The 55,586-nt window shown below is 58.8% G+C and carries 57 protein-coding genes and 4 pseudogenes (2 of these 61 cut by a window edge); 36 read left to right on the top strand and 25 right to left on the bottom strand.

All coding sequences use genetic code 11. The annotated features are described in order from the left end of the window. The 27 genes from tssK to AABM54_RS25910 all read left to right on the top strand — a co-directional run. On the top strand, window positions 1–478 hold the final stretch of the coding sequence (gene tssK, locus AABM54_RS26040; RefSeq protein ID WP_347902748.1) for a type VI secretion system baseplate subunit TssK. The gene continues 854 nt to the left of window position 1, outside the view; 478 of the gene's 1,332 nt are visible here — the last part of the coding sequence; its start codon lies off the left edge, out of view; the stop codon is at window positions 476–478. Window positions 479–483: 5 nt separating this feature from the next. Further along, window positions 484–1,353: a type IVB secretion system protein IcmH/DotU gene (gene icmH, locus AABM54_RS26035; protein ID WP_347902747.1), complete on the top strand. Its 870-nt coding sequence runs from the start codon at window positions 484–486 to the stop codon at window positions 1,351–1,353. 14 nt (window positions 1,354–1,367) lie between these two features. Then, window positions 1,368–4,907, top strand: coding sequence for a type VI secretion system membrane subunit TssM (gene tssM / locus AABM54_RS26030; RefSeq protein ID WP_347902746.1), 3,540 nt, complete (start codon window positions 1,368–1,370; stop codon window positions 4,905–4,907). Then, window positions 4,907–5,635 (top strand): PP2C family serine/threonine-protein phosphatase, encoded by a 729-nt coding sequence (locus tag AABM54_RS26025; RefSeq protein ID WP_347902745.1) that lies wholly within the window; start codon window positions 4,907–4,909, stop codon window positions 5,633–5,635. Before tssM ends, AABM54_RS26025 begins: the two co-directional genes overlap by 1 nt. Next, entirely contained in the window at window positions 5,632–6,654 is a 1,023-nt protein-coding gene (locus tag AABM54_RS26020; protein ID WP_347902744.1) for a serine/threonine-protein kinase, read from the top strand. The genes AABM54_RS26025 and AABM54_RS26020 overlap by 4 nt, the downstream gene beginning before the upstream one ends. Window positions 6,655–6,675: 21 nt before the next feature. Continuing rightward, window positions 6,676–8,910, top strand: coding sequence for a type VI secretion system tip protein TssI/VgrG (gene tssI / locus AABM54_RS26015; RefSeq protein ID WP_347902743.1), 2,235 nt, complete (start codon window positions 6,676–6,678; stop codon window positions 8,908–8,910). Further along, a complete protein-coding gene (locus AABM54_RS26010) occupies window positions 8,907–9,920 on the top strand; it encodes a hypothetical protein (protein WP_347902742.1) in 1,014 nt (337 codons plus the stop codon). The genes tssI and AABM54_RS26010 overlap by 4 nt, the downstream gene beginning before the upstream one ends. Window positions 9,921–9,991: 71 nt before the next feature. Then, entirely contained in the window at window positions 9,992–10,798 is an 807-nt protein-coding gene (locus AABM54_RS26005) for a hypothetical protein (protein WP_347902741.1), read from the top strand. 259 nt (window positions 10,799–11,057) lie between these two features. Next, window positions 11,058–11,678 carry a hypothetical protein gene (locus AABM54_RS26000; protein ID WP_347902740.1) on the top strand — a complete coding sequence of 207 codons (621 nt, stop codon included), beginning with the start codon at window positions 11,058–11,060 and terminating at the stop codon, window positions 11,676–11,678. 59 nt (window positions 11,679–11,737) lie between these two features. Further along, entirely contained in the window at window positions 11,738–12,193 is a 456-nt protein-coding gene (locus tag AABM54_RS25995) for a hypothetical protein (protein WP_347902739.1), read from the top strand. A gap of 87 nt (window positions 12,194–12,280) precedes the next feature. Beyond that, the gene (locus tag AABM54_RS25990) at window positions 12,281–12,877 is read left to right on the top strand and encodes a hypothetical protein (protein WP_347902738.1); all 597 of its coding nucleotides are present in this window, start codon (window positions 12,281–12,283) and stop codon (window positions 12,875–12,877) included. Between the two features lie 129 nt (window positions 12,878–13,006). Continuing rightward, complete coding sequence (locus AABM54_RS25985; protein ID WP_347902737.1) at window positions 13,007–13,630, top strand: hypothetical protein; 624 nt, start codon at window positions 13,007–13,009, stop codon at window positions 13,628–13,630. 189 nt (window positions 13,631–13,819) lie between these two features. After that, window positions 13,820–14,827 (top strand): sel1 repeat family protein, encoded by a 1,008-nt coding sequence (locus AABM54_RS25980; RefSeq protein WP_347902736.1) that lies wholly within the window; start codon window positions 13,820–13,822, stop codon window positions 14,825–14,827. Window positions 14,828–14,865: 38 nt separating this feature from the next. Further along, the gene (locus tag AABM54_RS25975; RefSeq protein WP_347902735.1) at window positions 14,866–15,666 is read left to right on the top strand and encodes a PoNe immunity protein domain-containing protein; all 801 of its coding nucleotides are present in this window, start codon (window positions 14,866–14,868) and stop codon (window positions 15,664–15,666) included. Then, window positions 15,656–16,447: a PoNe immunity protein domain-containing protein gene (locus tag AABM54_RS25970; protein WP_347902734.1), complete on the top strand. Its 792-nt coding sequence runs from the start codon at window positions 15,656–15,658 to the stop codon at window positions 16,445–16,447. The genes AABM54_RS25975 and AABM54_RS25970 overlap by 11 nt, the downstream gene beginning before the upstream one ends. A gap of 22 nt (window positions 16,448–16,469) precedes the next feature. Then, window positions 16,470–17,321, top strand: coding sequence for a hypothetical protein (locus AABM54_RS25965; protein WP_347902733.1), 852 nt, complete (start codon window positions 16,470–16,472; stop codon window positions 17,319–17,321). Between the two features lie 64 nt (window positions 17,322–17,385). Continuing rightward, a complete protein-coding gene (locus tag AABM54_RS25960; protein WP_347902732.1) occupies window positions 17,386–18,156 on the top strand; it encodes a PoNe immunity protein domain-containing protein in 771 nt (256 codons plus the stop codon). Between the two features lie 14 nt (window positions 18,157–18,170). Beyond that, window positions 18,171–18,593: a hypothetical protein gene (locus AABM54_RS25955; RefSeq protein WP_347902731.1), complete on the top strand. Its 423-nt coding sequence runs from the start codon at window positions 18,171–18,173 to the stop codon at window positions 18,591–18,593. A 138-nt stretch (window positions 18,594–18,731) separates the two neighbouring features. Then, on the top strand, window positions 18,732–19,253 hold the full coding sequence (locus AABM54_RS25950; protein ID WP_347902730.1) for a hypothetical protein: 522 nt from the start codon (window positions 18,732–18,734) through the stop codon (window positions 19,251–19,253). 15 nt (window positions 19,254–19,268) lie between these two features. Then, window positions 19,269–19,841: a lysozyme inhibitor LprI family protein gene (locus AABM54_RS25945; RefSeq protein ID WP_347902729.1), complete on the top strand. Its 573-nt coding sequence runs from the start codon at window positions 19,269–19,271 to the stop codon at window positions 19,839–19,841. 26 nt (window positions 19,842–19,867) lie between these two features. Next, window positions 19,868–20,380, top strand: coding sequence for an FG-GAP repeat protein (locus AABM54_RS25940; RefSeq protein ID WP_347902728.1), 513 nt, complete (start codon window positions 19,868–19,870; stop codon window positions 20,378–20,380). Window positions 20,381–20,457: 77 nt separating this feature from the next. Beyond that, complete coding sequence (locus AABM54_RS25935; RefSeq protein WP_347902727.1) at window positions 20,458–21,150, top strand: hypothetical protein; 693 nt, start codon at window positions 20,458–20,460, stop codon at window positions 21,148–21,150. Further along, window positions 21,147–21,563: a hypothetical protein gene (locus AABM54_RS25930; protein ID WP_347902726.1), complete on the top strand. Its 417-nt coding sequence runs from the start codon at window positions 21,147–21,149 to the stop codon at window positions 21,561–21,563. The genes AABM54_RS25935 and AABM54_RS25930 overlap by 4 nt, the downstream gene beginning before the upstream one ends. A gap of 52 nt (window positions 21,564–21,615) precedes the next feature. Further along, the gene (locus AABM54_RS25925; protein ID WP_347902725.1) at window positions 21,616–22,074 is read left to right on the top strand and encodes a hypothetical protein; all 459 of its coding nucleotides are present in this window, start codon (window positions 21,616–21,618) and stop codon (window positions 22,072–22,074) included. 20 nt (window positions 22,075–22,094) lie between these two features. Continuing rightward, window positions 22,095–22,478 (top strand): hypothetical protein, encoded by a 384-nt coding sequence (locus AABM54_RS25920; RefSeq protein ID WP_347902724.1) that lies wholly within the window; start codon window positions 22,095–22,097, stop codon window positions 22,476–22,478. Between the two features lie 136 nt (window positions 22,479–22,614). Further along, window positions 22,615–22,992 carry a helicase gene (locus tag AABM54_RS25915; protein ID WP_347902723.1) on the top strand — a complete coding sequence of 126 codons (378 nt, stop codon included), beginning with the start codon at window positions 22,615–22,617 and terminating at the stop codon, window positions 22,990–22,992. 355 nt (window positions 22,993–23,347) lie between these two features. Next, window positions 23,348–24,616: a hypothetical protein gene (locus tag AABM54_RS25910; RefSeq protein WP_347902722.1), complete on the top strand. Its 1,269-nt coding sequence runs from the start codon at window positions 23,348–23,350 to the stop codon at window positions 24,614–24,616. A 97-nt stretch (window positions 24,617–24,713) separates the two neighbouring features. Here the strand turns inward: AABM54_RS25910 and AABM54_RS25905 are convergent. The 6 genes and pseudogenes from AABM54_RS25905 to exbB all read right to left on the bottom strand — a co-directional run bounded on the left by AABM54_RS25905 (window position 24,714) and on the right by exbB (window position 31,676). Beyond that, window positions 24,714–26,115: pseudogene (locus AABM54_RS25905) on the bottom strand (aminoacyl-tRNA deacylase and HDOD domain-containing protein). 78 nt (window positions 26,116–26,193) lie between these two features. Beyond that, window positions 26,194–28,270 (bottom strand): annotated as a pseudogene (recG, locus tag AABM54_RS25900) (ATP-dependent DNA helicase RecG). A 9-nt stretch (window positions 28,271–28,279) separates the two neighbouring features. Next, the gene (locus AABM54_RS25895) at window positions 28,280–29,200 is read right to left on the bottom strand and encodes a LysR substrate-binding domain-containing protein (protein ID WP_347902721.1); all 921 of its coding nucleotides are present in this window, start codon (window positions 29,198–29,200) and stop codon (window positions 28,280–28,282) included. Window positions 29,201–29,507: 307 nt separating this feature from the next. Then, window positions 29,508–30,257, bottom strand: a complete 750-nt coding sequence (locus tag AABM54_RS25890) for an energy transducer TonB (RefSeq protein WP_347902720.1) — start codon at window positions 30,255–30,257, stop codon at window positions 29,508–29,510. Next, on the bottom strand, window positions 30,254–30,676 hold the full coding sequence (exbD, locus tag AABM54_RS25885; protein WP_347906299.1) for a TonB system transport protein ExbD: 423 nt from the start codon (window positions 30,674–30,676) through the stop codon (window positions 30,254–30,256). Before exbD ends, AABM54_RS25890 begins: the two co-directional genes overlap by 4 nt. A 13-nt stretch (window positions 30,677–30,689) precedes the next feature. Continuing rightward, entirely contained in the window at window positions 30,690–31,676 is a 987-nt protein-coding gene (exbB, locus tag AABM54_RS25880) for a tonB-system energizer ExbB (RefSeq protein ID WP_347902719.1), read from the bottom strand. A gap of 189 nt (window positions 31,677–31,865) precedes the next feature. Between exbB and AABM54_RS25875 the strand changes: the two genes are divergently transcribed. Further along, window positions 31,866–32,723, top strand: coding sequence for an SDR family oxidoreductase (locus AABM54_RS25875; protein ID WP_347902718.1), 858 nt, complete (start codon window positions 31,866–31,868; stop codon window positions 32,721–32,723). Window positions 32,724–32,774: 51 nt separating this feature from the next. On the opposite strand, the gene AABM54_RS25870 is transcribed toward AABM54_RS25875, so the two are convergent. From AABM54_RS25870 to AABM54_RS25840, 7 genes and pseudogenes are all read right to left on the bottom strand, one after another. Next, the gene (locus tag AABM54_RS25870; protein WP_347902717.1) at window positions 32,775–33,497 is read right to left on the bottom strand and encodes a hypothetical protein; all 723 of its coding nucleotides are present in this window, start codon (window positions 33,495–33,497) and stop codon (window positions 32,775–32,777) included. 76 nt (window positions 33,498–33,573) lie between these two features. Further along, window positions 33,574–34,314, bottom strand: a complete 741-nt coding sequence (locus AABM54_RS25865; RefSeq protein ID WP_347902716.1) for a hypothetical protein — start codon at window positions 34,312–34,314, stop codon at window positions 33,574–33,576. A 55-nt stretch (window positions 34,315–34,369) separates the two neighbouring features. Further along, window positions 34,370–34,750, bottom strand: a complete 381-nt coding sequence (locus tag AABM54_RS25860) for a RidA family protein (RefSeq protein ID WP_003229509.1) — start codon at window positions 34,748–34,750, stop codon at window positions 34,370–34,372. 38 nt (window positions 34,751–34,788) lie between these two features. Next, complete coding sequence (gene spoT, locus AABM54_RS25855; protein ID WP_347902715.1) at window positions 34,789–36,894, bottom strand: bifunctional GTP diphosphokinase/guanosine-3',5'-bis pyrophosphate 3'-pyrophosphohydrolase; 2,106 nt, start codon at window positions 36,892–36,894, stop codon at window positions 34,789–34,791. 57 nt (window positions 36,895–36,951) lie between these two features. Continuing rightward, a complete protein-coding gene (gene rpoZ, locus AABM54_RS25850) occupies window positions 36,952–37,215 on the bottom strand; it encodes a DNA-directed RNA polymerase subunit omega (RefSeq protein WP_003176920.1) in 264 nt (87 codons plus the stop codon). Between the two features lie 167 nt (window positions 37,216–37,382). Next, window positions 37,383–38,003 carry a guanylate kinase gene (gene gmk / locus AABM54_RS25845; protein WP_347902714.1) on the bottom strand — a complete coding sequence of 207 codons (621 nt, stop codon included), beginning with the start codon at window positions 38,001–38,003 and terminating at the stop codon, window positions 37,383–37,385. 12 nt (window positions 38,004–38,015) lie between these two features. Then, a pseudogene (locus tag AABM54_RS25840) lies at window positions 38,016–38,880 on the bottom strand (YicC/YloC family endoribonuclease). A gap of 270 nt (window positions 38,881–39,150) precedes the next feature. Here AABM54_RS25840 and rph point away from each other — a divergent pair. From rph to gltS, 3 genes are all read left to right on the top strand, one after another. Beyond that, window positions 39,151–39,873, top strand: coding sequence for a ribonuclease PH (gene rph, locus AABM54_RS25835; RefSeq protein ID WP_347902713.1), 723 nt, complete (start codon window positions 39,151–39,153; stop codon window positions 39,871–39,873). Between the two features lie 28 nt (window positions 39,874–39,901). Further along, window positions 39,902–40,270 carry a DUF4870 domain-containing protein gene (locus tag AABM54_RS25830; RefSeq protein ID WP_347902712.1) on the top strand — a complete coding sequence of 123 codons (369 nt, stop codon included), beginning with the start codon at window positions 39,902–39,904 and terminating at the stop codon, window positions 40,268–40,270. Window positions 40,271–40,622: 352 nt separating this feature from the next. After that, window positions 40,623–41,828, top strand: coding sequence for a sodium/glutamate symporter (gene gltS / locus AABM54_RS25825; protein WP_347902711.1), 1,206 nt, complete (start codon window positions 40,623–40,625; stop codon window positions 41,826–41,828). Window positions 41,829–41,945: 117 nt separating this feature from the next. Here gltS and AABM54_RS25820 read toward each other — a convergent pair whose 3' ends face one another. After that, a complete protein-coding gene (locus tag AABM54_RS25820; RefSeq protein ID WP_003195493.1) occupies window positions 41,946–42,725 on the bottom strand; it encodes an exodeoxyribonuclease III in 780 nt (259 codons plus the stop codon). A gap of 82 nt (window positions 42,726–42,807) precedes the next feature. On the opposite strand from AABM54_RS25820, the gene pyrE reads away from it, so the two are divergent. Beyond that, complete coding sequence (gene pyrE, locus AABM54_RS25815; protein ID WP_347902710.1) at window positions 42,808–43,452, top strand: orotate phosphoribosyltransferase; 645 nt, start codon at window positions 42,808–42,810, stop codon at window positions 43,450–43,452. A gap of 39 nt (window positions 43,453–43,491) precedes the next feature. Here the strand turns inward: pyrE and AABM54_RS25810 are convergent, their stop codons facing one another. From AABM54_RS25810 to coaBC, 7 genes and pseudogenes are all read right to left on the bottom strand, one after another. After that, window positions 43,492–43,818, bottom strand: coding sequence for a hypothetical protein (locus tag AABM54_RS25810; protein WP_347902709.1), 327 nt, complete (start codon window positions 43,816–43,818; stop codon window positions 43,492–43,494). 43 nt (window positions 43,819–43,861) lie between these two features. Continuing rightward, window positions 43,862–44,434, bottom strand: coding sequence for a hypothetical protein (locus tag AABM54_RS25805; protein WP_347902708.1), 573 nt, complete (start codon window positions 44,432–44,434; stop codon window positions 43,862–43,864). Between the two features lie 16 nt (window positions 44,435–44,450). Further along, window positions 44,451–44,663: a hypothetical protein gene (locus AABM54_RS25800; RefSeq protein ID WP_347902707.1), complete on the bottom strand. Its 213-nt coding sequence runs from the start codon at window positions 44,661–44,663 to the stop codon at window positions 44,451–44,453. A gap of 189 nt (window positions 44,664–44,852) precedes the next feature. Then, window positions 44,853–45,758, bottom strand: coding sequence for an acetylglutamate kinase (gene argB / locus AABM54_RS25795; protein ID WP_347902706.1), 906 nt, complete (start codon window positions 45,756–45,758; stop codon window positions 44,853–44,855). Window positions 45,759–45,778: 20 nt separating this feature from the next. Next, window positions 45,779–47,137, bottom strand: a pseudogene (locus AABM54_RS25790) (phosphomannomutase/phosphoglucomutase); the annotation flags it as partial. 384 nt (window positions 47,138–47,521) lie between these two features. Next, entirely contained in the window at window positions 47,522–47,977 is a 456-nt protein-coding gene (dut, locus tag AABM54_RS25785) for a dUTP diphosphatase (RefSeq protein WP_347902705.1), read from the bottom strand. A 5-nt stretch (window positions 47,978–47,982) separates the two neighbouring features. Next, a complete protein-coding gene (gene coaBC / locus AABM54_RS25780) occupies window positions 47,983–49,191 on the bottom strand; it encodes a bifunctional phosphopantothenoylcysteine decarboxylase/phosphopantothenate--cysteine ligase CoaBC (protein WP_347906298.1) in 1,209 nt (402 codons plus the stop codon). Window positions 49,192–49,326: 135 nt separating this feature from the next. Here coaBC and radC point away from each other — a divergent pair, with 135 nt between their 5' ends. After that, window positions 49,327–50,001 (top strand): DNA repair protein RadC, encoded by a 675-nt coding sequence (gene radC, locus AABM54_RS25775; protein WP_347902704.1) that lies wholly within the window; start codon window positions 49,327–49,329, stop codon window positions 49,999–50,001. Window positions 50,002–50,075: 74 nt separating this feature from the next. On the opposite strand, the gene AABM54_RS25770 is transcribed toward radC, so the two are convergent. After that, a complete protein-coding gene (locus AABM54_RS25770; protein WP_347902703.1) occupies window positions 50,076–51,662 on the bottom strand; it encodes an ABC transporter substrate-binding protein in 1,587 nt (528 codons plus the stop codon). 548 nt (window positions 51,663–52,210) lie between these two features. Here AABM54_RS25770 and rpmB point away from each other — a divergent pair. Both rpmB and rpmG read left to right on the top strand, forming a co-directional pair. Further along, the gene (rpmB, locus tag AABM54_RS25765; protein WP_007894701.1) at window positions 52,211–52,444 is read left to right on the top strand and encodes a 50S ribosomal protein L28; all 234 of its coding nucleotides are present in this window, start codon (window positions 52,211–52,213) and stop codon (window positions 52,442–52,444) included. 11 nt (window positions 52,445–52,455) lie between these two features. Then, entirely contained in the window at window positions 52,456–52,611 is a 156-nt protein-coding gene (rpmG, locus tag AABM54_RS25760; RefSeq protein ID WP_007894709.1) for a 50S ribosomal protein L33, read from the top strand. A 217-nt stretch (window positions 52,612–52,828) separates the two neighbouring features. On the opposite strand, the gene AABM54_RS25755 is transcribed toward rpmG, so the two are convergent. Both AABM54_RS25755 and AABM54_RS25750 read right to left on the bottom strand, forming a co-directional pair. Further along, on the bottom strand, window positions 52,829–53,041 hold the full coding sequence (locus AABM54_RS25755) for a hypothetical protein (protein WP_347902702.1): 213 nt from the start codon (window positions 53,039–53,041) through the stop codon (window positions 52,829–52,831). Between the two features lie 194 nt (window positions 53,042–53,235). Continuing rightward, complete coding sequence (locus tag AABM54_RS25750) at window positions 53,236–53,598, bottom strand: cupin domain-containing protein (protein WP_347902701.1); 363 nt, start codon at window positions 53,596–53,598, stop codon at window positions 53,236–53,238. 238 nt (window positions 53,599–53,836) lie between these two features. Here AABM54_RS25750 and AABM54_RS25745 point away from each other — a divergent pair, with 238 nt between their 5' ends. After that, window positions 53,837–55,330, top strand: coding sequence for an aldehyde dehydrogenase (locus AABM54_RS25745; RefSeq protein WP_347902700.1), 1,494 nt, complete (start codon window positions 53,837–53,839; stop codon window positions 55,328–55,330). A gap of 132 nt (window positions 55,331–55,462) precedes the next feature. Here AABM54_RS25745 and AABM54_RS25740 read toward each other — a convergent pair whose 3' ends face one another. Further along, window positions 55,463–55,586, bottom strand: the 3' portion of a protein-coding gene (locus AABM54_RS25740; RefSeq protein ID WP_347902699.1) for a phospholipase D family protein. It continues 1,445 nt past the right edge of the window; 124 of the gene's 1,569 nt are visible here — the last part of the coding sequence; its start codon lies beyond the right edge, outside the window — the gene reads right to left on this strand; its stop codon occupies window positions 55,463–55,465.

The raw sequence follows: 55,586 nt of genomic DNA, 5'->3' as shown, positions 1-55,586 counted from the left end.
CAGCCGTTACCAGCACAGCGACCAGGGCGCGAGCTTCCGTAAATTGATGGAGGCGATCCGTCAGGTGCTGTCGATGGTGCTCGAACAGCACGCCATCGAACTGGTGCTGCAAGCCCGTCAGTACGGGATCACCGTTTCGCCGCTGCACGACCACAAACTGTTGGGCTCGGCCTCGTTCGTGCTCGCCGCCAGCGCCAACTGCGACTCCGAGGAGCTGCGTCATCGCTTGCCGGCGCACCTCAAGGTCGGCCCGGTGGAGCGCATTCGTCAGTTGGTCAACCTGCACCTGCCGGGCATCAAGGTCAAACCCTTGCCGGTGGCGCCGCGCCAGATCCCGTTCCACTCCAACAAAACCTATTTCATCCTCGAACTCAGTTCCGAAGACCTGGCGCAACTGGAGCGTTCCGGCGGCTTCGCGTTCCACGTGTCCGGCGAATTCGCCGAGCTTGAACTGAAATTCTGGGCCATCAGGAACTGACCGACATGATGAAGGACATGGATCACAACCAGGATGACAAGACCGTCCTCCTTGATCGCCAGGGCCAGGGCCCCGCTTCGAGCCCGCTGACCGACTTCGCCGCACCGCCGCGTTTCGAGCAGTTGGAAGAACGGATGATCTACGCTGCCCGCCTGCGTCCGGCGGAAGCGTTCAACATCAGCCTGAACTCGCTGGTGGCGGCGTCCTCCGAGCTGCTCTCGGAAGTGGTGCGGCTCAAGCACAGCGAAACCCGAGAAGACATGCACGCGCTCAACGAGCGCCTGACCTCCGGGCTGAAACTCTTTGAAGTGCGCGCCTTGCACAATGGCGCCGAGAGCAGCCAGGTGATGGCCGCCCGCTACGTACTCTGCACCGTGGTCGATGAAGCGGTGGTGACCACGCCGTGGGGCAACGAAAGCGAGTGGTCGCAGATGAGCCTGCTCAGCAGCTTCCACAACGAAACCTTCGGCGGCGAGAAGTTCTTCCAGTTGCTCGATCGGCTGTCGAAGAATCCGGTCAAGCACCTGCCGATGCTCGAACTGATGTACCTGTGCCTGTCCCTGGGGTTCGAAGGCAAGTACCGGGTGCAGGCCCGCGGCATGCTCGAACTCGAAGGCATCCGCGACGCCTTGTACCGGCAGATTCGTCAGCTGCGCGGCGACGTGCCGCGTGAACTGTCACCACACTGGGAAGGCCTCAACGACAAGCGTCGCAGCCTGGTGCGCATCGTGCCGTGGTGGATGGTCGCGTTGTTCACCGTGGTGTGCCTGGTGGTGATGTATTCGGGGTTTGCCTGGGTGCTGGGCGAGCAGCGCGAAACCGTTCTGCAACCTTATCAGCAGCTTGATCCGGCAGCGGTTCAGCCGCAGTCGTAAAACAGGGACGTGTGATGAAAAACTTCTTCAAGAAAGTCGGCGCCTTCCTGCGCAAGACGTGGGTCTGGACCCTGCTGCTGGTGCTCTTCGTGGCGCTGCTGGTGTGGTTCGTCGGGCCGCTGCTGGCGGTCAACGATTACAAGTTCTGGGCCGAGTCGACCTCGCGCCTGCTGACCATCAGCGTGCTGTTCCTGATCTGGGGCCTGACCATGGTCTTCGTCAGCTGGCGCGCCGGTGTGCGTAAAAAAGCCGTCGAAGAAAGCGAAGACGGCCAGGAACGCATGCGCCGCGAAGAGATGATCGACGAAGAGCAGAAAGAACTGCGCTCGCGCTTCAAGGACGCTCTGAAAACCCTCAAGACCTCGAGCCTGTATCGGGGCCGCAGCGAACGCTGGCGCAACGATTTGCCGTGGTACTTGCTGATCGGCCCGCAAAGCAGCGGCAAGACCAGCCTGCTGGACTTCTCGGGCCTTGAGTTTCCGATCAACAAGATCGACCGCAAACTGACCCGCGACACCGTCGGCACCCGGCACTGCGACTGGTACTTCGCCGACCACGGCGTGCTGATCGACACCGCCGGGCGTTACCTGACGCAGCCGGACGCCGATGTCGACGGCAGCGCCTGGACCACCTTGCTCAGCCTGTTGCGCAAGCGTCGCCGCAACCGTCCGTTGAACGGCGTACTGGTGACCATTCCGGTGGAAATGCTGCTCAGCGGCAGCGAACAGGACCTGGACACCCTGGCCCGCCAGGTGCGTGCGCGCCTGCAAGAGGTTCACCAGAAACTGCACGTCGATCTGCCGATTTACCTGGTCCTGAGCAAGGCTGACCAGTTGCTCGGTTTTGACGAGTTCTTCGATCAACTGACCCGCGAAGAAAGCGATCAGGTGCTCGGCACCAGTTTCCGTAAAGAGCAAAGCGGTACGGACGTGGCGGTGCTGCGTGCAGAGTTCGAAGAGCTGCTGCGTCGCCTCAACAGCCAGGTGATCATGCGCATGCACCAGGAGCGCGACACCCAGCGCCGTGGCCGCATCCTCGACTTCCCGCATCAACTGGGGCAGATCGGCGAGCGTCTGTGCCTGTTCGTCGACATGGCGTTCACCGGCAACCGTTACCAGCGTGTCAGCCAGTTGCGCGGTTTCTACCTGACCAGCGCACCGCACCTGAGCGAAAAGCTCGACCAGAGCACGGCCGGCATCGGCGCAAGCCTGGGCATCAGCAGCGGCGTATTGCCGACCCTGCGCAATGGCCGCTCGCGCTTCATCCACCATTTGCTCAGCCGCGTGATCTTCCCCGAGGCGGACCTCGCCGGGTTGGACAAACGTGAACGCAGCCGCATCCATTGGGGCCAGCGTGCGTTGTACGTCGGCGCACTGGCGGCGCTGGGCCTGTTCGGCATGTTGTGGGCGACCGGTTTCTCGGCCAACTACGAACGCCTGGAACACCTGCGCTCGTTGGCGCAGACCTGGACTCAGCAACGCTCCGTCCTGACCCCGCGTGATGATTCGATGGCGGTGCTCAAGACCCTCGACACCAGTTACGAAGCGACCAAGGTGTTCCCGCCCAAAGGCGATGTGTCGCTGTATGAACGCGGTGGCCTGTATCAGGGCGAGTCGAGCAACCCGGTGGTCAAGGGCGCCTACGAGCGCGAGCTTGAAACCCAGTTGCTGCCACGGGTCGCGCAAGTGCTTGAAGGGCAGATCCGCTCCAACATGAAAGACCGCGAGCGCCTGCTCAACAGCCTGCGTGCCTACCTGATGCTGAACATGAAGGATCGTCGCGATCCGGCGTGGCTCAAGGATTGGGTTGCCACCGAGTGGTCCCTGCGTTATGCCGGTAACACGGCGGTGCAGAACGGTCTGAACGCGCACCTCGAACGCCTGCTCAAGCAACCGTTTATCTACCCGATCAACGAGACGCTGGTGGCGCAGGCGCGTCAGGTCTTGCGCAGCGAATCCCTGGCCACCGTGGTTTACCGGATCTTGCGTGAACAAGCGCGCAACCTGCCGGAATACCGCCTGAGCCAGCACCTGGGGCCGCAGGGTGGCCTGTTTGTGGGCACCGATTACGTGATCCCGGGTTTCTACACCCAACAGGGTTATCAGCAGTATTTCTCGGTTCAGGGCAGCACATTGGTCACCGATCTGCTGCGTGACAACTGGGTGCTGGGCGAAGGTTCGGGCATCAGCGGCATGGACATGCGTCGCCTGATGGTCGAGCTGGAGCAACTGTACTTCCGCGACTACGCCAACTACTGGAGCGAAGCGGTCGGCCAGGTGGGCCTGCAACCGTTCACCGACGCGCGCGAAGGCGCCGATCAGGTGGCGGGGCTGACGTCCGCCAACTCGCCGATCCTGCAAATGCTGGTCGAGATCCGGGAGAACACCCGCTTCCCGGCTGCCGCTGATCCGGTTGATGAGGCCGGTGATGCCGCCGATGCACTGGCTGGGCAGAAGGGCAAGTTGGGTAAAGTCGGCAAATTGGCGTCTGCCGCGGCGGACAAGGCTTCGGCCATGAACGTCGCCAAGAACCTGCCGGACACCGCGAAGAAATCCCTGCAACGGCGCTTCGAACCGCTGCACCGTTTGCTGGATGACAACAACGGCCCGGCCGCGGACCTGACCCCGGCCCTGCAAGCGCTCAACGACCTGCAACTGCAACTCTCGGGCCTGGCCCGCGCCAGTGCGCCGGAGCAGGCCGCGTTCGAAATGGCCAAGACCCGCATGAGCGGCCAGCGCGATGCGCTGAGCACATTGCGTAACGCGTCGGGCCGCTTGCCGCGTCCGGTCAGCGTGTGGTTCAACGTGCTGGCCGAAGACACCTGGCGCCTGGTGCTCAACGATTCCTATCAGTACCTCAACCAGCGCTACCAGAGCGAGCTGTACAGCTTCTATGGCAAGGCGATCAACAAGCGTTATCCGTTCAGCGCCCACAGCACCAGCGACGTCGCCATCAGCGACTTCCGCGAGTTCTTCAAGGCCCAGGGCATCGCTGATCGTTTCTTTGAAACCTACATGCGTCCGTTTGTGAGCGGCGATCCGGGCAACTACCGTCTGCGCAGCATCGACGGTCACAGCCTGCCGATGTCCAAGGTCTACCTCGACCAAATGGCCGCCGCGCAAGTGATCCGCCAGAGCTTCTTCGCCGAAAACCCGGCCGAGCCGCAGGTGCAGTTCAAACTGGAGCCGTACACCCTGGACCCGGCCGTCAGCCGTTCCGAGTTCCGCTTCGGCAACCAGACCATGGAATACCGCCATGGCCCGATTGTGCCTGTCTCGTTCAAATGGCCGACCGAGGCTGAAGATGGTCGCACCAGCCTGGTCCTCGACAAAATGGCCGGGCGCCCGATCGGCATCGAGAAAAACACCGGGCCGTGGTCGTTGTTCCGTCTGTTCGACCTGATGCAGACCGAGTACCTGACCGGTCGCGACGTGTTGGTGCTGAAAGCAGACCTGGGTGGCCTGCGCGCCAACTACCTGCTGATGAGCCAGCGCACGCCGAACCCGTTCGACATGGGCGTGTTGCGCACCTTCCGTATGCCGGTGCAGCTCTGATGCCGGTTGCCAGTGCCTGGCGCAGCGCGGCGCGTACCGACCCGGGCAAGGTTCGGGCGCGCAACGAAGATGCCTTCCTCGACACCCCGCAACATGGCTTGTGGGTGGTCGCGGACGGCATGGGCGGTCATCAAGGGGGCGACATCGCCAGCCAGTTGATCGTCGCCAGCCTGGCGGATTTGCCGGTCGAAGAGAGCTTCGACGAACGACTCAAGGGCGTGCGCCAGTGCCTGCACTGGCTCAACCGTCGCTTGGGCCAGGAGTTGACCGTCACCGCCGGGCGCCACGACAGCATCATGGGCAGCACCGTGGTGGCGCTGCTGGTGGACGGTAACCGGGCGGCCTGCATTTGGGCCGGCGACAGCCGTTGTTACCTGTGGCGTGGGCAGCGGTTGTATCAGTTGTCCAAGGACCATTCGCTGATGCAGCAACTGGTCGACGAACAACAAATGAGCGTCGAGCAAGCCCGTGCTCATCCGTCCGCCAACGCCCTGACCCGTGCGGTCGGGGCCAGCGAACAGTTGACCCTGGACGTGCTTGAGCTTGAGGTCCATCCCGGTGATGCGTTCCTGTTGTGCAGCGACGGTTTGTATCAGGGCCTGACCAGCGACGCGCTGGGCAACGCCCTGAGCCTGACCGCGCCGCACGTGGCGCTGGACCGTTTGTTCGACGGCGCCTTGCGCGGTTCGGCGCGGGACAACTTGACCGCTGTGGTGATCCGCCAATGAGTGAACACGACCCTGTACTCGACCAACTGTTGGTCAGCGAAGAAGAAGCGGCCAACCTGACTTACTTCGCCTTCGCCAAATCCCATGCGCCGCCGCAGTCCGTGACACCCAGTCGGGCCAGCGTCGGCGAATTGCCGGATGTGCTCGCCGGGCGCTACCGCATCGAGCGCCTGCTCGGTGCCGGTGGCATGGGCGCGGTTTACCGCGCACGGGACCTGCTGCACGAACAGTTCGGTGACCCCGACCCTTACATCGCGCTGAAAATCCTCAGCGAAGAATTTGCCGAATCGCCGGACGCCAGTGCCTTGCTCTACAGCGAGTTCGCCCTGACCCGACGCCTGCGCCACCCGAACGTGTTGCGCTTGCACACCTTCGAAGTGGACACCGAGTGCCAGCGCGCCTTCATCACCATGGAACTGATGCGCGGGCTGACCCTCGACAAACTGCTCTGCGAGCGGCCCTTGGGCCTGCCGTGGAACGAGCTGCGCGACGTTGCGCTGCCGCTGCTTGACGCGTTGGCCTATGCCCACAGTCGTGGCGTGCTGCACGGCGACCTGAAGCCGAGCAACGTGATGCTCAGCGAAGAGGGCGTTCGCCTGTTCGACTTCGGCCTCGGCCAGGCGGAGGAGGGCGTATTGCCCGGTCTTCCGCACCTGAGCCGCAGCCGCTTCAACGCCTGGACCCCAGGCTACGCCGCGCCGGAACTGCTTGAAGGCGCGCCGCTGACTGCCAGTGCCGACCTGTACGCGGTGGCCTGCGTGCTCTACGAATTGGCAGGCGGCAAACACCCGTTCCGCCGCGTGCCGTCGACCCAGGCCCGCGACGAACGCCTGGACCTAGAGCTCAAGGCCCCGCCGCACCTTCCCGCACACTGCTGGCCCGCACTGCGCACCGCGCTGGCCTTCGAGGCGACGCAACGCACCATCACCGCCGCCCAGCTGCATGAAGCATTGGCGCGTGCAGCCATGGGCGCCACTTCGTCCTGGCTGCAACGTCTGCGCAGCAGGCGCAATGGATGACTACCGAACAGGGAGCAAGCCATGTTCAACCCTTCTAACGAAACGCATTTCAGCCTGACCGTCGAAGACTATAAAGGCGACCTGCAAGTGCTGGCATTCACCGGCACCGAAGGCATCAGCCAGACGTTCCGATTCGACCTGGAGCTGGTCAGTGAAAATCCTGATCTGGACCTGGAAGCGCTCCTGCACAAACAGGCTTTTTTGGCGTTCGACGCGGCTTCTTCCAACGGCGGAGGCAGTGGCATCCACGGGCAGATCTACCGCGTGGCCCAGGGCGATACCGGTAAACGCCTGACCCGCTACAAAGTGTCGTTGGTGCCGCAACTCGAATACCTGCGCCACCGGGTCAACCAGCGGATCTTCCAGAACCTCAGCGCGCCGAGAATCATCGCCCAGGTCCTGGAAGAACACGGCATCCAGAGCAACGCCTACCAGTTCCAGCTCAGCGTGCCGTGCCCGGACCGCGTGTACTGCGTGCAGTACGACGAATCCGACCTGCACTTCATCCAGCGTCTGTGCGAGGAAGAAGGCATTCACTACCACTTCCAGCACAGCAAGAAATCCCACCTGCTGATGTTCGGCGATGACCAGACCGTGTTCCCGAAACTCGGCCAGCCCACGGCGTATGTACAGGGCAGCGGCATGGTCGCTGATGAGCCGGTGATCAAGGGCTTCAAGCTGCGCCTGGAAACCCGCACCAGCCGCACCACGCGCCGCGACTACGACTTTGAAAAACCGCGCCTGCAATTGGAGTCGGGATACAAACCCGAAGCCAAAAGCGAAGAGCCGGACCTCGAAGACTACGACTACCCTGGCCGCTTCACCGAGCGCCCGCGCGGCAAGGTCCTGAGCCAGCGTGCGTTGGAGCGTCATCGCGCCGACTACCGTCAGGCCGAAGGTCATGGCGACCAGACGACGCTGGTCAGCGGCCACTTCGTGGAGCTGTCCGATCACCCGCGCAGCGAGTGGAACGACCTCTGGTTGCTGACCGAAGTGTTCCACGAAGGCAAGCAGCCGCAAGTCCTCGAAGAGTCGGTGACCAGCGACACCATCGACAACAAGGACGACTTCCACCAGGGCTACCGCAACCGCTTCTTCGCAACGCCGTGGGACGTGTTCTATCGCCCGGCGCTCAAACACGGCAAACCCCGGGTGCTCGGCAGCCAGACCGCAACCGTCACCGGCCCCAAGGGTGAAGAGATTCACTGCGACCAGTACGGCCGCATCAAGGTCCAGTTCCACTGGGACCGCGAGGGCCAGGCCGACGACAAAACCAGCTGCTGGATGCGCGTCTCCAGCAGTTGGGCCGGCGACCGCTACGGCGCCATCGTCATCCCGCGCATCGGCATGGAAGTGCTCATCACCTTCCTCGAAGGCGACCCCGACCAACCGCTGGTGACCGGCTGCCTGTACCACAAGGAAAACGTCGTCCCCTACGCCTTGCCGGCCAACAAAACCCGCACCGTGTTCAAAACCCTCAGTTCACCGGGCGGTGGCGGCTACAACGAACTGCGTATCGAAGACAAAAAAGGCGCCGAACAGATCTACCTGCACGCCCAGCGCGACTGGGACGAAAACATCGAACACGACCAGAAGATCCGCGTAGGCCACGAACGCCACGACACCGTGGAAAACTCCACCTACACCGAACTCAAAGCCGAAGAACACCGCACCACCGTGGCCGACCGCAAAGTGGAGGCCCGCATGGATGACCACCAGACCGTCGGCATCAGCCAACACATCAAACTCGGCACCGCCCAACTGACCAGCGCCGGCCGCGAAATCCACCTCAAGGCCGGCAGCAAAATCGTCATCGAAGCCGGCATGGAACTCACCCTCAAGGCCGGCGGCAGCTTCATCAAACTCGACGCCGGCGGCGTGACCGTCATGGGCCCGGTGGTGAAGTTGAACGCCGGTGGCGCGGCAGGGAGTGGGACGGGGATTGGGATAAAAATGCCTGCGATACCCCTGATTGCGGATCAGGCACGGGCGGGGAACACTCTCAAGAACCAGGCGGTAGAGAACTTCTACGGGCAACTCAGGTTTGTGACCAGTACGGGCGTGCCTTTTAGCTCCATTGGTGCCGCATTCATTCTGCCGAATACCCCGGCACCCCTGACCTTTCGTAGCGATGCAGAGGGTCTTTCTCCCAATGTGAAAGCGGAGGCCGTACAAACTGCCGAAGTTCACTTGATGTGGGATGACTTCGAAGTGCCAGACGGCTCCGATGATTACGTAAAAGGTCAAAAGAAATGAAACCGACTCCTCTTACTTGCCTGGATATCAGTAAACAGAAAAATGCGGTTCCATATGATCACTGCATTAGTTGTACACAGTCGTGGTCTTTTGCCCAAATGGAGGCGATCAAGCGACTAAGTGTTCAGGAGAAGTGTTTTCTGACGGGCAAGAAAAAATGGAAGCTAGTGAGCGATTTTAGTGTTCGAGCGGCGCGTATCGCGGGGAATTATGCTCGTTTTTATTTAGAGCTTGAGGCGGGTGGGCAGCCTAAACAAAAAGGTCGATTCTACTGGATGGGGCTCGCAGCAATTGCCAGTAAACAAGTGAAGTGTGGCCTCGACTTTGCGGCATCTGCCTCAACACTTTCGACATTTACAGTTGCTGTTGCTAATGCTCCATTGTATGTCGGAAAAAATGGGCTGGGCAAAGGTAACTTCTGGTTGTTTCAAGATATATTCTGCTGGCACTGGTTCTATAATAAGTGCCCCGATGAGTTTGCAACATGCTCTTCTCTCCGAGATGTGAACTCGTTAGAGCCTCAGGTCCAGAAGCATATTAAAGAACTGCCGTGGTCTGAGGACGCATTAGTGGCGGTCAACAACTTGAAAGAGACGGCGGAGGTGAAAGAGGCGTTTACGCTTATTCGTGAGTTGGAGTCTCTACCGCCAGGCCCGGATCGTGAGAGCGCCAAGTATAAATCACTATTACGAATAGCCGATCATGAGCAATTAAAGATTCTGCAACCACTCATATACGATGATTGGACTTTTCAGAAAATTCTGGATGGACAGGCCATAGCGGAGGGCGTGCCTTACGTACCTCTAAGGTCCGCGGCATTCTCCGTTAGCTGTGATGTTGAGCAAGCCGAGAACCGAGTCCAGATGACTAAGGGGGATCTTTATAATGCACGAGATCGCATGAGCTTTATCGGTGAAATTGCTAAGCAATACCATTACCTAATGCGTAGCGACACAAAAAGAATGGAGTCGGTAATTACGGAAATTGCGGGCTGGAGCAATATGGAATGAGGAACTGTTGGCCTCTGTTGTTGGTGCTTTTGGTTGGGTGTGGTCAAAGTCAAAATGAAGGAAAGCCTGAAATGACAGTTGGTAATGCAGTCCTGGAGCTTGAAGTTGGAAAGTCGATAGATGGGTTGTTGGAAAACAGCCCGCTGAAATTTTCTGAGGAGTGTCTGCCAGCGGCAAGTGTTTGTTGGTATAAAATTAAGTACAGAAGCGCTGATCCTTCTCTCCCGACTGTAATCATTAATCAAGGTGGATCACCTCTAACGATCACTAAAGTAACTGATGTTAGCGTTGTTCGTGCCAAGAAAGAGGAAACTATTTCAGACTTCAGCGTCACGTTGCTTGGCTTACCTGATAATACGGATCATGAAGAAAATAGAAAGCTTGTTTACAAGCTATTAAGCGACTTCAGCGCGGCTGGGTGGAAGAAGTATTTCTATCCGTCTGATCCAAGAATTTCTGGTACAGAACTCGGAAAAATCCCACCTGGAAATAGAGTTTTTGGTGAGTCACCATTGAGTAAGCCAATGTTCGATCCAAATGTTGAGTTGAGTCTTGACAGGTGGGTAGCGGTCAAAACATTTTATGATTGGTACTTGTACAGCGGGAATACCTTTGCCCATGTCATGGTTCAGCGCCGTGACAGTGATACATCTCCGGAAAGTAAAGGGACTTATTTGATCTCTATTGATTTCACTGCTCAAGAAACTACATGGGCATTGAATTTTGAAGAAGATGATCGCCCGAATTGGAAAAGTCTGTTTCCAGCTCGTTTAAAGGAACTAAGACTCCGTCGCGATGTGGCCGAGAAGTTTGCAAGAGATGCCGGTGTTGCAATAGAAGAAAATTATGAGGCACCTAAGATGGAACTCATGAAATAGTGAGCCTGTTCACGATGTTGAGGGTGGTGTTTTCTGGCTTGATTTTACTTCTGGCTGGATGCAAAGAGTCATCTGACTCTGGGCATGATGAAGTGATAAATATGGAAGTAGGAGTTTTTTACAAGCGGCTCTCAAAAATAGTCCTATACAGTTTTCATCTGACTGTCTGGGTGCAGTCAATATGTGCTGGTACAAAATCAAGTACCGAAGTGGCGACCCATCGCTCCCAGCGGTGAGAGTGGCTCAAGGGAAGTCGGCCTTGACGCTTGAGTCGGTAACGGATGTGAGCATTGTTGATGCAGGTATTAATAAGAATATTGAAGACTTTAGTGTCACCTTGTTAGGGCTACCGGATGACAGTTCTCATGATGAAAACAAAAAACTTGTTTGCAAGGTGATTGATGATTTGAAGTCTGCTGGCTGGAAAAAATACTATTACCCAGCAGATCCAAGAATTCCAGGCTCCGAACTTGGCAAGCTGCATTCGGAAGACGATATGTTTGGTGAGTTCTCTTTGTCTCAGCCGAGATTTGACCCAGACATTGAACTCGATATGCAGCAGTGGCTGAGTGTTGAGCGGTTTTATAGTTGGTATCTGTATCAGGATGATGTACGTGTGAAGTTGAAAGTGCAGCGTCGTGACTCTGATAGTTCACTTCAAGTAAGCGGTACCTATTTAATATCCCTGGAATTCACGTCGCTGGATTACAATTGGCGGATAGATGCAAAGGAAGAGGACCGCACTCGCTGGCAGGAACTCTTCCCTGCTCGCCTGAAGTCCCTGCAACTTCGTCGCGAAGCGGCCGAGAAACGTGCAAGAGCTGCGGGCGTCGTCATTGATGAAAGTTATGAACCTCCGAAAATTGAGCGGCTGAAGTGAGCTAATAGATAAATATGGCCTGTCCAAGGTACGGAAGAATACAGTTTGTGGAGTGATGAATGAGTTTTAGGGACTTGGTTGCAGTCGTGCTCGTGCTCTTTTGCAGCGCGTCAGCTTATGCTGAATCGACGATATTTAATCCGAACAAAGAAACCACTGTAACGCTTACGCAAGATGGATCAACTCTAACAGTGAGCGCGGAAGGTAATGGCCATTCCGAAACAAGAAAAATAGAGATTCAAGCTGAAAAGAAGTTGCGCCTGGAGATAGATGATTTCAACTTTGATGGGGTGAAAGATTTCGCCGTTTGGCATGTCGACGATGGAATGGGTGTTTATACCATCTTTAGGGTGTTTGTTTATAAACCTAGGGTAGGTTTTTTTGAGGAGCAGAGGCCTGCTTGTGGCGATGAATTTATAAACCTGAGAGTGGATAAGAAGAATAAACTGTTAAAAAGTACCTACTATAAAGGCAATGAGCCAACGCTATGCATTACAACGCTATCCAGAAAATGATGTTGGTGGTTTTTACGTGCTGAATGGGTTCCTCACCTGAGCTGTTAATTCCTCGATGGTGAGTAGCAAGATAATGGAAATAGGCTAATGAAGCATATTGCAGCACTGTGTTTTTTATTGTTCTGCACCTCGGCCTCATCAGAGGTGCTCGAGAGCAACCTGGATTGTAAGCCCGGGGCAGAAGGAGGGCTGATTCTGTCCTCGGCGGAACGTGTGTTTGTTATCAAAAGCCCCGAGAGAGACTGTCAGTCAGCATTTACCTTTAAAACGTATCCCGGCAAAACTGGTGCGATTCTGATATTCGCTTGGCCACCCAGTGACGAATTCGGGTTGAATTCTCAACGCTATGTGTACTCTGTCATGCCCGAAAAGAAAGAGGCTACCCACATCGGCTATATTCCTGCGGGTGCTGACGAAATCGAAGATAGAGTATTCAAACACGTGCTTCAGGAAGGCGGGTCAATCTATGAAACCCGCTATCGAATAGAGAGCGACAAGGTCTCTACGTTGTCCCCGGTGAAGGAGCTCATCATTGCTGACACACTATGTATTTATCCACAAAGAAACAGCAGCAAGTGCGAGCAGATGACCGGGACGTTTGAAAATCTGGTGTGTGTCATGAACTATGGCGAGCGTAAAGTGCTCGCTGATATTTCAGCATGCGCTGGCATGATTGACCAATGAGTACTGAGGCGTTACTCGGTGGCTTCCCAGGTCGCCAACATTCATAAGGCTGGAAACGAAAATTAAAAGAAACTTACTGCCGCTGCTTTTTCTGTATCCGCGCCCTGCACGTGGTGTGTGTGGTCGCCCATGCTGAAAACATACCGTGTCGTTATGTTGTCGATGCTATCTGCGCTCGCCAGCGCTTGCGTCCACGCAGAGCCGTTAGAAGCCTGCGGTGTTGCTGTTCCGGATATTCCCGGTTTTGAGCTGAGTGTCACGCAGGAAGACGGTATCTGCTACGGCAAGTTGGTTTCGAGGGTGGCGTTGAACCCCGGGATTTTGGAGGAGGAAAACACCTTCATGATCCACCCCGTGCCCTTTCAACAGCAGATCGAGGCCTCAGGGCGCTTTGATGCGACGCATCGCTATCGGTACCGCTACGACGTTGACGAGGTGATTGCTCAGGTGTCCGGGACTTCTGAAGGGTCCATCGAGCAACGCCGGTTGCTGGGGACGGCGTTGGTGCGCATCACGATGTCGCCGTTTGTGTTGTGGGCGTCCGACGAGGCGATAAGCCAGGCGATGCAGACGTTCTCGATTCCGCGCACGGGTTTGCTGATGGACTGCTTTTACGGTGTGGCCGGTGTGGGTGAGGCTAGCGTGACGCTGTCTGCGTGTGTGCCGAGGTCGACCGATTCCGCTGACCCGCGCCTTGATGACATTAAGTCCGCCTTCAACCAGTTGACCGTGGCGGGTGTTAAGCCGCTGTAACGCGGCCCTGCTGTGGTTCTTTTCTTTCATGCTTGTAGTCAGGCAGCCGATATGACGAGCGTCAGAAGCCGTGGGCTGCATCACGCCAACAGACAGACATCGGTAACGAAATGCTGTAGTAAAGGCGCTCCGGTCTGGCAGAGGGTCGGAGTTCATAGGGAAGGCTGGGTAAAAAGCATGGACGGTGGTTTGAAGAACAAATGGTTTTCAAAAGCGCGGGTACTGGCCGCGCTCGTGTGCGCGGCCCTTCACGGGCAGGCGTATGCCGTCGAACTGGCGTGCCCTTCGCTGGATTTTCCGACGTTCCTGAGGGCGTTTTCTGCCAGCGAGGAACTGCAACGGCAGTTCACCGCGCCCACGGTTCGCGCCATGACGCTGCAACCGGCCCAAACCGATCTGGTCGGCCCGCAGACCCGACCGATTGACCGCGCGCAGTTGACGTTTCCGGTGATTGTGCCCGTCAGCGCAGCACCCGACGAAGGCCTTGAAACCACGTTCCTCAAGCACGACCGCGTCAGCCTGGTCGACAAGCGCGTCGGCAACAGTGACATCAAGGTTTACACCTTTACCCGTCAGGCATGCTGGGTCCTGAGCGGTGTGGCGGACTGGTCCATTACCGAGGCCAATTTCCACCCTTCGCTGAAACCGGGCATGAACCCCGCCGACAGTTTTTGCTACCAGAAGGCGATGGCCTATGGGACGTTGATCGACGTGCACCCCGCCCTGATGGTCGAGTTCTACGCCGCGATGCTGGATAACTTTGTGTGCGCCGCCGCGTCGGGCAATCCAGACGCCAGCAATGCCGCCGCGAGCCTGAGTTTGTCGGGGATGGCGCCGCAGTTGCCAACGCCGCAGGTGGAGGCCCTCTTCAAAGCCGCCGCGGCCGCGTCGGTCGACGGTGTGCTCATGCTGTCTCTTTTCTACTGCGATGGTAATAACATTGCCAGTTCCGGCCCATGCCTGGACCCTGCGCGCGCCGAGCAAGTGCTCCTGGACGCCGCGCCAAAGGGCTGGCCGGAGATTGCCAGCCACCTGGGTTATTCCTTTGAAAAAGGCGAACTGGTTACCCACGATGTGGCCAGGGCGCTCGCGTGTTATCAGTTGGCGATTGAGGGCGGCAGCGACAGCGCCCGCATGCGTTTAGAGCGACTACGCAAACAACGTGCAGACTTGCCGGCCGCCAGTTTCTGCTACTGACGCCGGCCAGTGTTTAAGGATGAAGACGGGTTATGAGCATGAGTCATCGACAGCACGCGTTCGCGTTGTCTTACTACAACAAGTCGATAGGGCTGTACGACGCCACCGAGGCGCGTTGGGCGGGGCAAACGATGCAGGCGGACTCGCCCGAGCAGGAGCGAGCGCTGCGCACCGGCTACTTCAAAGAGGCCGCGTTCAACGGCTTGCTGCTCAGTTACACCGCCGGGGAACCCATTGGTTCGCTGGTCGGGCGCCTGGAGAAACTCATTCACTGTTATGAGGTGTATCAACAGGCACTGGCGGTTGAAGAGAACACCCCCGACATTTCCCCGCTGGCCATTGATGACTGGCCCGGTGAGTACGAAGAGTGCGTGCAAGTCATCAGTCTGTGCATCTTGTTGCAGCGTACCGACCTGTTAGAGCGCTTTGTCCGGTTGATCGACAACGCCGGTTACGCCCACGAAGACACGCTTTATGAAGACTTGTTGTGCAAGTTGCTACCGGGCCGTGGGGATATCGATGAGTGGTATCACACGCTCTATACGCCCTTGATCAACGCCATTTATGCCGACACACCGCAGGCGTCCGCCGCATTACTGAAGCAGTACTGCAAGGCGTGGTACCCGGCCTTCAAAGGGCTACAGGTTAGTGGGTACGACAGTCATCTCGAGATAGAAGAGGACGATGGCAATTACGTCGGTTACTGGGCGTTTGAAGCCGCTGCGATTGCATTTCTCTACAGGATTGATGACCGGGAAGTTGATTCGCATGTGTACCCCAAGGACTTGGTGGCGTACGCACGCACACAATCAGGCAGTGAGCGTCAGAATGATCAATAGCAGGCAGGCCTTGTTGACCCAGGCTCGATACGATGCGTTTTTTATCAACCACCAGCACAGCATCGAGTTTTTTAAAACCCACACGTTTCAAGCCGATTCGCCCGAGCAGGAAAAATCGGTCAGGGCGCGGTACTTCCAGAAAGGGGTGCTCAAGGAGATCCTGATTCGCTACACCGCCGGTGACGAGATGACGCTGTTGATACCGCTGTTAGAGGACCTGGTCGAACACTATGAGGCGTTGCAAAAGGCCTTGGCGGTGTATGAAGGCATTCCCAACATTACACCGCTCACTATTGACGATTGGCCCGATCAGTATGAAGAGTGCGTGCAGGTCATCAGCCTGTGCATTTTCTTTCAACGTCCCGATTTGCTGGCACGCTTTGTTGCCCTGGTTGATGAAGCCGGTTATGCCGGCGATGACACGTTGTACGAGGACTTGCTGGCCGAGGTATTGCCGGACCGTTATGACGTTGATCGGTGGTATCACGATGTGTGCACGCCGTTGGTCCTGGCCATTTATGCCGACGACAAGGACGAAGCGTCCAGGCTCCTGCAGGAATACTGCGATAACTGGTACGACGCTTTTGAACAGGCGCCCTGGCATGACACCCATTTGGGTGGTGATGAAGGCAGTTACGTCGGTTACTGGGCCTTGGAGGCGGGTGCTATTGCGTTTTTGTATGGCATTGACGACAGCAAGATAGATTCCAGGGTCTATCCAAAAGACCTGGTTGAATACGCACGACAGCATTCAAACCCTGCATCGGCGGGGGCGCGTTAGTGTGAGGGTGTATTGGCTGATCATGTTGCTTTGTCTGGCCGGGTGCGACGGTGCTCAAAAGCCGACCCCGGCGAAGTGGCATCCGCCGCCCGTGAAAATCCAGCTGGGCACCTCTGTCGACGGACTGTTGAAACAACTGTTTTTCCCGTTCACCAGTGATTGTCTGAAAGCGGTCAACCTGTGTTGGTACGAACTGACATTCGTCGATAAAAAGCCCTTGGACGTCACCATCACCCAGCCGGGTCAGTCGCTGGTGTTACGTCAGGTCATCGGTTTACAAGTGCTCGCGAATCGTGAAGTCAGCCAGAACGTCGATGATCTGGACATTACCCTTCGGGGTTTGCCCGATGGCAGCAGTCACAAGGCCAATAGACAATGGGTATATGCACTACTGGGTGATTTTAAAGCGGCGGGCTGGAAGAAATACTACTTCCCTTCGGACCCACGCATTGCCGGTTCGCAACTCGACAAGTTCGAGTGGAAAGACAATGTGTTTGGTCAGCAAACGTTGACTCACCCGTTGTTCGACCCCGATGTGAAGATGAGCCTTGAACGCTGGATGGCAGTGAATGGTTTTTATGATTGGTACTTGTACAGCGGCAGGTACATCGCCCATGTGAGGGTGTGGCGCCTGGGCGTTGCCAATGAGTCCTCTCGTCCAGGCTCGTATCTGACGAGCATCGAGTTCAGTTCCCTTGAAACGTTCTGGCGAACAGACTTCCCGGAAGCGGACCGGCCGAACTGGAAGGCGTTGTTTGCCGACCATTTACGGCAACTCTCAGCACGGCGTCAGGCCACTGAAGCCAAGGCCAGGGCGGCCGGTGTGGCGGTTGATGAGGGTTACGAGGGGCCGGCGGGCGAAAGGGTTCAGTAGTTGAACCGGGTGCTTCGGCTTTTGAGTAAAGACACGTGGCTTTACGTTTCCAGGGAATGATTTTTTGAAGAGTACACGGCAGCGGTTTCTCACCGAACAGCGTTTGAGCAACTTCCACAGGGGCCATGCGCGGGATGTTGAGTTTGCTCGTACGCACCTGTTCGAGGCGGATTCTCCTGAACAAGAGCAATCACTCAAGGCCGGTTACTTTCAGGAAGCCGCGCTGGATGAAATCCTGATCCGCTACACCGCAGGTGAGGCGATCGATTCGTTGTCGCCCTATCTTGAAGTCCTGATCGACACGTTTGAGCACTATCGAGAGAAGTTGGCCATATATGAACAGGTGCCCGACGTGGCGCCTCTGGATATTGCCAGCGACCTGTTTCACTACGAAACCTGTGTTCAAGTGATCAGCCTGTGTGTGTTGCTGTTGCGAGCGGATTTGCTGAAAAGATTTGTCGCGCTGTTCGATAACGCCGGTTTTGCCGGTGACGATACGTTGTATGAAGACTTGTTGAACAAGGTGCTGCCTGGCCGGCATGACGTTGATGAGTGGCATCACGAGCACTATTCGCCGTTGGTCCACGCTGTTTATGAAGAGGAGCCTGCAGAGGCTTCACAACTGCTGCAGCACTACTGTGACAGTTGGTATGACGCGTTTGAGCACGCCCCCTGGCATGACACGCACCTGATGGGTGATAGAGGCAGTTACGTCGGGTATTGGGCGTTAGAGGCGGCGGCCATTGCGTTCTTGTATGACATTGATGACAGCCAGGTCGACTGCTGGGTTTATCCGAAGGACCTGGTCGAATACGCTCGAAACTACTCACGTTGATCAGGAAGATGAAAATGAAGAAGTTGGGTTTGCTGGTGATGTGTCTGCTGCCGTTACCGGCTTACAGTGAAGTCATGACGGAAGTGTATTGCTTCAGTTCGGCCGACAAGGCGCCGAAAAACCTTGAGTTCAGGTTCCACTACGACACGTCGGCCAAATGGACGGTGGGCTACTTGAAATATGCTGACGCGCCTCGTCAGATCACACTGGCCGCACGCGATGCGCAGTGGGATGAGTCTGACTCGCAACGGCCGGACGATGTGGCCAATAGTTGGCTTGAAGTGACCACCGGCAAAGTGACCGGCGAGTACGAAATGGTGACTGAGGCGGGGGCAATCAACGCCATGGTGTACACCCGTTACGCCGACAAGAAGAAAACGACGTTCAACCGTAGCAAGACAGTCGAAGGTTCTCTGGAAGATGGCTGCCAGTGGTAACAGCCGTCGCGTGATGTGCTGTCGTCAGGCATGACGCGGTCTGCCGGGGAGGGTGGGTTTCATCCGCCCCGGTTGTTGAGGAACACTCAGCACTGTTAACTGCACATTCAATGTTTGGCCTGTTATCGCAAGGATCGCATGAAGATTTTTCGGGTTTCACTGTTTGCCGCTGCCCTCCACGTTACCGGTGCGTGTGCGGAATCAGACTTTGTGCGTGTCGACGCGAAGCTTCCCGACAGCATGGGGGCGGCTATTACCCAGGGCAGTGAGATGTTGCCTGCTCAGATTCACTGGGTGCCAGGCGGTGCCTTGAGTTGGAGTGGTGGTTACATCGCAACGGTGGTGTTTGAAGCTTCCAGCCCTAACTGCGCAATCTTTACCTACAGCAACAACGCATTGAGTACGGTGTTTGCCGGCGTGCCCTGCATGTTCAAAGGCCCGCCCACCCTCAAGTTCGGAAGAAACATCAAGGTGCCGGACATTGTCTATGCCGTCCAATTGTCCAATCAGGGCGTGATGGTGGACGAAGGCGTGGCGCTCTACTTTGATGCCGAGAAAAACACGTTCTGTGAAAGTCGTAACCTTTCCGACTGGTACAGGTTCGGCAACAAGAAGCGACTGCCCAGCGTGGATGATGGTCATTGCTCCGGGTTCTATTAGTTGAAGGAAGTCATCATGCCGCGCCTGATTGTTCAAAGCCTTATTGCCGGGATGTTGGCTGCGTCAGTGGCCACAGGCGTCGTTGCGTCGAGTACGTGCAACCCCGACAGCCTGACCAATCCGGACATCATCACCTGTTCTCAACAGACGCTGGATCGGCTGGACCGTGTGCTCAACGAGCAATACAAAGCGTTGGTCGGCGAGTCTTCCGGTCCTCGGAAATCCGACTTGTTGTCCGTCCAGCGAAGCTGGCTGGCGTTCAGGGATCCGTATTGTGAAGCGGTTTATCAAAGCACTTTTCCCGGTCAGGAAGCGCCCATCGACAAGATTGCCTGCCTGACGCAACTCACCAGTGCGCGGGTCAACGAGTTGGTGAACTTGCGCAGTGGGTTTGTCGGGGATGGTTTTTACAAGGTCGCCGCTGTACTGGGCGCGCAGAGTGTTCAGTCATTCCAGGTGTTGCCGGTGGGCGTGAATCCACAGTGGGATGAGTACGCCAGCCAACACTGTGCCATGACCCGAACGCTGTTGCGGGAAGAGACGTCGCGCTGCCTCGCCAGAATGCAATTTCACTTGCCAATCAACTGATGGTTTGGCCTTACAGAGCGATACCCATGAAGAACGTACTCGCAGTGCTGTTGTTGGTTTCCGCCCTGGCGGTAGCAGCTGCCGAGCCCGAGTTGTGTAAAACACAGTCCGGGCCTTATTACTTCCTGTCGTCGTGGAAGGAGGGCAACAGCACCGTGACGTCGATGGCGGTGGTGGAAGATGACAAGTTATCAACCGAACAGGGTGACGTGGTCTACACCGGTGATTTAAACGGCGACGGCAGGGACGATTTCATTTTCAACTCCTACAGCAGCCATGGATCTGCCGGCGATACGACGCACTCGGTGTATGTGCAGTGCCGCGGGTATTTGAAGTCCGCGGGCGGTGAGTACTTCGCACGGGCAGAAGTGCCGCCCGAAGATCCGCAGTTCAAGAGCGAGTACCGCGAGATTGTGTTCTATTCCTATAAACGCGGTGCCTCCGCGCAGATTCTTTACAAGAACAACGAGGCCCTGGTCACGCCCCATATCTGGAACTTCAATCCCGAAACCCAGCAGTACGAAGGCGAGTCCGAGTGAGGTTGTGTAGGCGTAGAGCCCTTGCTGGCATCGGATGGGGGGTCGCCGTTGCCTGTGTTCCCTCGCTGGCGTGGCCTGTGCCTGCTGACTCCGTTGTTCTGGGCGATCAGCCCGGCGCTGTTCAGTCCGTGCAAGGCCCGGCCAGCGTGCTCGTCGCATTGAATGAATGCTCGTTTTCAGTGGCGCTGGCGAAAGGTCAGTACCTTCGGTTCAACACCCCGGACGTGGTGTTTGTCCAGTCTGCAACGGCGCTCAACGAGCAGGCCATGCCGCATCTGTGGCAGGCCGAAACGTACTCCGGGTATGAGTGGCAGTTCAGGAAACCGGGTGGTTTGGCGGATACGTGGTTCGGTGTGATGTGTGAAGGCACGGCGAGCTTTTCGTTGCTCAAGCCTGAGGTGGCAGTCCCGGAAGCCGAGGTCAGCCCCGGACTTCAGGTCATCAGGGGCAGCAATGACCTCAAGTGCCCAGCCACCCTGACCCGCGATGGTTGGGTGCCGACCCAGCGCGCCGGGAGACCGGAAGACTATGTGTTTGAACAACTGAGCGGGCCAGACTGGAGCGGTTTCGTCCTGGGCTACCGCAACACGACCGGGAAAACGTTCGGACGCATCAGTTTTTGCCTGATTCACGATGACCAGGTCCTGCTGGGCGCTGCCGAGAACGACGTACGTCCGCTGAAGTTGAGCGCGCAAGCCTTCGAAGACATCAAAAAAGCGCTGTTGGCCATCAGGTTTCAAGGCGCGGCTGCCGCAAGGAATGAGCCATGAAAAACCTCCTGTTGGCGGTCGTGCTGCTGGGCGCTGGCCTGATCGCGCAAACCGCGATGGCGAGTCCCGCGTGCCCGTCCACGGATTTTGCGACGTTTGTTTCTGCCTATTCAGAGAGTCAGGCCCTGCAACGCACGTTTGTGCGCCTGCCACTGCAAACCCTGCTGACGGTGAATGCCGAGCCCGAGCCGCAGCAGCAACGGCGCAAACTCAGCGCCGGGCAACTGACGTTCCCGCTGATGCCGGACGCTGCGAGCCGGCAGGCCAAAGGCCTTGTGTTGCGGGTGACGCAACCGGTCGAGGGTAAGGGCGTGGTGGTTCTGGAGAAGCCCGATACGGACTATCAGGTCGAGTACCGGTTTGTGTTCGATCAGTGCTGGGTGCTGCGCGAGCGGCTGGATTATTCGCTGTAACGGTCGAGGGTGATCGACGGGTTTCATCGACGACTGCACAAGGAGTTTCGCCATGAATGTTGTTTCAATAGAGCGTGGCGTCAAGGGCGCCGCCGTGCGCCTGGGAGTGTCGCTGATGGCATTGCTGTCGGTGTTGCACGTTGCCCCGGCAGCGGCCAGCGAACCCGATTTGGCGCAAGCGTACCGCATCGACTCCCACCGAATCGGCAAGGTGGTTGCGCGGTACGTGCTGACGTTTCGCGACGAATGCATGGATGTTCAGGTGATGGACCCGGATGGTCACTGGAAAGTGTTGTCTGCCCGGCGGTTTTGCAGTTTTGAAGGCAAGTCGTTCAACGACGGATTTGCGCATGCCGGATTTGAGGACTTGAGGTTTGCTGAGGATGGGCTGCACGCGACGTTGGTAACGTTTGCGCTGCGTGGCGCGGGAGAAGAGCTGCGTGCCTGCCTGATTCCGATTCAGGGGCCGAAGGTCAAGGCAATGCAATGTGCTGAGCCAGAAATCCGCTGAGGCGGCACAGGAGCAATGGAATGAAACAGTCTTTATATGCGGTGGTGATCGCGCTGGCCGGCGTGTTGCTGGCACCTGGGGTGTCGGCCGAGGAGCGCAGTGTCAGTGGCGAGGGCTGTTACGGCTATTTGACCGAACTGGTCAGAAGCAGCAATTTCCCGTTTCGCTACGTGACCCGGGACAAGGTCAATCTGCTGATCGATGAGGATGACGGGGAGCAGATCAGACTTAAGCTGTTCTTTGATACGGACGGCACGGGGACGATCGGCTGGGCGGTGTATACCCCGGCGACCCGTGAGCTTGTGGATATCTCGGCAGATCCCGAGGCGCCAGTGGTGTTGAAATACGACAGCAAGTTCGCGCAGCAGTACGCGAAATGCCTGACAGGCAAGCGTGCGTCTTAGGGCGCGCGTGAACCATGACTTGGTAGTCATCTGCCGCAAAAACCGGCTTATCTTCTTCTAACACTGTGCAACGGTGGCGTTCTTTCGCCAAGCCGCTACACTGCGCCAGCCGTTCATTTTTCTTTGAGGCTTGCGCATGAAATTTCGTTTTCTTCTCTGGATGCTGGGTGTGTTGATGGCCAAGGCCAGCAAGCGCAACCCGGCGTTCCAGCAGCAGTTGGGTGACAAAGAGCTGGTGTTCCAGTTGCAGACACTGGACGGCAAGGTGGCGCGGCACTTCCGGGTCAAGGATCAGCGCATCACCAGCCAGTCCGGGGTTTACCCTGAGCCGGTGTTCGCCATTGCGTTCAAGGACGCCGCGTATGGCTTTGCCACGATGCAGGCGAAGAACAAGCAGTTGGCGTTCATGACCGGGATTCAGGACAAGTCGATCCAGATCAAGGGCAACCCGGCGCTGGTGATCTGGTTCCAGGGGCTGACCAAGTACTTGAAGCCGCGCAAGGCCAAGGCTTGAGGCTATCGATCAAGTCTGTGGTGAAGGGGCTTTTTGTGGCGAGGGAGCTTGCTCCCGCTGGGCTGCGAAGCGGCCCTAAACCTGAGATTGGATTGTGTCAGGTCGACGGTGTGGGCTCGGGTTGCGACTGCGACGCAGTCGAGCGGGAGCAAGCTCCCTCGCCACGGGTCAAGTTGATTCAGGTAGGCGGTGAGGAAGATATGTTCTGTACAGACATTGGCTTAGTGGGTCTTCGATCTGGCTCGCGAAGACAATCTTGCTGTTATTTATGACAGGTGACGGTTGCTTCGCTGACGTGCTCAATTGGGATGAGATGCCCTACGGACATCTTTTCAATCACTCAGGGAGCACAGTCATGAATCAGATGGCAGGAACGAAAGCCGCAGGCACTCTTGATCCGTCCTTTGGTAACGATGGTGTTGTGAAAGCACCGGAGGGGACGAAATCAATTGCCGTTCTACCGAATAACAAGCTAATCGTTCTTACAGGCGCCAGCCTCCGTGAGCCGCTTACAGTGGCGCGCTTGACTGAGGCGGGAGAGCTTGATTCATCGTTTGGGAACGACGGAGTGGTTGAAGTCCCTGTTACCGGACCTAACATGCTGGCAGGGCAAATTATTGCCTTGAAAAATGGCGATTACCTGATCTCTGGCTACGAATCGGGTACGGCCCCCACCAGAAAGTATGTGTGTCGGTTATTGGCAAACGGTCAACTGGATGCTTCTTTCGGACAGGGAGGCATGGCGACGATTTCAATTGCGGATATTGCAGGCGCCAATATTGGAGAGGGCGCCAGGTTTATTAATAGCCCTGAAGACGAAGTGGCGGGTAATGCGACTTTTTGGGGCAGCGACCAGCTAGTCGTCTCCGAGCAGGGCGCCAAAATCTATTTGAGCGCTCATATTTATTCCGAAAAAAGAGGCTTTGAAGGGATTGTTTTTCGTCTTAACGAAAATGGTTCGCGGGACACAAGCTTTAATGGCGGTTATGTATTGATTTCGCCACTAGACGTTGGCTCTAACATTCGCCTTACCTCTTTAACGGCCCAAGGGGATGGCGTGCTGGTTGGTGGAGGATTCGTGACTACTGGGGGGTTACGCCAAGTTGCTTTTCTGAGCCGCTATGACCTAAGTGGAAATCTCGATATTTCGTTCGGTGAGCGCGGAACGGTGATCATCCCCAATGGCACCGATGGTCGAACGTCTGTTATTACCTCCGTGGTGGTAAGTAATAGCGGTCTGATTGTAGCGTCTGGCGAATCAGGCAAAAGTGGTGAGAATGAAGGCTTGATAACCGTTCTTAATCCTAATGGAGGTTTCAATCTTATCTTCAACGCAGGACGACCCTTGTACGCCGCTTTCGTGCCCGATTTGGTTTTTTCGACGAGTGTTTTGCCGCAGGGCAGAAAGATCATAGTGACTGGATCGGGCGACGGGGGCTATCTGGTGGCCGCGCGTTATGAGCTTGATGGCTCTCTCGATCTGACGTTTGGAGGCAAAGGCTGGGTGGTCTTCCACCCTGGTGGGGCCCTGACTGCTGTAAGCAGCGAGTTAACGCCAGATAACAAAATTGTTGTCCTTGGTAGCAGGACTTTTGACAGGTATGTGGTGCGTTACCTGGGTTAAAAGCGCTCAGTGAGACCGAGGTGGACTCATCGCGAGCAGGCTCGCTCCCACAAGGATCACCTGACCTCTGTGGGAGCGAGCCTGCTCGCGATTGCTTTTAAGCCTGGCTGAATTGGGTGGCGAGTTCGCGCAGCAGGACTTCGGCTTCGAGGACTTTGCTGACCACGTCTTCGGCCTTGTCGCGGGTCAGGCCCCAGGCGTTCGAGCATGGCCTCGGGGATTTCTTCGTCGGGGCCGGAGCCGATGCCGCGCCCGCGCAGCAGGCGTACGGCCAGGCACACCAGGTTCGGGTACTCGGCGTAGGCGCCGTCGTAGCTCGGGTCGTGCTGGAAGCGCAGGGCGGTGGACAGTTCTTCGGGCATGTCCCAATAGCGCATCAGCCAGGAACCGATCTGTTCACGGCTGATACCCAGCAGGTGCTGCTCGACGTAGCTGTGGCACAGGTGCGGGTTGACCTCCAGGTGCCGGCAGATCAGCGAGAAGTGCGGCGGGAAGACATGGGCCAGCAGCAAGTAGCCAAAGTTGTGCAGCAGGCCGGCCAGGTAGGTCAGGCCGGCTTCCGGGCGCTGGGCACGGGGCATGGCGCGGGTCAGGCCTTCGATGACGGCGGCGGTGTAGATCGACTGCTGCCAGTACGGCGTGTGGTGTTGCGGATGGTCCTTGGGCAGGCTCAGGGTCTTGCCCAGCGCCAGGCCCAGCGCCAGGTTGATCACCAGGTCAAAACCCAGCACCCGGACAATCGCATCTTCCACTGAGCGAATCTTGCCCGGCGAGGCGTAGTACGGCGATGCAGCCCAGCTCACCACTTGGGCAGCCAGGGCCGGATCGGTTTCGACCACGCCGGTGATGTCGTCGATGGTGGCGTTGGGGTCGACCCGCAGGCGGATGATTTTCTGCGCGGTTTCGGCCAGTGGCGGAATTTCGATGGTTGCTTCCAGGCGTTGCTGAATGCGGCGGGCGGTGAAGGCCTGCATCGCCTGGCTGATTTCCTCGCGGTCATCGTCGGGGCGGTCGAGGTTGGGCGTGATGCTGCTCAGCGCTTCGCCGAAGTTGGCGGCGCTGGCCTTGTTGAGCATGCTTTTGAAGTCTTCGCGGGCGATTTCCAGCAGCAGCCCCGGTTCGCCCGAATTGATCAGCAGGCTGTCTTCGCGCAGCAGGCTTTCTTCGTACAGGCACGGCGAACTGGTGAGCGCCGGCAGGCCTGGCAGCAGGCTCAGGCTGTGTTTGCCGAGCATGCGCTCCAGGCGTTCCAGCGGCACGGCGGTGAGCCGGCGGCCAGTGAGTTCGGCGAGGCGATTGAGGTCCAGCAGTTGGTTCTGCGGGAACAACACCATGAGTGCGCCGACTGCGTCGTCCAGCAGAACCGCTTGAACCTTGCGCGCGGCGGGGAGGCCGGGACGGTCGAGCACTTCCTTGTAGCTGATGGCCAGCTTGCCGAGCAGCAGCCGGATAACAGACGGAGCGTGCGGGGTTGCGGGAGCGAGAGCAACTTCTGTCATGGTCTGTATCCGATTTCCTACAATTTCAAGAGTATAACCAGCTTGGTTATGCCTTTGGTCCATTAACTGAGACGAGCGTCACACTTGGCCGTATTGCTGCCCATGTCGCAGCCAGCGATCCAGCAGCGGGCTGACGTGGTGTGGCCAGCGCTCGAGCAACGCCTGGGCGGCATCGCGCACGGCCGGCAGCAGATCGGCGTCGCGCATCAGGTCGGCGACCTTGAATTGCAGCAGGCCGGTTTGCCGGGTGCCGAGCATTTCGCCGGGGCCGCGCAGCTCAAGGTCTTTTTCAGCGATCACGAAGCCGTCATTGGTTTCGCGCATGATGCCCAGCCGCTGCCGACCGATTTGTGACAGCGGTGGATGGTAAAGCAGGACGCAATGGCTGGCGGCGCTGCCCCGGCCTACCCGGCCACGCAACTGGTGCAGTTGCGCGAGGCCCAGGCGCTCGGGGTTTTCGATGATCATCAGGCTGGCGTTGGGCACGTCGACGCCGACTTCGATCACCGTGGTCGCCACCAGCAGTTGCAAGGCGCCGGCCTTGAACTGGGCCATGACTTCGGCTTTTTCCGCCGGTTTCATGCGGCCGTGGATCAAGCCGACCTTCAACTCGCCGAGGGCGGCGGTGAGGTCTTCGTAGGTGGTTTCGGCAGCCTGGCAGGTGAGCTCTTCCGACTCTTCAATCAGCGTGCAGACCCAATAGGCCTGGCGCCCTTCGGCGCACGCCGCGCGTACCCGTTCGATGACTTCGACGCGCCGGGTGTCGGTGACCAGCACGGTGTTCACCGGGGTTCGGCCGGGCGGCAGTTCGTCGAGGATCGAGGTGTCGAGGTCGGCGTAGGCGCTCATGGCCAGGGTTCGCGGAATCGGCGTGGCGGTCATGATCAGTTGATGCGGACACATCCGTCCGCCCACGCCTTTTTGCCGCAGCGCCAGCCGTTGCTGCACGCCGAAGCGGTGTTGTTCGTCGATGATCACCAGCGCGAGGTTCTTGAACTGCACCTCGTCCTGGAACAAGGCGTGGGTACCGACCACCATCGGTGTACCGTTGGCGATCTGCTCCAGTGCGGCAGCGCGGTTTTTGCCCTTGAGCTTGCCGGCCAGCCACGCGACCTCCAGGCCCCAGCGGTTCGAGCCAGCGCTTGAAGGTGATGAAGTGCTGCTCGGCGAGGATTTCGGTGGGCGCCATCAGCGCCACTTGATAGCCGGCCTCCAGCGCTTGCAGTGCTGCAAGGGCGGCGACCACGGTTTTACCGGCGCCGACATCGCCCTGGATCAGCCGCAGCATGGGTTCGCGCTGACTCAGGTCGTAGGCGATTTCGTTGCCCACCCGCTGCTGCGCGCCGGTCGGTGGGAAGCCCAGGTTGGCCAGGTACTGAGCGGGCAGCGTTGTCGCCTTCGGCATGGCCGGTGCCCGCAGCGAGCGCATGCTTTCGCGCAGGCGTTGCTGCGATAGCTGATGGGTCAGCAGTTCTTCAAAGGCCAAACGGTGCTGGGCCCAGTGATGGCCGAGTGCGAGTTCGTCCACATCGGCATCGGCCGGTGGATGGTGCAGATAGCGGATCGCGTCGGCCAGCGGGGCCAATTGGTAGTCGCGCGCAAGCTCTTGCGGCAGCCAGTCGGGCAGGCTGCTGGGGCCGAGCAGGGTCAGGGTCTGCATGCACAGCTGACGCAAACGTTGTTGGGTCAGGCCTTCGGTGAGCGGGTAGACCGGGGTCAGGGTTTCATCCACCGGCGGCGGTTCGTCGCCGGTGATGGCGCGGTACTCCGGGTGGTAGATTTCCAGCCCCGACGCGCCGGGCCGGGCCTCGCCGTAGCAGCGCACGCGGGTGCCGCGTTTCAGGCCTTCCTTTTGTGCGTTGCTGAAATGGTAGAAACGCAAGCTGAGCCCGCCCGTGCCGTCCTGCAGGCGCACCACCAGACTGCGGCGCTTGCCCATAACGACGTCGGCGCCGCTGACGGTGCCTTCGATCACGGCGTCCTGGCCCGGCCGCAAGTGGCCGATCGGCACCACGCGGGTGCGGTCCTGATAACGCAGCGGCAGGTGAAACAGCACGTCCTGGAGGTTTTCCAGGCCGACCTTGGCCAACTTCTCGGCCATGGCTTCGCCGACACCCTTGAGTGCCGTCACCGACACTTGCGACAACTCAGTCATTGCGAACGCTTAACCCGCGACAGGCGGCTTGGCCACCGAACACAGGCGGATCGAATCCGCGAGGATCTCAATCGCTTTCGGGCGCGGGAAGCTGGCACGCCAGGCGATGGCCACGGTGCGGAACGGTACCGGCGGCGTCAGTGGGCGCACTTCAATGACGCCGGGGGCGTAATGGTGGCTGTCGACGGCCGAGAGCGGCAGGATCGAGATACCCAGGCCCGAGGCGACCATGTGCCGAATGGTTTCCAGGGAACTGGATTCGACTGTGGTGTGCCGTGCGCCGTCGTTGCCTTTGGTCAGGGTCGGGCAGGCTTCGAGCACCTGGTCGCGGAAGCAGTGGCCTTCGCCGAGCAGCAGCAGGCTCTTGTCGTTGAGCAGGCTGGCGTCGATGGATTCTTTCTCGGTCCAGGGGTGTTGGGCCGGCATCAGGACGTAGAACGGCTCGTCGTAGAGTTGCAGTGTCAGCACGTCGGCTTCGTTGAACGGCAGGGCAATGATGATCGCGTCCAGCTCGCCGTTGCGCAGTTTGTCGCGCAGCACGTGGGTGAAGTTTTCTTCGATGTACAACGGCATCTGCGGGGCGACCCGGTGCAGTTGTGGAATCAGATGCGGGAACAGGTACGGGCCAACGGTGTAGATCGCGCCGACTTTCAGCGGGGCGGTCAGTTGGTTTTTGCCAGCCTGGGCCAGTTCGCGAATGCCTTGGGCCTGTTCGAGGACTTTCTGGGCCTGGGCGACGATGCCTTCGCCGACCGGGGTCAGGCGCACCGCGCTTTTGCTGCGCTCGAAAATCAGTACACCGAGCTCGTCTTCAAGCTTTTTCACGCCCACGGAGAGGGTTGGCTGGCTGACGTGGCATTTCTCGGCGGCATGGCCGAAATGCTGCTCTTGGGCGAGGGTAACGATGTAGCGTAATTCTGTGAGGGTCATAGCGGGCGTCCATGATGATGCGGCCAAGCATACCGGCTGCAATCGATAGGCGCACGTTATCAGACTGAGCGTGTTGAGTGACACAGGGCAATGCAGGTTTGCCGTTTCCAGATATGCAGAAGGCACCTTTCGGTGCCTTTCGATGTACACGCTGTACCCGTGGCGAGGGAGCTTGCTCCCGCTCGGCTGCGAAGCAGTCGTAAATCAGCCAGCGCGTTATTGCTGGTGAACCGCGATTGCCGATTTTGGGGCCGCTTCGCGACCCAGCGGGAGCAAGCTCCCTCGCCACAGGTTTGGCGTCCAGCCTTCAGCGTTTGCGTTTTTCCAGTGAGTACACAAACGGTGCAACGATTTCGACCGAGCCATTGGTCAGCATGTCAGCCGGTGGCTTGGGCAATGGCTGGGCGCGGCGGATCATTTCCAGGGTGGCCCGGTCCAGATCAGCGTTGCCGGAGCGGCCTACCAGTTCGTAGGACAGCACCTTGCCTTCAGCGTCGACCACGAAGCGCAGACGGTTCAGGCCTTCCTTGCCGCGTGCCTGAGCGCCCGACGGGTACTTTTTGTACTTGGCCAGGTGCGCCAGCAGCGTGCCTTGCCAGCTTTCCTTGGCCGCATTCTGCGCATGCGATGGCCCAGGGGCCGGTTGCGCGGATTTGTCTGTCGGGGCGTTGGTGGGCTGTGCGTCGCTCGGTTTTTCCTCGGAAGGTTTTTCCTTCGGCGGCTCGGGCTTTTTCTCGACCGGTTTAGGCGGCTGAGGCTTGGGTTTTGGCTTGACCGGTTTGGGCACCGAGATCGTCGGCTTTGGCGCTTCAGCCAGTTTGGGCAACGGCAGTTCTTCTGTCGGAGCCGGTGGTTGAGGCGGCGTTACGACCTTTGGTGGCGCGGGTGGAGGCGGTGCCGGAACCGGCGCCAACTCGATCATCATCGCCATCGGCGGCAACTCGACGGGTGGCGATGACGTCCAGTTGAGCGCGAGCAGAATCGCGATCCCGTGGACGCCCAGCACCACGGCCAGGCTACCGCTGTAACGCGTCAGCTTTTGGCGCGTCGTGATCATTTTTTGGCTGCCGTCTCAAGTCCGACCAGGCCGACTTTCAGGTAACCGGCTGCCCGCAGGGCATCCATCACGTGCATCAGGTCGCCGTAATCCACGCCTTTGTCGGCCTGGAAGAAGATGGTCGTGTCCTTCTTGCCTTGCGTCCGTGCGTCGAGGGTCGCGCCCAGTGTCTCGGCTTTGACTTCGTCTTCGCCCAGGTACAGGCGTTGGTCGGCCTTGACGCTGAGGAACACCGGTTTCTCCGGCCGTGGCTCGGGCTTGGCGGTCGAGGCGGGGAGGTCAACCTTGATGTCCACGGTTGCCAGCGGTGCCGCGACCATGAAGATGATCAGCAGCACCAGCATCACGTCGATGAACGGCGTGACGTTGATTTCGTGGTTCTCGGCCAGATCGTCGTCTGCGCCTTCTTTCAAATGCAGGGCCCATGGCTGATTACCCCACTTTCACCATGTGCGGTTGCGAGGAGCGCTCCGCTGGCAGGTGATCGAGGTCGCGGCTGACCAGCAGCAGGACTTCAGCCGATGCGTCGGAGACCTGCGCCTTGTAACCGGCGATGGAGCGAGCGAAAACGTTGTAAATGACGACGGCCGGAATCGCGGCTACCAGGCCCAGTGCCGTGGCCAGCAAGGCTTCGGCAATGCCGGGCGCTACGACAGCGAGGTTGGTGGTCTGGGTTTTGGCGATGCCGATGAAGCTGTTCATGATGCCCCACACGGTGCCGAACAGGCCGACGAACGGTGCGGTGGAACCGATGGTCGCCAGCACGCCGGTGCCGCTGCTCATGTTGCGACCGCAGGCCGCCACCAGGCGCTCAAGACGGAAGCTGACGCGTTCCTTGATACCTTCTTTCTCGCGGCTGTTGGCCGACAGACGCATTTCTTCCAGCGCATCGTGGACCAGCAGGTTGGCGAGAGTGCCTTCCTTGGTCGCGGACTCGCTCGCTTCCTTGAGGGTACGGGCCTTTTTCAGGTGGGCGATTTCAACGCGCAGACGGCGCTTGGCGCCGAGGACTTCAAAGCCCTTGGCGATCCAGATGGTCCAGGTGATGATCGAGGCGATGGCCAGGCCGATCATCACGATTTTCACGATGATGTCGGCGTTCTGGTACATGCCCCACGGCGACAGGTCATGGGCCATGCCCAGGGTGTTGTCGGCTTCGAGCACTTCAGGTTCGTCAGCAGCCGGGACACCTTCTGCCAGCGTCGCGTCGGTGGCGACTGGCGCGGCTACAGGTGTTGCGTGATCGGCAGGCGCGGCGGCGGGAGCAGTGGCCGCCGGTGCGGTGACGGGTGCCTGAGCATCGGCGAACGCGGCGGTCGGCGCCAGCAGCAGGCTGAACAGCAGCGCGGCAACGGCGCCCAGGGCGCGTGCTGGACGGGCAGGATTGGTTGGCGAAGCGGAGAGAGGAATGCGTGTCATGCTGGCCGGACCTGAGAGAAAAAGAGGGTTGATGTCCTTTCAGGCCTCGTGGGGCCGAGAACAAAACAGGCGGGCATTATTGCAAGTAATTCTTGTTAACAGAAGTAATAGAGTCTCTTTTTTTCTTTGATTGCTAGCCGCTCGTCCACTGCCAAGGCTAGTCTGTGCCTTTCTGATGGGAGATTTCTGATGTCTGCGCCTTCTGTTTTGATCGCCGGTTGTGGTGATGTCGGTAGCCGTCTGGCCACACAATTGCTGGTCGAGGGTTGGGAGGTTCACGGCCTGCGGCGTGACATCTCGCGCCTGCCCGGGGGCGTTATTGGTGTTGCCGGCGACTTGTTTAATAAGGATTGTCCGGCGACCTGGCCGGTCGGTGCGGTGGATTACCTGGTGTATTGCGCGGCTGCCACCGATCACGATGAAGCTGGTTACCGAGCCGCTTATGTTCAGGGCTTGCAGCATGTACTGGAATGGCTGAACGACTACGGCCAGGAGCCCAAGCGCCTGCTGTTTGTTTCCAGCAGCAGCGTGTACGGCCAGCAGGACGGTGAGTGGGTCGACGAAACCTCGCCGACTGAAGCGGGTGGTTACTCGGGGCGTTTGATGTTGGAGGCCGAACAGATCGCGCTGAACAGCGGGATCCCCGCCAGCCTGGTGCGTCTGACCGGGATCTATGGTCCGGGCCGTGAATGGCTGTTGACTCAGGTGCGTCAAGGCTACCGCGTGGCCATCGATCCGCCGTTGTACGGCAACCGTATTCACGCCGATGATGCGGCCGGTCTGCTGGCCTTTCTGCTCAAGGCCGATCACCAGGGTGCAACGCTGGATGACTGCTATATAGGTGTCGACGATGCACCTGCGCCGTTGGCCGAGGTGGTGGGCTGGTTACGTGAGTACCTGGGTGTCACCGAATGGGCCGCGGACGCGAGCGTACGCCGTGCCGGCAGCAAGCGTTGCAGCAATGCACGAGCCAAGGCGTTGGGCTGGACGCCGCGTTATCCGAGTTTTCGCGAAGGGTATACCGCGATTCTTGAGAGTGCTCGTTGAACTGTTTTTACGCTTGAAGAGAAAGGGGCCTACGGGCTCCTTTGTTCTGTACTACTGCTTTTCCAGCAGCCACTGACGTGGGCCGGGGGCGAACTGAGGGATTTCATCCGCACGTGAGTGATTGATGGCATTCAGGATTTCCAGTTGCTTGCCATTACGCACAAAGATCCACGTGCCTCCCAGGTCTCCAGTCCCTAGAAACAGAGTGTTATTGCCGGCTCCTTGGGAGGCGCAATCACCATCCAGGCACAGTTCGTACCGATCTGTATTCGGCAGCCCTGAAACCCCGCCATCGGCTGAGAACACAACGCTACTGCCGTTTCCCTGACCGTCGATAATTTTCCACTGCCCGCCCATGTAAGCCGAGTTCAGGGCCCTTCTGAAGGTGTTGCTCCATTTTGCCCCCGTTCTGGCGGCCTCGGTGGGGCGACTGAACACCTGTTGGGGGTGATGTTCTTTGGCCAGTTGGGTCAGTTGCTTGCCGTCGAAACGCAGTTCGTCAGCGCCGTAGCCGTTGTAGTCGACGGTCCAGGCGTCGGGGGCCTTTTGCAGCAGTTGGCCTGCGCCCATTTCGAAACCGCTGCTCACTTGTGCCTGGCCGGTGCGAGTGTTGATGTCCCATTCCAGGTTTGAGCCGCGGATGTTGAGAGGTTGGCCCAGGGCTGCCGCATCAATGATTGCCTGATTGATCCAGATACCGCTGATGTCCGCTTCTTGCGAGGTATGAATGCAGCCGCCTAGCAGCAATAGACTCAGGACAAGCAGTTTGCGCATGATCAATCCTTGGGGCAGTAAAGAAACCATGGCGCAGGCTAAAGAAAAAGGAGCCCTTGGGCTCCTTTGTTTTGTGTCACTGCTTTTCCAGTGTCCACTGGCGCGGGCCGGGGGAGAACGAAGGGACTTCGTCTGCCTGGGAGCCGTTGACGGCCTGGAAGATTTCCAGTTCTTTACCGTTGCGGGTAAAGATCCATGGGTTGCCCTGCCCACTCTGTTGCAGCCAGACCGTGTCATGACCACCACTCATGGAGGCGCAATCGCCCGCCAGGCACAGTGCGTATCGGTCCGCGCCGGGCAGGCCCTGAACCGAGCCGTCGGGCTGGAACCGGACAGTGCTGCCAAGGCCTGGGCCGTTGACGACTTTCCAGCTGCCACCCAGGTAAGCGGCGTACAGTGCGCGCTCGAAACTGGCGCCCATCGGTGCGCCTTCGGGGGCGGCGTCTTTGGCGCGGTCAAAAACCTGTTCGGGTTCGTTGTCGTTCGCCGCTTGGCTGAGCTGTTTGCCGTCGCGTTTCAGTTCGCTGGCAGAGCTGCCATAAAACTCGACTTGCCAGGCCCCGGACTTCTCGCCCAGCAGCTTGCCTTCCACATTCTCGAAACCGTTGGTGTAGCGCGCCTGGCCGGCCTTGGTGTTGATGTCCCACTCAAGGTTCGGGCCGTAAGCCTGCAAGGCCTCACGCAAGGGGCCACCCTTTGATGCCGCGTCGATTGCCGCCTGGTTGATCCAGGTGCCGCTGATGTCACGGTCGGCAGGGTCGCTGGCACAGCCACCGAGAAACACCGCGAGCATCGAGAGAGCTAGCGCTTTGCGCATGAGGAAATCCTTTCAGAACGAAGTCGGCGCAGCCTCGCAGGCTGCGCCGCCGGTATTACTCGATGACCAGGATGGCATCCATTTCGACCTGCGAGCCTTTTGGCAGCGCAGCAACGCCGATGGCGGCGCGGGCCGGGTACGGCTGGTCGAAGTATTTGCCCATGATCTCGTTGACCTTGGCGAAGTGGCTCAGGTCGGTGAGGAAGATGTTCAGCTTGACGATGTCCTTGAACGAACCGCCGGCAGCTTCGGCCACGGCTTTCAGGTTTTCGAAGACCTGAACGGTCTGGGCTTCGAAGCCTTCGACCAGTTCCATGGTTTTTGGATCGAGTGGAATTTGACCGGACATGTAGACGGTGTTGCCAGCCTTGATCGCCTGGGAGTAAGTACCGATGGCGGCAGGTGCCTTGTCGCTGGTGATAACAGTCTTGGTCATTTATGACTCCTTGTAATGGGCTGGGCTATGTGGGCGAGCTATGCGCGCATGCGGGTGATGCGGATGACCCCGGTCAGGGCGCGCAGTTTCTTGATCACGCGGGCCAGGTGCACACGGTCGTGCACGCTGACCACCAGTTGGACCACGCTGATACGACCGTCGCGTTCGTCCATGCTGATTTTTTCGATGTTGCCGTCGGCGGCGTTGACGCTGCTGGCCAGCAGGGCAATCAGGCCGCGCTGGTGTTCCAGCTCGACGCGCAGCTCGACGTTGAACTCGCCGGTGACATCCTTGGCCCACGAGAGCTGGATGCATTTTTCCGGGTTGTGGCGGATTTCGCTGATGTTGCGGCAGTTGTCCAGGTGCACGACCATGCCTTTGCCGGCGGACAGGTGCCCGACAATCGGGTCCCCCGGGATCGGTGTGCAGCATTTGGCGTAGCTGAGGACCAGGCCTTCGGTGCCGCGAATCGCCAGCGGGCCTTCCGGGCTTGGCAGTTGCTCGCCTTCGCCGAGCAGGCGACGGGCGACGACGTAGGCCATGCGATTGCCCAGGCCGATGTCTTCGAGCAGGTCTTCGATCAGTTCGAGGCGGTACTCGGTGAGCATCACCTTGATGCGTTCGGCCGGGACATTTTCCAGCGAGCTGTCGAACCCGTTGAGCACCTTGTTCAGCAGGCGTTCGCCCAGGCTGATGGACTCGGAGCGGCGTTGCAGCTTCAGTGCGTGACGAATGTGCGTGCGCGCTTTGCCGGTGACCACGAAGTTGAGCCACGCCGGGTTCGGTCGTGCGCCGGGCGCGCTGACGATCTCGACGGTCGAGCCGCTTTGCAGCGGTTCGGACAGCGGCGCGAGACGGCGATTGATCCGACAGGCGATGCAGCTGTTGCCGACGTCGGTGTGCACCGCGTAAGCGAAGTCGACGGCCGTGGAGCCTTTGGGCAGCTCCATGATCCGGCCTTTGGGCGTAAACACGTAGACCTCGTCCGGGAACAGGTCGATCTTCACGCTTTCGATGAATTCCAGCGAGTTGCCGGCGCGTTGCTGCATTTCCAGCACGCCTTTGACCCATTGGCGGGCGCGGGCGTGAGTGCCTTTTGGCTGTTCGTCGCCGCTGGATTTGTACAGCCAATGGGCGGCGATGCCGTTGTTGGCCATCTCTTCCATTTCACGGGTGCGGATCTGGATCTCGATCGGTACGCCATGCATGCCAAAGAGCGTGGTGTGCAGCGACTGATAGCCGTTGGCCTTGGGGATCGCGATGTAATCCTTGAAGCGCCCCGGCAACGGTTTGTACAAATTATGTACAGCACCCAGCACGCGGTAGCAGGTGTCGACCTTGTCGACGATGATCCGGAACGCGTAGACGTCCATGATCTCGTTGAAGGCCCGACGTTTGCCGCGCATTTTCTTGTAGATGCCGTAGAGGTGTTTCTGGCGACCGCTGACCTCGCCCTGAATGCCATCGATGGCCAGGCAGTGGCTAAGGGATTCTTCGATCTTGTTGACGATTTCCTTGCGGTTGCCCCGGGCGCGCTTGACGGCCTGGTAGATCCGCGCGGAACGCATCGGATGCATGGCCTTGAAGCCCAGGTCTTCGAATTCTATGCGGATGGCGTGCATGCCCAGCCGGTTGGCGATGGGCGCATAGATTTCCAGGGTTTCCTTGGCGATTCGTCGGCGCTTTTCACCGGACAGGACTTCCAGCGTGCGCATGTTGTGCAGGCGGTCGGCCAGTTTGACCAGGATCACGCGAATATCGCGGGCCATGGCCATGGCCATTTTCTGGAAGTTTTCGGCTTGGGCTTCGGCCTTGGTCTCGAAGTTCATCTGGGTCAGTTTGCTGACCCCGTCGACCAGTTCGGCCACGGTTTCGCCGAACTGCGCAGAGAGCGCTTCCTTGGCGATGCCGGTGTCTTCGATCACGTCATGCAGCATCGCAGCCATCAGGCTCTGATGGTCCATGTGCATGTCGGCAAGAATGTTCGCGACCGCTAACGGGTGCGTGACGTACGCCTCGCCGCTGCGGCGGCGCTGGCCGTCGTGGGCTTGTTCGGCGTAGAAATACGCTCGGCGGACCAGGTTGACCTGGTCATTGCCGAGGTAGGTCGATAAGCGATCGGCGAGGGCGTCTATGCTCGGCATGATGACTCCTGCCGATGGCTGTGACCCCGCGCCGTGCTACGTCGACCAAGCATAGGCTTAGACGGCCTCGTTGGACTCGTCCTCGAACGCTGCGAACAGCGGTTCGTCTTCGACGATTTCGGCGTTGGCGATGAACTCGTAGCTCATCAGGCCTTCAGCGATTTCACGCAGGGCCACAACGGTAGGCTTGTCGTTTTCCCACTGAACCAACGGCTCTTTGCCACCAGTGGCGAGTTGACGTGCACGCTTGGTAGAGAGCATGACCAGCTCAAAGCGGTTATCCACGTGTTCTAGGCAGTCTTCAACGGTTACGCGGGCCATGGTATTCCTCGGAGCGAATGCAATATGCGCGCTGCCCGGTTGGGCGAGCGGACTCAACAGTTTAAAAAATCACCAGCGATTAGGGAAGCGCTGATTTTTTGATCAAGCCCTTCAACGCGCTACAAGTGCCAATGTAAGGCCCTTGCAACGGTTTTGGGAAGAGCTGTTTAGCCCAGCAATTCGGCCAAAAGTTTTCCGTTACGCTGCTGCTGACGCTTCTGATGCAGCTGATTGGCACGGAAAATCGCCTGTAAATCGCGCAGTGCGTGGGCGAAATCGTCGTTGATAATCAGATAGTCGTAGTCAACATAGTGGCTCATTTCGCTGACGGCTTCGCGCATCCGGCCTTCGATGACCTCGTCGCTGTCCTGGCCGCGATTGTTCAGGCGCTGATGCAAGGCTTGCAGAGACGGCGGCAGAATGAAGATCGAACGGGCCTGGGGCATCAACTTGCGTACTTGCTCTGCACCCTGCCAGTCAATTTCCAGAATCAGGTCGTGGCCTTCGTCCAGGGTCTGCTGCAAGTGGCTTTGCGAAGTGCCGTAGAGATTGCCGAATACTTCGGCGCGTTCGAGGAAATCGCCATGTTCGATCATCTTCACGAACTCGCTGCGTTCGACGAAGTGATAGTTCACGCCGTTCACTTCACCGGGGCGCATGGCGCGGGTGGTGTGGGAGACCGAGACGCGGATCTCCTGATCAGCGTCGGTCAGGGCCTTGACCAGGCTGCTTTTACCCGCGCCCGAGGGGGCGGAAATGATGTACAGGGTGCCGGTGCTGTGGGTCATGTCGGGTTTGCCTTACTCAATATTCTGCACTTGTTCGCGCATCTGCTCGATCAACACCTTGAGGTTGACCGCAGCCTGGGTGCTGCGCGGGTCGAAGGCTTTGGAGCCCAGTGTATTGGCCTCGCGGTTGAGTTCCTGCATCAGGAAGTCCAGGCGCCGACCGGCAGCGCCGCCGGACGTGAGTACGCGGCGAACTTCGATGATGTGGGTGCTCAGGCGATCCAGTTCTTCGGCGACGTCGCTTTTTTGCGCGAGCATGACCATTTCCTGTTCCAGGCGCTGCGGGTCCAGCTCTGCCTTCATGTCGGCGAAGCGATCAAGGACCTTCTGGCGCTGGGTGGCAAGCATCTGCGGAACCAGTTCGCGCAGGGTCACCACGTCCTCTTCTATAGAGGTCAGGCGTTCGTTGATCAGCCGGGCCAGCTCCGCGCCTTCGCGCTCGCGGCCGGCCTTGAGTTCTTTCAGGCCTTGCGTGAACAGCGCCAAGGCCTCGGCGTTCAGTGCTTGCGGGTCGCTGGCGTCGGCCACCAGAACGCCCGGCCAGGCCAGCACTTCCAGCGGATTCAGGGGCGCTGGGTGCTTGATCAGGCTGGCGACGGTCTCGGCAGCGGCAACCAGTTGCGCGGCGCGCTCGCGGTCGACTTGCAGCGGTTTGCCGGTGGTTTCCTCAGTGAAACGCAAGGTGCATTCCAGTTTGCCGCGCGACAGGCCCCTGGCGCAGTGCTTCGCGCACATTGCCTTCGAGGTCGCGAAAGGACTCTGGCAGGCGCAGGTGCGGTTCCAGGTAGCGGCTGTTGACCGAGCGCAATTCCCAGCTCAGGGTGCCTTGGCTGCCGGCTTTTTCGACGCGGGCGAAGGCGGTCATGCTGTGCACCATGGAGGTACCTCGCGATTCAGGCCTGCGCCAAACCCTGCGGGCTCGACGGACCTGATAGTGATGAATTAAAGCCCACGGGCCGTAAAGGCGCAGGATTGTAACGCAGTGCGACGGATGCTCCCAAACGGCACGTGTGACAAAGCGCAGCAGGTCGTCGCAGAGCGCTGTTCAGAGCCTTCGCTCGTCGCCCGGGGTTTTTAGAAGTGCCCAGGTACGCCCGGGCACCCTATAATGCTCGGCAGATTTCCGTCCTCCGTACAGGTATCCCCTATGAAACGTCCAAGTGGTCGCGCTGCCGATCAGCTCCGCTCGATCCGCATCACCCGCAACTACACCAAACACGCCGAGGGATCTGTACTGGTCGAGTTCGGTGATACCAAGGTGATTTGCACCGTCAGCGTCGAGAACGGCGTACCGCGCTTCCTCAAGGGCCAGGGCCAGGGTTGGTTGACCGCCGAATACGGCATGCTGCCGCGCGCCACCGGCGAGCGTAACCAGCGTGAAGCGAGCCGCGGCAAGCAAGGCGGCCGCACCCTGGAAATCCAGCGCCTGATCGGCCGTTCCCTGCGTGCAGCGCTGGACATGTCCAAGCTGGGCGACGTCACCCTGTACGTCGATTGCGACGTGATCCAGGCCGATGGTGGCACGCGGACCGCTTCGATCACCGGCGCCATGGTTGCGCTGGTCGACGCCTTGAAAGTGATCAAGAAACGTGGCGGCCTGAAAGGTGGCGATCCGCTCAAGCAGATGATTGCTGCGGTGTCCGTGGGCATGTACCAGGGCGAGCCGGTGCTGGACCTGGACTACCTGGAAGACTCGGCTGCCGAGACCGACCTGAACGTGGTAATGACCAGCACCGGTGGTTTCATCGAAGTGCAGGGCACCGCTGAAGGCGCGCCGTTCCAGCCTGAAGAGCTGAGCGCTATGCTGGAGCTGGCGAAGAAAGGCATGAACGAAATCTTCGAGCTGCAACAAGCTGCACTGGCCGATTGATCAGACCGTCCCGCGCAAGGAGGACGCCATGAGTGACAAGCAACTGCCGCTTCCCACGCCGAGCCAAGAGGTTCGTCAGTGGGCAATGTTTTGTCACCTGTCCGCCTTGCTGGGGATCTGGATTCCGTTCGGTACGCTGATCGGTCCGCTGATTCTCTGGCAGATGAAGCGCGAGATGGATCCGTTTATCGATGATCAGGGCAAGGAGGCGCTGAACTTTCAGATCACCGTCGCCATTGCCTCTGCCATCTGTTTTCTGCTGATAGCGGTGATCATCGGGTTCTTCCTGCTCGGTCTGCTCGCAATCGGTGCGCTGGTGTTGACGATCATTGCCGGGGTGAAAGCCAATGAAGGGATGCCATACAGGTATCCATTCACCTGGCGGTTGATCAAGTAACGATCACCACTATTCCTTGTGGGAGCCACGACCAACGAGGTTGTGTGACATGGCAGTTCGTCATGTTTTAAAACAAATGCCCTGACTTGTCGGGGCATTTGTATTTTTGAAGTTGGATAATCGAGATCGTACTTACACTTCCAGACACAACTGCAATGCCTATGTCCTTGGCAATGAGACTTGGCGGTTGATAAAGTTGCCCCAAGTAATATTCATCAAGAAATATTTCGATATATTCAGACCATTGAAGGTCATTGAATCTAAACCAGTCAGTGTTGAGACAATCAACCTGTTCAAGAGGCGTGTCCAGGTAAAAAGTTCGCCCCTGAATATATATCCAAGAATAATACCAATGGTTCAGCTCGATTTTTATGGAACGCTTGTGGCCGCCTCTTTAGTGCTGTTACTGGGGCGCGGACTTGTTACGCGTATCGGTTTTTTGCGCGCCTACAATATCCCTGAGCCTGTAGCAGGCGGCCTGGTGGTTGCCCTGCTTCTCTTGGCTTTGCGGGGTCTTGAAGTTGAAGTCCGGTTTGACACCTCACTGCAGACTCCCTTGATGTTGGCGTTTTTCGCCACCATTGGCTTGAGTGCAGACTTCGCCAGCCTGAAGAAAGGCGGGCGCGTAGTGGGGATTTTTCTACTGGCGGTCACCACGCTCTTGGTGGTCCAGAATGCCATGGGCATCGGGCTCGCAAAAGCGTTGGGGCTCGATCCTTTGATGGGTCTGCTGACAGGCTCGATTACCTTGGCGGGCGGTCACGGTACAGGCGCTGCATGGGGAGCGACGTTCAGTGAGAAGTTCGGTCTGGCCTCGGCCTCTGAGCTTGCGATGGCCTCTGCGACGTTTGGCCTGGTGTTGGGTGGCTTGATTGGTGGCCCGGTCGCTCGTCTGCTGATCAAGCGTGTTCAGGTCCCCGGCCTCAAGGAAGAAAAGCCACGGCTGCCAAAGGGTTTTGAGCAGCCGAACAAAGAGCGCTCGATCACGCCATTTTCGTTTATCGAGACGCTTGCTCTGATCGCGGTCAGCTTACTGGCAGGCTCTCTCCTGAATGGTCTGCTCCAGGGGACCGCATTCGAGTTGCCGACGTTCGTGTGCGTCTTGTTCGTGGGTGTGGTTTTACGCAACGGGCTTTCAGCGCTTGGCTTGTATCAGGTGTTTGAGCGTGAGGTCTCCGTATTGGGGAATGTCAGCTTGTCGCTGTTTCTGGCGATCGCTTTGATGTCGCTCAAACTGTGGGATCTGGCTTCACTGGCGTTGCCGTTTTTCATCATCCTGGTTGCGCAAACGTTGGTCATGGCACTGTTTGCGATTTTCGTGACTTTCAGACTCATGGGCAGTAACTACGATGCGGCAGTTCTGGCGGCAGGACACTGCGGTTTTGGACTGGGCGCCACGCCAACGGCCATCGCTAACATGCAAGCGGTGACACAGCGCTACGGGCCTTCGCAAATAGCGTTTCTAGTGGTGCCAATGGTGGGGGCTTTCTTCATCGACATCATTAATGTCATCGTGATCAAGTTGTACCTGGCGCTGCCGTTTTTTGCCGCTGTCTGAAGTTCAGCTCACGTCCAGCGAGGGCGGGAGCCGCGCGCTCTGAGAGCGGTTTTCACCTTACGCTGGCGCACAAGAAAAATGCCCGTATCTTGCGATACGGGCATTTTCTTTAAACGCTTAGATGGTCAGCGTCCAGTCGTAGTCGACGATCAGCGGCGCGTGCTGCGAGAAGCGCGGCTGGCGAGGCAGGCGTGCGCTACGAACGAAGCGGCGCAGGCCTGGGGTCAGCAACTGGTAGTCGAAACGCCAGCCCAGGTTGAGCATCTCGGCCTGTTCGTTGTCTGGCCACCAGCTGTACTGGTCGCCTTCACGGCTGACTTCGCGCAGGGCGTCGACATAGCCCATGTTGCCGACAATCTCGTCCATCCAGGCGCGCTCTGGCGCCAGGAATCCCGGGGATTGCTGGCTGTCGCGCCAGTTCTTGATATCGAGCTTCTGTTGCGCTACGTACAGCGAGCCACAATAAATGTACTCGCGACGTTTGCGCCGCTGTTTATCCAGATAACGGGCGAAGTCGTCCATTAGCTTGAACTTCTGGTTCAAGTCTTCATCGCCGTTCTGCCCCGAAGGAAGCAGCAAGGTCGCGATGCTGACCTTGTCGAAATCGGCTTGCAGGTAGCGCCCGTAGCGGTCGGCCGTCTCGAAGCCGAGACCGCTGATGACGGCCTTCGGCTGCAACCGCGAATACAAAGCCACGCCACCTTGGGTGGGAACTTCGGCATCGCAGGCATAAAGGAAGTAGCCATCCAGTTGGAAGGCTGGATCGTCCAGTTCAAAGGCGGAGGCGCGGGTGTCCTGCAGGCAGATGACGTCGGCATTCTGTGCTTGCAGCCAACTGAGCAAACCGCGCTCGACTGCCGCCTGAATACCATTGACGTTCACACTGATGATCCGCATAAATGGCCCCAAAAATCGCGTGCGTGTATGATACACGGCGTCTACCTAATTAGCTAAATCCGTGGTATTTGGGGTTTTTTTCATGCAAGCGTATCAGCGCGACTTCATTCGTTTTGCCATCGATCGCGGCGTTTTGCGCTTCGGTGAGTTCACCCTGAAGTCCGGGCGCACCAGTCCTTACTTCTTCAATGCGGGCCTGTTCAACTCGGGCTCGGCGCTGGCGCAGCTGGGGCGTTTCTACGCGGCAGCCATCGTCGAGAGCGGCATTCCCTTCGACGTGCTGTTCGGCCCGGCCTACAAAGGCATTCCGTTGGCGGCGACCACCGCCGTGGCGTTGGCTGAACACCATGACCGTGACCTGCCTTGGTGCTTCAACCGCAAGGAAGCCAAGGCCCATGGCGAAGGCGGCAGCCTGGTTGGCGCACCGCTGACCGGCGAAGTGCTGATCATCGACGACGTGATCACCGCGGGCACCGCCATTCGTGAAGTGATGCAGATCATCGCTTCCCAGGACGGCGCCAAGGCGGCGGGCGTGTTGATCGCGCTGAACCGTCAGGAGCGCGGCAATGGCGAGCTATCGGCGATCCAGGAAGTCGAGCGCGACTTCGGTATCCCGGTGGTCAGCATTGTTTCGCTGACTCAGGTCCTGCAATTTCTGGCCGACGACCCCGAACTCAAGCAGCACCTGCCGGCGGTTGAAGCCTACCGCGCGCAATACGGCATCTGAATCAAAGGCCCTGTTCTCACAGGGCCTTTTCTTTTGTGTTCAAGCCAGTTTTCTCCATTTGGCGGCCAGTCGAGCCGTCAGCCATCCGAAATGCACCGCAAATAAAATCAGTGTGCACGTCAGCATGACGTACAGCGTCTGTGTCACATCGAAATCCCAGAGATCGAAGCTGCTGCCGTGAACAATGCGCAGCGCGCCGGGCAGGTTGACGTAAAACAGTGCCGTGAATGCCGTCAGAAAAGGCAACGCAATCGAGAACAGCGCGCTGCGTGCCTTTTCCCGGCTGCGTTTTCGAGCTTGAAGGCCTGTCACGTACTCATCCAGTTCCAGCGCTTCATGCAGCCTGGGCCACGCCAGGTTGAACATGAAGGTGGTCAGTGTCAGCAGCAGCCCGCTGGTCGCGACCATGTCACTGAACGGCATTGAGCCCCAGCGTCGCGCACAGCAGATTGTGGGAGTCTTCGCTGATTTCAAATTGCCCGGCGCTGCCTTTACGCTTGGTGATGGGTTTGAAGGTCGGCTCATTCTGGGTAATCAGCATGTTCAGTTCGTCGCGGATGACGTCCGAATGAATGACCACCAGATAGACCGTCTGTGCATGCTCCGCCGACTGGATCACCGCACTCATGCTGTGGCGCAGAATTTCATCGAGCTGGTTCCTGAAGCGTGAAACCGTGTTTTTCAACAAGGTTTTGCTCTGGCTCTGGGTGAGCTGGAAAATAGTCGATATCTGCGACTCGGTGGGCAATGTTTGCCCGAAATAGCTCTGGATCAAGTACAGCAGTCGATCCTGCTTCGCCTCGTCGGCACGGCTGGGCATCCCGCCCTCCACCAGCATTTTCAGGTATTCGGTCAGGCTGGCCTTGGCGATTCTCTCCAGTGCGTGGGCAATTTCGTGATCGTCGATACGAAGGGTCTTTTTGATCGGTTCTTTTTGTTCCTGGTTGAAGGCCTGGGCATCAATCGTGAAGGAAATCTGCATGGACGGCGCCCCGCGGTTATCGGGTGGGTTTGTTTGGGTAGGGGTCTTTCACGGCGTCGCCCTGGCCGGTGAGGATCTTCCAGCCATGGCGGGTGTGCGGGGTCGACTTGAACGCCGGGCAGGGCGGCATCGAGGTTTTGGCCTGGTTGGAGTAATGATGACCGCAGTCCACGCACTCGTAAGTGCCTGCTGAAACATCGCTGCCGTAGGGGACGTAGTCTTTTTGCATGAGGAATCTCCTGTGGGTTTCAGGTCGATCCTATGAGGATTGCCGGGCTCGCGATGTCAGGCATTTCCGTTGCTCGTGCAGGACGGTTCTGTGCTTTTCGCATTCGGCAGGAGGAAAACTACAGGGGGAAACGAACATCGCCCGCCAGGTCGGGAACCTGGCGGGCGATGTTCAGTGTGGCGGGTGAGATCAGTGAGGCTTGTGGTTGCTGATCAGGGTGCCCACGCCGGTGTCGGTGAAGATTTCCAGCAGCACCGCGTTCGGCACGCGACCGTCGATGATGTGCGAGGTGGTCACGCCGCCTTGTACCGCTTCCAGTGCGCAGCGGATCTTGGGCAGCATGCCGCCGTAAATGGTGCCGTCAGCAATCAGTTCGTCGACCTGCGCGGTGGTCAGGCCCGTCAGGACCTTGCCCGACTTGTCCATCAAACCGGCAATGTTGGTCAGCAGCATCAGCTTCTCGGCTTTCAGCGCTTCGGCCACCTTGCCGGCCACCAGGTCGGCGTTGATGTTGTATGACTCGCCGTTGGCACCAACGCCGATAGGCGCGATCACCGGGATGAAGTCACCTTTGACCAGCATGTTCAGCAGGTCGGTATTGATCCCGACCACTTCGCCCACATGGCCGATGTCGATGATTTCCGGGGTGGTCATCTCGGGTGTCTGACGGGTGACGGTGAGCTTCTTCGCACGAATCAGCTCCGCGTCCTTGCCGGTCAGGCCGATGGCGCTGCCGCCGTGGCGGTTGATCAGGTTGACGATGTCCTTGTTTACCTGGCCACCGAGGACCATTTCCACCACGTCCATGGTTTGTGCGTCAGTGACACGCATGCCATCGATGAAGTGGCTTTCGATCGACAGTCGCTTGAGCAGGTCACCGATTTGCGGGCCGCCACCGTGTACCACCACCGGGTTGATCCCGACAGCTTTCATCAGCACGATGTCGCGGGCGAAGCCGGTTTTCAGCTCGTCGCTTTCCATGGCGTTGCCGCCGTATTTGATGACCAGCGTTTTGCCGACAAAACGTCGGATGTAGGGCAGTGCTTCGGACAAAACCTTGGCTACGTTGGAGGCGGCATCGCGTTCGAGGGTCATTAGGGCTCCGGTGGATCAGATCAAAACGGTAGTTGGAGATCAGGTGCAACACGTTTCAGTTGGGCGTGGAACACATCCTTGATGCGCTGCAGTTGGGCCTCGTTGTCAGCCTCGAAGCGCAGCACCAGCACCGGTGTGGTGTTGGAGGCGCGAACCAGGCCCCAGCCTTCGGCGTAGTCGACGCGCACACCGTCAATGGTGGTCAGGTCGGCGCCTTGGCCCCACTGCGCGTCGTGCAGTGCATCAATGATGCTGAATTTGCTCTCTTCGGTCACATGGATATTGATTTCAGGCGTAGAAATATCGTTCGGGAAGGTTGCGAACAACGCTTCGCAGCTGGATTTCTCCTGGCTGAGGATCTCCAGCAGACGAGCGGCGCTGTAAATACCGTCGTCGAAACCGAACCAGCGCTCCTTGAAGAAGATGTGCCCGCTCATTTCCCCCGCGAGCAGGGCGCCGGTTTGTTTCATCTTCTTCTTGATCAACGAGTGACCAGTTTTCCACATTAGTGGACGGCCGCCATATTCCTTGATCAGCGGGGTCAGGCGGCGGGTGCATTTGACGTCGAAGATGATTTCTGCGTCCGGGTTGCGCGCCACCACATCCTTGGCGAACAGCATCAGCAGGCGGTCCGGGAAGACGATGCTGCCGGTGTTGGTCACCACGCCCACGCGGTCGCCGTCGCCGTCGAAGGCCAGGCCGAGGTCGGCGTTGGTTTCCTTGACCTTGGCGATCAGGTCCACCAGGTTCTCGGGCTTGCCAGGGTCCGGGTGGTGATTGGGGAAGTTGCCATCGACTTCGCAAAACAGCGGGATGACTTCGCAGTTCAGCGCGGCGATCAGTTGGGGGGCGATCACGCCGGCCGCGCCATTACCGCAATCGACCACCACTTTCAGGCGGCGGGCGAGTTTGATGTCCTGAACGATTTCGGTGGTGTAGCGATCGAGGATCTCGACCTTGGTGATGCTGCCCTTGCCGCTGCTCAGGTTGTTGGTTTTCAGGCGTTCATGCAGCGCCAGGATCTGTTCATTGGCCAGGGTGTCGCCGGCAATGACGATTTTGAAACCGTTGTAGTTCGACGGGTTATGGCTGCCGGTGAGCATCACCCCGGACTTGCCGGCCAGGACGTTGGCGGCGTAGTAGAGCGCGGGGGTCGGCACCAGGCCGACATCGCTGACGTGGCAGCCGGCGTCGTAAAGCCCCTGAATCAGTTGTTCGACCAGTTCCGGGCCGGACAGGCGGCCGTCACGGCCAACAGAAATGTTCGGCTCGTGCTGGGCGAGGGTTTCGGCGCCAATGGCGCGACCGATCCAGTAAGCGGTTTCAGCGGTCAGCGTTTCCGGGACCACGCCACGAATGTCGTAGGCGCGAAAGATGCTGTCGGGGAATCGGGGTGCGACTTTGGCGGCGTTGCTCATGACTGAGAGTGCTCCATCTGAAAGGGTGCTGGACGGACCGGCGAATGGCTCGTCGGCAGGCTCAAACTGAAGGGTATGACGGTGTTTTCGACAGAGAGTTCGTGGTGTGCAAAGGCCATGACCGCGGCATCGGCGCGCATTTGGTCCGCCAATCCCTTGATATTCAGTGGTAAACCTTCCAGATGACGACTGTGCAATTTCGAGCATATAGAGCGCTTGTGGTGAGGGAGCTTGCTCGCGCTTGAGTGCGCAGCACTCACAAAACCGGTAATGACTTACAGCGTTTTGGGGCTGCTACGCAGCCCAGCGCGAGCAAGCTCGCTCGCCACAGGGTTTTCTGTTGGATCAGTGGCTACCCGAGTGGCCGAAACCACCAGTGCCGCGCTGGGTTTCGTCGAATTCTTCGACCAGTTCGAAGTGCGCCTGAACCACCGGCACCAGCACCAGTTGGGCCAGGCGCTCGCCGACCACGATGTTGAAGTCGGTCTGGCCGCGGTTCCAGCACGACACCATCAGCGGGCCCTGGTAATCGGAGTCGATCAGGCCGACCAGGTTGCCCAGCACGATGCCGTGCTTATGGCCCAGGCCCGAGCGCGGCAGGATCAGGGCGGCAAGGCCCGGGTCGCCGATGTACACCGACAGGCCGGTGGGGATCAGCAGGGTCTCGCCCGGCTTGATGACGGTGTCCTGTTCCAGCATCGCCCGCAGGTCGAGGCCGGCGGAACCTGGCGTGGCGTACTGTGGCAGCGGGAATTCGCTGCCGATGCGTGGGTCGAGGATCTTGGCTTGTAGAGCGTGCATGCGAGTTAAACCTGGTTCAGACGTTCGGCGATAAAAGTGATCAGCTGGCGGGCAATTTTGCCTTTGCTGGTCTGGGCAAAGAGTGTTGCGTGCAATTCACGGTCGATCACGCTGCAAGCGTTTTCCTCGCTGTTGAAGCCAATGCTCGGGTTGGCCACGTCGTTGGCGACGATCAGGTCGAGGTTTTTGTCTTTCAGTTTACGGGCAGCGTAGTCGAGCAGGTGTTCGGTTTCGGCGGCGAAACCGACACTGAACGGACGGTCGGGGCGAGTGGCAATGGTCGCCAGAATGTCCGGGTTGCGGACCATTTGCAGCAACAGGCCGTCGCCGTTCGTAGGGTCTTTCTTGAGTTTCTGTGGGGCGATGACTTCCGGGCGGTAATCAGCGACCGCAGCGGAGGCGATGAACAGGTCGCACGGGATCGCGGCTTCGCAAGCGGCGAGCATGTCGCGGGCGCTGACCACGTCGATCCGGGTGACGCGATCCGGGGTCGGCAAATGCACCGGGCCGGTGATCAGGGTGACGCGGGCGCCGGCTTCAACCGCGGCTTCGGCCAGGGCAAAGCCCATTTTTCCGGAGCTGTGGTTGGTGATGTAGCGCACCGGGTCGATGTTTTCCTGGGTCGGGCCGGCCGTGATCAGCACGTGTTTGCCGGTCAGCGCCTGGCGCTGGAAGCAGTCGGCAGCGCACTGCGCCAGGTCATCGGCTTCAAGCATGCGGCCCATGCCGACGTCGCCGCAGGCCTGGCTGCCAGATGCCGGGCCGAAGACTTTCATGCCACGGCTTTCGAGCAATTGGGTGTTGGCCTGGGTCGCCGGGTCGCGCCACATGGCCTGGTTCATGGCCGGTGCCAGCGCCACGGTGGCGTCGGTGGCCAGCACGAGGGTGGTCAGCAGGTCGTTGGCGATGCCTTGGGCCAAGCGCGCGATCAGGTCGGCGGTGGCCGGGGCGATCAGCACCAGGTCGGCCCATTTGGCCAGTTCGATGTGGCCCATCGCGGCTTCGGCCGCCGGGTCCAGCAGGTCCAGGTGCACGGGGTGCCCGGACAGCGCCTGCATGGTCAGCGGGGTGATGAACTCGCTGCCGCCACGGGTCATGACTACGCGCACTTCGGCGCCCTGGTCGATCAGTCGGCGAACCAGCTCGGCGCTCTTGTAGGCGGCAATGCCGCCGCCGACGCCCAGAACAATGCGTTTCCGATACAGCCGCTGCATAGGTCTGCCTTTCATTTCGTTGATGACTGCATGGCGAGACCCCCTCCCCAGGGATGAAATCGCCCGCAAAATTGATGGGCTACGATATCACAGCGACCGCTATGGAACAGCGGCGCACACAGACATGGAGGTGCTATGAGCATTCGCGATTGGCCGGCGGCGGAACGGCCGCGGGAGAGGTTACTGGAGCTGGGCGCGGCGAGTCTTTCGGATGCCGAGCTGCTGGCGATTTTTTTACGTACCGGTGTCTCGGGCAAAAGCGCGGTAGATCTGGCGCGACACTTGTTGAGTCAGTTTGGCAGCCTGCGTTCGCTGCTGGAGGCCGATCAAAAAACATTCAGCAAACAGTTAGGGCTCGGACCCGCGAAATTCGCTCAGTTGCAAGCGGCCCAGGAAATGGGCAGACGGCATTTGGCTGAACACTCGCGCCAGAAGTCGGTGCTGGAAAATCCCCGGGCTGTTCGTGATTACCTGAAGTCGATGCTGCGCCACGAGCCGCACGAGGTGTTCGGTTGCCTGTTCCTGGACTCCAAGCACCGGGTGCTGGCCTTCGAGACGCTGTTTCGCGGCTCCATCGACACCGCCAGTGTCTACCCCCGGCAGGTGGTCAAGCGAGCGCTGGCACACAACGCGGCGGCACTGATCCTGTGTCACAACCACCCTTCGGGCAACACCGAGCCGAGTCAGGCCGATCGAGCGCTGACCAAGCGCTTGCAAAAGGCGCTGGACCTGGTGGATGTGCGGGTGCTCGACCATCTTATCGTCGGCGACGGTGACCCGTTGTCGATGGTCGAATATGGGTGGATGTGAGCGGGGTAGCGCAGCTAAGTAAATCCAGGTGGGAGCGAGCAAGCTCGCTCCCACAGGGTTTTGCGGTGACGCTATTACTTGAGGCTGACTTTGGAAAAGTCCTGACGCCCGAACGGGCTGACCTGATAGCCCTGAACGTCCTTGCGCGTTAGCGCATAGGCCGTTGGGTGGGCCAGCGGCAGCCACAGTGCCTGTTGCTGGATCTGCGCCTGAGCCTGCTCGTAGAGCTTGCTGCGTACACCTTGTTCGGTGGTGGTCTTGCCGGCGCCGATGAGCTTGTCCAGGCCCTGGTCGCAGTAGCGGGCGAAGTTGGTCCCGGACTTGACCGCTGCGCAAGAGAACTGCGGCGTGAGGAAGTTATCCGGGTCACCGTTGTCGCCGGCCCAGCCCATGAACAACAAGTCGTGCTCGCCGGCCTTGGCGCGACGGATCAGTTCGCCCCATTCGATCACGCGGATTTCCGCTTGAATGCCGATTTCGGCCAGATCGGCCTGCAACAGTTGGGCGCCAAGGCTTGGGTTGGGATTGAGCAGGCTGCCGGAAGGGCGGGTCCAAATGGTGGTTTTGAAACCGTCCTTGAGCCCGGCCTTGGCCAGCAGCGCCCGAGCCTTGGCGATGTCTTTCGGATAGCCCGGCAGGTCCTTGGCGTAACTCCAGGTGTTAGGCGGGTACGGGCCATTGGCGGCCTCGGCGGTGTCTTCGAACACGGCCTTGAGGTAGCTGGCCTTGTCGAACGCCAGGTTGATCGCCTGGCGCACCTCGGGTTTATCCAGTGGCGGATGCTGGCTGTTGATCGCCACGAACGCGGTCATGAAGGCCGGCGTGCTTTCGATCTTGAGGGTCGGCTCCTGGGCGGCAGCCTGAACATCCAGCGGTTTGGGCGAGAGCGCAATCTGGCACTCGTTGCGCCGTAGTTTTTGCAGGCGCACGTTGGCGTCGGGGGTGATCGCGAACACCAGGCTGTCGATGGCCGGTCTGCCGGCGAAGTAGTCACGGTTGGCCTTGTAGCGAATCGACGCGTCCTTCTGGAAACGCCCGAAAATGAACGGGCCGCTGCCGATCGGCTGGCTGTTGAGCTTCTCCGGGGTGCCGGCCTTGAGCAACTGGTCGGCATACTCGGCGGAGTAGATTGAGGCAAAGCCCATGCTCAGGGTGGCGAGGAAGGTCGAGTCCGGGTGGTCGAGCGTAAAGCGCACGGTCAGCGGGTCGATGGCGTCAATTTTCTTGATCAGCGCGGGCAATTGCATAGACTGGGCATGAGGAAAGCCGCTTTGCGCAATTTTGTGCCACGGGTGCGCCGGGTCGAGCATCCGGTCGAAACTGAACTTCACGTCTTCGGCCGTCAGGGTGCGCGTGGGGTTGAAGTACTCGGTGCGATGGAATTTCACCTGCGGGTGCAGCGTGAAGACGTAGGTCAGGCCATCTGCCGAGACGTCCCAGCTGTCGGCCAGGCTGGGGACGACTTTGCCGCTGGTAGTGTCGAAGTCCACCAGCCGGTTCATCAACACGTCTGCCGAGGCGTTGGTGGTGGTCAGCGAGTTGTATTGAACGACATCGAACCCTTCCGGGCTGGCCTCGGTGCAGACGCTCAGGGCGGCCGCCTGGGCCAGCGGGCTCAGCAGGAGAGGGGCAAGCAACAACGGGAGGGCAGCGAGGCGCATTGTGTGAGTTTCCTTTGCAGATCGAAGGGCCATCTGCGAGTGCAGTCTGGAAAAGGGTTACCCTAGTGGCCTCTTTTGCAAATGACTATCCCCTTTTTTCAGTTTATGGCTGAGGTTGTGTGTTGTTTGCTAGGGTCAAAGTGCCAGGCAGAAGGTTTTCCAAAGGCAAAAAGGCTCGGATTTTTTGTCGAAAAGGTTCTGTTTACGGTGTTGGGACGCCAGGGTTTGTGGCAGATTTGCGCGACTGGCCTGGCTTGATCAGGTTGATCGCGGTTGTTCTGCGACGAGCGGTCGCTGCCATTGGCAGCCTTTTGCTAAAGCGTTCGAGCCAGGAAAATCGGGTATTTCGCAAAGTCCGTTCACACTGACTGTTGTTGCTATCGGGTCTTTCTGGTATAAAGCAGCGCTCTTTTCTAGGGGCCCGGTTCCTTCACTGTAGGTGTAGCCGGTAAGACCTCTAAAGAAACGCGGCGCCTGGCGCCAAATGACTGAGAGATTAAGCGGCCAACCCATGCCGGGTTGGGCATGTGGTTTTAGAGGGCTGAGGCATGTCGAGAGTATGTCAAGTTACCGGTAAGGGTCCGGTGACTGGGAATAACATTTCCCACGCAAACAACAAAACCCGTCGTCGTTTCCTGCCGAACCTGCAGCATCACCGCTTCTGGGTTGAAGAAGAGAAACGTTTCGTGCGTCTGCGCGTATCTGCCAAAGGCATGCGTATCATCGACAAGCGTGGCATCACTGTCGTGCTGGCCGAAATCCGCAAAGCCGGCAAGATCTAAGGGAGCTAATCATGCGTGAATTGATTCGTTTGATTTCGAGCGCCGGTACTGGTCACTTCTACACTACCGACAAGAACAAGCGCACTACTCCGGACAAAATCGAGATCAAGAAATTTGATCCGGTTGTTCGCAAGCACGTGATCTACAAAGAAGGCAAAATCAAGTAATTGATTTTTCCCTCTTAAGAAAAAGGCCCGTATCGCAAGATACGGGCCTTTTTTGTTGCGCCGCAGAAAGATCTCGGATGCCAGGTTGGCCACAGGCAATGGTCTTGGCGGCCCTAATGCAAAGCGCCCGATGCAGGGCATCGGGCGCTTTGTGTTGCTCTGTGCAACCGGGTTGCGTCAGTCAGTGTTCAGGCTGGACGCTCCGGTTACGGGGGGATCAGTTACCCATCGCGGCACTGGTGATGATTTCGTTTTCAACCAGCAGATTGATGCGTGCCGGGTTGTAGTCCTTGGTCATGATGAAACCGGCGCCGATCGGTCGTACCACCAGGCCGGTCTTTTCGGACAGTTCTGCGCGCAGAGCCTCGGCGTACTGCTTGCCGACGTACTGCTTGGCGGTTTCCAGCTGTTGGTTCAGGTCGATGGTCATAAGTTGCTTCCTTGCGATAGTTGAAATGAGCGAATTTGCTCCCGCCATCCGTCATGGATGGGGTGGGAAAAGTCTGGAGTAACTCTGGTTTTTTATCACCTGTCTGAGTGTGTCCCGATATTTGCCTGGCGTGCGCCGGGCAACAAAAAGCCCGTCGCGATGGACGGGCTTCAGGGGCACTCAAGTGGCCGGTTTCAGGGCTTCTGCTCGAACACTACATAGATTTTTCGGCAGGGCTCCAGCACTTCCCAGGTGCCTTGGAAGCCAGCAGGGATTACAAAACGATCTCCCGCACGGAGTGTCTTCGCGTTACCGTTTCCGTCACGCAGAACGGAAACGCCCTGCACGATTTCGCAGTATTCGTGCTCGGTGTAGCTCACCGTCCACTGGCCGACTTCGCCTTCCCACACCCCAGCGTTCATTTGCCCACAAGGGCTGTTGTAGTGGTTGTAGAGCGTTTGCTCCGGGTCGCCCTTGAGGACCTTCGCAACGTCCGGGCGGTAGCGTTCGGCCTGGGTCTGGGCCTGACTGAAATCGACGATGTCCTGGATGTTCATTCTGCTGATCCCCCGTGATTGCGGCGCAAGTGGTTGGAAAGGCCAAAGTCTATGTTTATTAAAATGAACATCGCAAGGCTGTTTGCCAGTGTTATGTCAAATATATTGAAACGTGAGGGGCCGCTGGTTTAGGGTGGTGAGTGCCTTGGGCCGATTTTAAGGCTGGCCGGGCCCATTTCCTGAAGGGCGCCTGCGTTGAACGCGGGGTGCTCGTATTCAATAAGAGGAGGACACTCGTATGACCACCCTGACTCGTGCCGACTGGGAACAACGTGCCCGCGACCTGAAAGTCGAAGGCCGTGCCTACATCAATGGCGAATACACCGCTGCCGTCTCCGGCGAGACCTTCGAGTGCATCAGCCCGGTCGATGGCCGTCTGCTCGGCAAGATCGCCAGCTGTGACGCCGCCGACGCCCAGCGCGCCGTGGAAAACGCCCGCGCTACCTTCAACTCCGGCGTCTGGTCGCGCCTGGCGCCGACCAAGCGCAAAGCCACCATGATTCGTTTCGCCGGCCTGCTCAAGCAGCACGCCGAAGAGCTGGCGCTGCTTGAAACCCTGGACATGGGCAAGCCGATCAGCGATTCCCTCAACATCGACGTTCCGGGCGCGGCGCAAGCGCTGAGCTGGAGCGGCGAGGCTATCGACAAGATCTACGACGAGGTGGCGGCTACCCCGCACGATCAGTTGGGTCTGGTGACCCGTGAGCCGGTCGGTGTGGTCGGCGCCATCGTGCCGTGGAACTTCCCGTTGATGATGGCCTGCTGGAAACTCGGCCCGGCGCTGTCGACCGGTAACTCGGTGATCCTCAAACCGTCCGAAAAATCCCCGCTGACCGCCATCCGCATTGCCGCGCTGGCCGTCGAAGCCGGTATCCCGAAAGGTGTGCTGAACGTGCTGCCGGGTTACGGTCACACCGTCGGCAAGGCGCTGGCCCTGCACATGGATGTCGATACGCTGGTGTTCACCGGTTCGACCAAAATCGCCAAGCAACTGCTGATCTATTCCGGCGAGTCGAACATGAAGCGCGTCTGGCTTGAAGCCGGCGGCAAGAGCCCGAACATCGTGTTTGCCGATGCGCCGGACCTGCAAGCCGCCGCCGAATCTGCGGCCAGCGCCATTGCCTTCAACCAGGGCGAAGTCTGCACTGCCGGTTCCCGTCTGCTGGTCGAGCGTTCGATCAAGGACACTTTCCTGCCGCTGGTGATCGAGGCGCTGAAAACCTGGAAGCCCGGCAATCCCCTGGACCCGGCAACCAACGTCGGTGCGCTGGTCGACACGCAACAGATGAACACCGTGCTGTCGTACATTGAGGCCGGCCATGCCGATGGCGCCAAATTGGTGGTCGGTGGCAAGCGCATCCTTCAGGAAACCGGTGGCACTTACGTCGAGCCAACGATTTTCGACGGCGTGAGCAATGCGATGAAGATCGCCCAGGAAGAGATCTTTGGCCCGGTGCTGTCGGTGATTGCCTTCGACAGCGTGGAAGAGGCGATCCGGATTGCCAACGACACGCCGTATGGTCTGGCCGCGGCGGTCTGGACGTCGGACCTCTCCAAGGGGCACCTGACCGCCAAGGCACTGCGTGCCGGCAGCGTGTGGGTCAATCAGTACGACGGCGGCGACATGACCGCCCCGTTTGGTGGCTTCAAGCAGTCGGGCAACGGTCGCGACAAGTCGCTGCATGCGTTCGACAAGTACACCGAGCTGAAGGCAACCTGGATCAAGCTGTAACTCTTTCAGGGAGTCTGTTCTGGATCAGGCTCCCTGAACGACGCAACATCCCCTGTGGGAGCGGGCCTGCTCGCGATAGCGCAATGACAGTCGACGTCAGTGTTGAATGTTGCGCCGTCATCGCGAGCAGGATTACAACATCCGCTCCAGGCCCACGGTGGTACTCATCCATGCATTGAAGCGCCGCCACCAACTTCCCGGCTCTTTGGTCAATGTGTGCAGTGTGCCGTTGTCCTCTGTGACCCAGGCGAGCTGG

This window comes from Pseudomonas purpurea (genome assembly GCF_039908635.1).
Lineage (GTDB): Bacteria > Pseudomonadota > Gammaproteobacteria > Pseudomonadales > Pseudomonadaceae > Aquipseudomonas > Aquipseudomonas purpurea.
Note: the sequence above shows the minus strand (reverse complement) of the source record. Positions and strands in the feature narration are given on the sequence as shown.

What these genes read in the sequence shown, in the direction of transcription:
- coaBC (WP_347906298.1), bottom strand. Translation starts at nt 49,191, where the DNA reads ATGCAGCGGCTGTATCGGAAACGCATTGTTCTGGGCGTCGGCGGCGGC.
- rph (WP_347902713.1), top strand. Translation starts at nt 39,151, where the DNA reads ATGAAACGTCCAAGTGGTCGCGCTGCCGATCAGCTCCGCTCGATCCGC.
- AABM54_RS25940 (WP_347902728.1), top strand. Translation starts at nt 19,868, where the DNA reads ATGAAGAACGTACTCGCAGTGCTGTTGTTGGTTTCCGCCCTGGCGGTA.
- AABM54_RS25930 (WP_347902726.1), top strand. Translation starts at nt 21,147, where the DNA reads ATGAAAAACCTCCTGTTGGCGGTCGTGCTGCTGGGCGCTGGCCTGATC.
- AABM54_RS25895 (WP_347902721.1), bottom strand. Translation starts at nt 29,200, where the DNA reads ATGACCCTCACAGAATTACGCTACATCGTTACCCTCGCCCAAGAGCAG.
- AABM54_RS26025 (WP_347902745.1), top strand. Translation starts at nt 4,907, where the DNA reads ATGCCGGTTGCCAGTGCCTGGCGCAGCGCGGCGCGTACCGACCCGGGC.
- AABM54_RS26005 (WP_347902741.1), top strand. Translation starts at nt 9,992, where the DNA reads ATGACAGTTGGTAATGCAGTCCTGGAGCTTGAAGTTGGAAAGTCGATA.
- tssI (WP_347902743.1), top strand. Translation starts at nt 6,676, where the DNA reads ATGTTCAACCCTTCTAACGAAACGCATTTCAGCCTGACCGTCGAAGAC.
- AABM54_RS25985 (WP_347902737.1), top strand. Translation starts at nt 13,007, where the DNA reads ATGCTGAAAACATACCGTGTCGTTATGTTGTCGATGCTATCTGCGCTC.
- AABM54_RS25970 (WP_347902734.1), top strand. Translation starts at nt 15,656, where the DNA reads ATGATCAATAGCAGGCAGGCCTTGTTGACCCAGGCTCGATACGATGCG.
- AABM54_RS25920 (WP_347902724.1), top strand. Translation starts at nt 22,095, where the DNA reads ATGAAACAGTCTTTATATGCGGTGGTGATCGCGCTGGCCGGCGTGTTG.
- AABM54_RS25975 (WP_347902735.1), top strand. Translation starts at nt 14,866, where the DNA reads ATGAGTCATCGACAGCACGCGTTCGCGTTGTCTTACTACAACAAGTCG.
- rpoZ (WP_003176920.1), bottom strand. Translation starts at nt 37,215, where the DNA reads ATGGCCCGCGTAACCGTTGAAGACTGCCTAGAACACGTGGATAACCGC.
- dut (WP_347902705.1), bottom strand. Translation starts at nt 47,977, where the DNA reads ATGCACGCTCTACAAGCCAAGATCCTCGACCCACGCATCGGCAGCGAA.
- tssM (WP_347902746.1), top strand. Translation starts at nt 1,368, where the DNA reads ATGAAAAACTTCTTCAAGAAAGTCGGCGCCTTCCTGCGCAAGACGTGG.
- AABM54_RS25910 (WP_347902722.1), top strand. Translation starts at nt 23,348, where the DNA reads ATGAATCAGATGGCAGGAACGAAAGCCGCAGGCACTCTTGATCCGTCC.
- AABM54_RS25870 (WP_347902717.1), bottom strand. Translation starts at nt 33,497, where the DNA reads ATGCGCAAACTGCTTGTCCTGAGTCTATTGCTGCTAGGCGGCTGCATT.
- AABM54_RS25820 (WP_003195493.1), bottom strand. Translation starts at nt 42,725, where the DNA reads ATGCGGATCATCAGTGTGAACGTCAATGGTATTCAGGCGGCAGTCGAG.
- AABM54_RS25990 (WP_347902738.1), top strand. Translation starts at nt 12,281, where the DNA reads ATGAAGCATATTGCAGCACTGTGTTTTTTATTGTTCTGCACCTCGGCC.
- AABM54_RS25995 (WP_347902739.1), top strand. Translation starts at nt 11,738, where the DNA reads ATGAGTTTTAGGGACTTGGTTGCAGTCGTGCTCGTGCTCTTTTGCAGC.
- AABM54_RS25965 (WP_347902733.1), top strand. Translation starts at nt 16,470, where the DNA reads ATGTTGCTTTGTCTGGCCGGGTGCGACGGTGCTCAAAAGCCGACCCCG.
- exbB (WP_347902719.1), bottom strand. Translation starts at nt 31,676, where the DNA reads ATGACACGCATTCCTCTCTCCGCTTCGCCAACCAATCCTGCCCGTCCA.
- AABM54_RS26020 (WP_347902744.1), top strand. Translation starts at nt 5,632, where the DNA reads ATGAGTGAACACGACCCTGTACTCGACCAACTGTTGGTCAGCGAAGAA.
- pyrE (WP_347902710.1), top strand. Translation starts at nt 42,808, where the DNA reads ATGCAAGCGTATCAGCGCGACTTCATTCGTTTTGCCATCGATCGCGGC.
- AABM54_RS25810 (WP_347902709.1), bottom strand. Translation starts at nt 43,818, where the DNA reads ATGTTCAACCTGGCGTGGCCCAGGCTGCATGAAGCGCTGGAACTGGAT.
- AABM54_RS25915 (WP_347902723.1), top strand. Translation starts at nt 22,615, where the DNA reads ATGAAATTTCGTTTTCTTCTCTGGATGCTGGGTGTGTTGATGGCCAAG.
- rpmB (WP_007894701.1), top strand. Translation starts at nt 52,211, where the DNA reads ATGTCGAGAGTATGTCAAGTTACCGGTAAGGGTCCGGTGACTGGGAAT.
- AABM54_RS25955 (WP_347902731.1), top strand. Translation starts at nt 18,171, where the DNA reads ATGAAGAAGTTGGGTTTGCTGGTGATGTGTCTGCTGCCGTTACCGGCT.
- AABM54_RS25800 (WP_347902707.1), bottom strand. Translation starts at nt 44,663, where the DNA reads ATGCAAAAAGACTACGTCCCCTACGGCAGCGATGTTTCAGCAGGCACT.
- argB (WP_347902706.1), bottom strand. Translation starts at nt 45,758, where the DNA reads ATGACCCTCGAACGCGATGCCGCCTCCAACGTAGCCAAGGTTTTGTCC.
- gmk (WP_347902714.1), bottom strand. Translation starts at nt 38,003, where the DNA reads ATGACCCACAGCACCGGCACCCTGTACATCATTTCCGCCCCCTCGGGC.
- AABM54_RS25950 (WP_347902730.1), top strand. Translation starts at nt 18,732, where the DNA reads ATGAAGATTTTTCGGGTTTCACTGTTTGCCGCTGCCCTCCACGTTACC.
- AABM54_RS25745 (WP_347902700.1), top strand. Translation starts at nt 53,837, where the DNA reads ATGACCACCCTGACTCGTGCCGACTGGGAACAACGTGCCCGCGACCTG.
- AABM54_RS25755 (WP_347902702.1), bottom strand. Translation starts at nt 53,041, where the DNA reads ATGACCATCGACCTGAACCAACAGCTGGAAACCGCCAAGCAGTACGTC.
- radC (WP_347902704.1), top strand. Translation starts at nt 49,327, where the DNA reads ATGAGCATTCGCGATTGGCCGGCGGCGGAACGGCCGCGGGAGAGGTTA.
- AABM54_RS25805 (WP_347902708.1), bottom strand. Translation starts at nt 44,434, where the DNA reads ATGCAGATTTCCTTCACGATTGATGCCCAGGCCTTCAACCAGGAACAA.
- AABM54_RS25925 (WP_347902725.1), top strand. Translation starts at nt 21,616, where the DNA reads ATGAATGTTGTTTCAATAGAGCGTGGCGTCAAGGGCGCCGCCGTGCGC.
- AABM54_RS25830 (WP_347902712.1), top strand. Translation starts at nt 39,902, where the DNA reads ATGAGTGACAAGCAACTGCCGCTTCCCACGCCGAGCCAAGAGGTTCGT.
- AABM54_RS25875 (WP_347902718.1), top strand. Translation starts at nt 31,866, where the DNA reads ATGTCTGCGCCTTCTGTTTTGATCGCCGGTTGTGGTGATGTCGGTAGC.
- AABM54_RS25890 (WP_347902720.1), bottom strand. Translation starts at nt 30,257, where the DNA reads ATGATCACGACGCGCCAAAAGCTGACGCGTTACAGCGGTAGCCTGGCC.
- icmH (WP_347902747.1), top strand. Translation starts at nt 484, where the DNA reads ATGATGAAGGACATGGATCACAACCAGGATGACAAGACCGTCCTCCTT.
- AABM54_RS25865 (WP_347902716.1), bottom strand. Translation starts at nt 34,314, where the DNA reads ATGCGCAAAGCGCTAGCTCTCTCGATGCTCGCGGTGTTTCTCGGTGGC.
- AABM54_RS26010 (WP_347902742.1), top strand. Translation starts at nt 8,907, where the DNA reads ATGAAACCGACTCCTCTTACTTGCCTGGATATCAGTAAACAGAAAAAT.
- AABM54_RS25750 (WP_347902701.1), bottom strand. Translation starts at nt 53,598, where the DNA reads ATGAACATCCAGGACATCGTCGATTTCAGTCAGGCCCAGACCCAGGCC.
- rpmG (WP_007894709.1), top strand. Translation starts at nt 52,456, where the DNA reads ATGCGTGAATTGATTCGTTTGATTTCGAGCGCCGGTACTGGTCACTTC.
- spoT (WP_347902715.1), bottom strand. Translation starts at nt 36,894, where the DNA reads ATGCCGAGCATAGACGCCCTCGCCGATCGCTTATCGACCTACCTCGGC.
- gltS (WP_347902711.1), top strand. Translation starts at nt 40,623, where the DNA reads ATGGTTCAGCTCGATTTTTATGGAACGCTTGTGGCCGCCTCTTTAGTG.
- AABM54_RS25770 (WP_347902703.1), bottom strand. Translation starts at nt 51,662, where the DNA reads ATGCGCCTCGCTGCCCTCCCGTTGTTGCTTGCCCCTCTCCTGCTGAGC.
- AABM54_RS25945 (WP_347902729.1), top strand. Translation starts at nt 19,269, where the DNA reads ATGCCGCGCCTGATTGTTCAAAGCCTTATTGCCGGGATGTTGGCTGCG.
- AABM54_RS25860 (WP_003229509.1), bottom strand. Translation starts at nt 34,750, where the DNA reads ATGACCAAGACTGTTATCACCAGCGACAAGGCACCTGCCGCCATCGGT.